The 56,365-nt window shown below is 73.8% G+C and carries 47 protein-coding genes and 4 pseudogenes (1 of these 51 cut by a window edge); 19 read left to right on the top strand and 32 right to left on the bottom strand.

Going from position 1 to position 56,365, the window contains the following annotated elements:
* From ACEQ2X_RS01040 to ACEQ2X_RS01025, 4 genes are all read right to left on the bottom strand, one after another.
* Positions 1-477: the beginning of a rod shape-determining protein gene (locus ACEQ2X_RS01040; RefSeq protein WP_370323880.1), read on the bottom strand. 519 nt of this gene lie to the left of the window's left edge; the window shows 477 of its 996 coding nt (coding positions 1-477); its start codon is at positions 475-477; the stop codon falls past the left edge of the window.
* Positions 478-543: 66 nt separating this feature from the next.
* Positions 544-762, bottom strand: coding sequence for a hypothetical protein (locus tag ACEQ2X_RS01035; protein WP_370323879.1), 219 nt, complete (start codon positions 760-762; stop codon positions 544-546).
* Positions 763-957: 195 nt separating this feature from the next.
* Positions 958-1,413, bottom strand: coding sequence for a molybdenum cofactor biosynthesis protein MoaE (locus tag ACEQ2X_RS01030; protein ID WP_370323878.1), 456 nt, complete (start codon positions 1,411-1,413; stop codon positions 958-960).
* Positions 1,406-2,479 carry an NAD-dependent epimerase/dehydratase family protein gene (locus ACEQ2X_RS01025; protein ID WP_370323876.1) on the bottom strand — a complete coding sequence of 358 codons (1,074 nt, stop codon included), beginning with the start codon at positions 2,477-2,479 and terminating at the stop codon, positions 1,406-1,408. The genes ACEQ2X_RS01030 and ACEQ2X_RS01025 overlap by 8 nt, the downstream gene beginning before the upstream one ends.
* 48 nt (positions 2,480-2,527) lie before the next feature.
* On the opposite strand from ACEQ2X_RS01025, the gene ACEQ2X_RS01020 reads away from it, so the two are divergent.
* Both ACEQ2X_RS01020 and ccrA read left to right on the top strand, forming a co-directional pair.
* Positions 2,528-3,826 carry a zinc-dependent metalloprotease gene (locus tag ACEQ2X_RS01020; protein WP_370323875.1) on the top strand — a complete coding sequence of 433 codons (1,299 nt, stop codon included), beginning with the start codon at positions 2,528-2,530 and terminating at the stop codon, positions 3,824-3,826.
* A gap of 463 nt (positions 3,827-4,289) precedes the next feature.
* Positions 4,290-5,639, top strand: coding sequence for a crotonyl-CoA carboxylase/reductase (ccrA, locus tag ACEQ2X_RS01015; RefSeq protein WP_370323874.1), 1,350 nt, complete (start codon positions 4,290-4,292; stop codon positions 5,637-5,639).
* A 21-nt stretch (positions 5,640-5,660) separates the two neighbouring features.
* Here the strand turns inward: ccrA and ACEQ2X_RS01010 are convergent, their stop codons facing one another.
* From ACEQ2X_RS01010 to ACEQ2X_RS00995, 4 genes are read right to left on the bottom strand one after another with little or no spacing between them, the layout of a single operon-like run.
* The gene (locus ACEQ2X_RS01010) at positions 5,661-6,386 is read right to left on the bottom strand and encodes a hypothetical protein (RefSeq protein ID WP_370323873.1); all 726 of its coding nucleotides are present in this window, start codon (positions 6,384-6,386) and stop codon (positions 5,661-5,663) included.
* Positions 6,383-7,024 (bottom strand): sensor histidine kinase, encoded by a 642-nt coding sequence (locus ACEQ2X_RS01005; protein WP_370324057.1) that lies wholly within the window; start codon positions 7,022-7,024, stop codon positions 6,383-6,385. The genes ACEQ2X_RS01010 and ACEQ2X_RS01005 overlap by 4 nt, the downstream gene beginning before the upstream one ends.
* Positions 6,964-7,752 carry a hypothetical protein gene (locus ACEQ2X_RS01000; protein WP_370323872.1) on the bottom strand — a complete coding sequence of 263 codons (789 nt, stop codon included), beginning with the start codon at positions 7,750-7,752 and terminating at the stop codon, positions 6,964-6,966. Before ACEQ2X_RS01000 ends, ACEQ2X_RS01005 begins: the two co-directional genes overlap by 61 nt.
* 6 nt (positions 7,753-7,758) lie before the next feature.
* Positions 7,759-8,475 carry a response regulator transcription factor gene (locus ACEQ2X_RS00995; protein WP_370323871.1) on the bottom strand — a complete coding sequence of 239 codons (717 nt, stop codon included), beginning with the start codon at positions 8,473-8,475 and terminating at the stop codon, positions 7,759-7,761.
* Between the two features lie 233 nt (positions 8,476-8,708).
* On the opposite strand from ACEQ2X_RS00995, the gene ACEQ2X_RS00990 reads away from it, so the two are divergent.
* The gene (locus tag ACEQ2X_RS00990; RefSeq protein ID WP_370323870.1) at positions 8,709-10,232 is read left to right on the top strand and encodes a trypsin-like peptidase domain-containing protein; all 1,524 of its coding nucleotides are present in this window, start codon (positions 8,709-8,711) and stop codon (positions 10,230-10,232) included.
* Positions 10,233-10,589: 357 nt separating this feature from the next.
* On the opposite strand, the gene ACEQ2X_RS00985 is transcribed toward ACEQ2X_RS00990, so the two are convergent.
* A complete protein-coding gene (locus tag ACEQ2X_RS00985) occupies positions 10,590-11,063 on the bottom strand; it encodes a hypothetical protein (RefSeq protein ID WP_370323869.1) in 474 nt (157 codons plus the stop codon).
* Between the two features lie 180 nt (positions 11,064-11,243).
* Between ACEQ2X_RS00985 and ACEQ2X_RS00980 the strand changes: the two genes are divergently transcribed.
* The gene (locus ACEQ2X_RS00980; RefSeq protein WP_370324056.1) at positions 11,244-11,552 is read left to right on the top strand and encodes a co-chaperone GroES; all 309 of its coding nucleotides are present in this window, start codon (positions 11,244-11,246) and stop codon (positions 11,550-11,552) included.
* A gap of 25 nt (positions 11,553-11,577) precedes the next feature.
* A pseudogene (locus ACEQ2X_RS00975) lies at positions 11,578-12,993 on the top strand (NAD-dependent malic enzyme).
* Here the strand turns inward: ACEQ2X_RS00975 and ACEQ2X_RS00970 are convergent.
* Entirely contained in the window at positions 12,876-13,511 is a 636-nt protein-coding gene (locus ACEQ2X_RS00970; RefSeq protein WP_370323868.1) for a hypothetical protein, read from the bottom strand. The pseudogene ACEQ2X_RS00975 and the gene ACEQ2X_RS00970 overlap by 118 nt on opposite strands.
* A 167-nt stretch (positions 13,512-13,678) precedes the next feature.
* Here ACEQ2X_RS00970 and ACEQ2X_RS00965 point away from each other — a divergent pair, with 167 nt between their 5' ends.
* The 6 genes from ACEQ2X_RS00965 to ACEQ2X_RS00940 all read left to right on the top strand — a co-directional run bounded on the left by ACEQ2X_RS00965 (position 13,679) and on the right by ACEQ2X_RS00940 (position 24,063).
* Positions 13,679-14,380 carry a ribonuclease HII gene (locus ACEQ2X_RS00965; RefSeq protein WP_370323867.1) on the top strand — a complete coding sequence of 234 codons (702 nt, stop codon included), beginning with the start codon at positions 13,679-13,681 and terminating at the stop codon, positions 14,378-14,380.
* A 234-nt stretch (positions 14,381-14,614) separates the two neighbouring features.
* The gene (locus ACEQ2X_RS00960; protein ID WP_370323866.1) at positions 14,615-15,784 is read left to right on the top strand and encodes a class I tRNA ligase family protein; all 1,170 of its coding nucleotides are present in this window, start codon (positions 14,615-14,617) and stop codon (positions 15,782-15,784) included.
* A 33-nt stretch (positions 15,785-15,817) separates the two neighbouring features.
* A complete protein-coding gene (locus ACEQ2X_RS00955) occupies positions 15,818-17,800 on the top strand; it encodes a cell wall-binding repeat-containing protein (protein ID WP_370323865.1) in 1,983 nt (660 codons plus the stop codon).
* 4 nt (positions 17,801-17,804) lie between these two features.
* A complete protein-coding gene (locus ACEQ2X_RS00950) occupies positions 17,805-20,186 on the top strand; it encodes a cell wall-binding repeat-containing protein (RefSeq protein ID WP_370323864.1) in 2,382 nt (793 codons plus the stop codon).
* A gap of 17 nt (positions 20,187-20,203) precedes the next feature.
* A complete protein-coding gene (locus ACEQ2X_RS00945; RefSeq protein WP_370323863.1) occupies positions 20,204-22,135 on the top strand; it encodes a cell wall-binding repeat-containing protein in 1,932 nt (643 codons plus the stop codon).
* On the top strand, positions 22,132-24,063 hold the full coding sequence (locus ACEQ2X_RS00940) for a cell wall-binding repeat-containing protein (protein ID WP_370323862.1): 1,932 nt from the start codon (positions 22,132-22,134) through the stop codon (positions 24,061-24,063). The genes ACEQ2X_RS00945 and ACEQ2X_RS00940 overlap by 4 nt, the downstream gene beginning before the upstream one ends.
* Positions 24,064-24,147: 84 nt before the next feature.
* Here ACEQ2X_RS00940 and ettA read toward each other — a convergent pair whose 3' ends face one another.
* Together ettA and ACEQ2X_RS00930 are read right to left on the bottom strand one after the other, a co-directional pair.
* Positions 24,148-25,827 (bottom strand): energy-dependent translational throttle protein EttA, encoded by a 1,680-nt coding sequence (ettA, locus tag ACEQ2X_RS00935; RefSeq protein WP_370323861.1) that lies wholly within the window; start codon positions 25,825-25,827, stop codon positions 24,148-24,150.
* Positions 25,828-25,867: 40 nt separating this feature from the next.
* Positions 25,868-26,308: an aromatic ring-opening dioxygenase LigA gene (locus ACEQ2X_RS00930; protein WP_370323859.1), complete on the bottom strand. Its 441-nt coding sequence runs from the start codon at positions 26,306-26,308 to the stop codon at positions 25,868-25,870.
* Between the two features lie 91 nt (positions 26,309-26,399).
* Between ACEQ2X_RS00930 and ACEQ2X_RS00925 the strand changes: the two genes are divergently transcribed.
* Positions 26,400-26,930, top strand: coding sequence for a DUF1353 domain-containing protein (locus tag ACEQ2X_RS00925; protein WP_370323858.1), 531 nt, complete (start codon positions 26,400-26,402; stop codon positions 26,928-26,930).
* A 16-nt stretch (positions 26,931-26,946) separates the two neighbouring features.
* Here the strand turns inward: ACEQ2X_RS00925 and ACEQ2X_RS00920 are convergent, their stop codons facing one another.
* On the bottom strand, positions 26,947-27,939 hold the full coding sequence (locus tag ACEQ2X_RS00920; RefSeq protein WP_370323857.1) for a hypothetical protein: 993 nt from the start codon (positions 27,937-27,939) through the stop codon (positions 26,947-26,949).
* A gap of 47 nt (positions 27,940-27,986) precedes the next feature.
* Entirely contained in the window at positions 27,987-28,850 is an 864-nt protein-coding gene (locus tag ACEQ2X_RS00915; protein WP_370323856.1) for a hypothetical protein, read from the bottom strand.
* A 69-nt stretch (positions 28,851-28,919) separates the two neighbouring features.
* Between ACEQ2X_RS00915 and ACEQ2X_RS00910 the strand changes: the two genes are divergently transcribed.
* Both ACEQ2X_RS00910 and mca read left to right on the top strand, forming a co-directional pair.
* The gene (locus ACEQ2X_RS00910; protein ID WP_370323855.1) at positions 28,920-29,750 is read left to right on the top strand and encodes a competence/damage-inducible protein A; all 831 of its coding nucleotides are present in this window, start codon (positions 28,920-28,922) and stop codon (positions 29,748-29,750) included.
* A gap of 71 nt (positions 29,751-29,821) precedes the next feature.
* Positions 29,822-30,706 (top strand): mycothiol conjugate amidase Mca, encoded by an 885-nt coding sequence (gene mca / locus ACEQ2X_RS00905; protein ID WP_370323854.1) that lies wholly within the window; start codon positions 29,822-29,824, stop codon positions 30,704-30,706.
* A gap of 19 nt (positions 30,707-30,725) precedes the next feature.
* On the opposite strand, the gene ACEQ2X_RS00900 is transcribed toward mca, so the two are convergent.
* The 7 genes from ACEQ2X_RS00900 to ACEQ2X_RS00870 form a co-directional block, all read right to left on the bottom strand.
* Positions 30,726-31,730, bottom strand: coding sequence for a carbohydrate ABC transporter permease (locus tag ACEQ2X_RS00900; RefSeq protein WP_370323853.1), 1,005 nt, complete (start codon positions 31,728-31,730; stop codon positions 30,726-30,728).
* Positions 31,730-33,370 carry a carbohydrate ABC transporter permease gene (locus tag ACEQ2X_RS00895; RefSeq protein ID WP_370323852.1) on the bottom strand — a complete coding sequence of 547 codons (1,641 nt, stop codon included), beginning with the start codon at positions 33,368-33,370 and terminating at the stop codon, positions 31,730-31,732. The genes ACEQ2X_RS00900 and ACEQ2X_RS00895 overlap by 1 nt, the downstream gene beginning before the upstream one ends.
* A 27-nt stretch (positions 33,371-33,397) precedes the next feature.
* Entirely contained in the window at positions 33,398-34,801 is a 1,404-nt protein-coding gene (locus tag ACEQ2X_RS00890) for a sugar ABC transporter substrate-binding protein (protein ID WP_370323851.1), read from the bottom strand.
* A 46-nt stretch (positions 34,802-34,847) separates the two neighbouring features.
* Positions 34,848-36,041, bottom strand: coding sequence for a galactose-1-phosphate uridylyltransferase (galT, locus tag ACEQ2X_RS00885; RefSeq protein ID WP_370323850.1), 1,194 nt, complete (start codon positions 36,039-36,041; stop codon positions 34,848-34,850).
* An 88-nt stretch (positions 36,042-36,129) separates the two neighbouring features.
* Positions 36,130-37,926 (bottom strand): beta-galactosidase, encoded by a 1,797-nt coding sequence (locus ACEQ2X_RS00880; RefSeq protein WP_370323849.1) that lies wholly within the window; start codon positions 37,924-37,926, stop codon positions 36,130-36,132.
* Positions 37,926-39,350, bottom strand: a complete 1,425-nt coding sequence (locus ACEQ2X_RS00875) for an alpha-galactosidase (protein WP_370323847.1) — start codon at positions 39,348-39,350, stop codon at positions 37,926-37,928. The genes ACEQ2X_RS00880 and ACEQ2X_RS00875 overlap by 1 nt, the downstream gene beginning before the upstream one ends.
* Positions 39,347-40,195 carry a DeoR/GlpR family DNA-binding transcription regulator gene (locus ACEQ2X_RS00870; protein WP_370323846.1) on the bottom strand — a complete coding sequence of 283 codons (849 nt, stop codon included), beginning with the start codon at positions 40,193-40,195 and terminating at the stop codon, positions 39,347-39,349. Before ACEQ2X_RS00870 ends, ACEQ2X_RS00875 begins: the two co-directional genes overlap by 4 nt.
* Before the next feature lie 17 nt (positions 40,196-40,212).
* On the opposite strand from ACEQ2X_RS00870, the pseudogene ACEQ2X_RS00865 reads away from it, so the two are divergent.
* Together ACEQ2X_RS00865 and ACEQ2X_RS00860 are read left to right on the top strand one after the other, a co-directional pair.
* Positions 40,213-40,740 (top strand): annotated as a pseudogene (locus ACEQ2X_RS00865) (galactokinase family protein); the annotation flags it as partial.
* A gap of 229 nt (positions 40,741-40,969) precedes the next feature.
* Positions 40,970-41,377, top strand: coding sequence for a hypothetical protein (locus ACEQ2X_RS00860; RefSeq protein WP_370323845.1), 408 nt, complete (start codon positions 40,970-40,972; stop codon positions 41,375-41,377).
* Between the two features lie 150 nt (positions 41,378-41,527).
* On the opposite strand, the gene ACEQ2X_RS00855 is transcribed toward ACEQ2X_RS00860, so the two are convergent.
* The 3 genes from ACEQ2X_RS00855 to ACEQ2X_RS00845 form a co-directional block, all read right to left on the bottom strand.
* Positions 41,528-42,526: a hypothetical protein gene (locus ACEQ2X_RS00855; protein WP_370323844.1), complete on the bottom strand. Its 999-nt coding sequence runs from the start codon at positions 42,524-42,526 to the stop codon at positions 41,528-41,530.
* A 64-nt stretch (positions 42,527-42,590) separates the two neighbouring features.
* Positions 42,591-44,072: a glutamate--cysteine ligase gene (locus ACEQ2X_RS00850; RefSeq protein WP_370323843.1), complete on the bottom strand. Its 1,482-nt coding sequence runs from the start codon at positions 44,070-44,072 to the stop codon at positions 42,591-42,593.
* A gap of 115 nt (positions 44,073-44,187) precedes the next feature.
* Positions 44,188-46,305, bottom strand: coding sequence for a radical SAM protein (locus tag ACEQ2X_RS00845; protein ID WP_370323842.1), 2,118 nt, complete (start codon positions 46,303-46,305; stop codon positions 44,188-44,190).
* Between the two features lie 97 nt (positions 46,306-46,402).
* Here ACEQ2X_RS00845 and ACEQ2X_RS00840 point away from each other — a divergent pair, with 97 nt between their 5' ends.
* Positions 46,403-47,623, top strand: coding sequence for a phosphatidylserine/phosphatidylglycerophosphate/cardiolipin synthase family protein (locus tag ACEQ2X_RS00840; protein ID WP_370323841.1), 1,221 nt, complete (start codon positions 46,403-46,405; stop codon positions 47,621-47,623).
* A gap of 24 nt (positions 47,624-47,647) precedes the next feature.
* On the opposite strand, the gene ACEQ2X_RS00835 is transcribed toward ACEQ2X_RS00840, so the two are convergent.
* On the bottom strand, positions 47,648-48,676 hold the full coding sequence (locus ACEQ2X_RS00835; protein ID WP_372530534.1) for a helix-turn-helix domain-containing protein: 1,029 nt from the start codon (positions 48,674-48,676) through the stop codon (positions 47,648-47,650).
* A gap of 181 nt (positions 48,677-48,857) precedes the next feature.
* Between ACEQ2X_RS00835 and ACEQ2X_RS00830 the strand changes: the two genes are divergently transcribed.
* Complete coding sequence (locus tag ACEQ2X_RS00830) at positions 48,858-49,232, top strand: hypothetical protein (protein WP_370323839.1); 375 nt, start codon at positions 48,858-48,860, stop codon at positions 49,230-49,232.
* Here ACEQ2X_RS00830 and ACEQ2X_RS00825 read toward each other — a convergent pair.
* The 7 genes and pseudogenes from ACEQ2X_RS00825 to ACEQ2X_RS00795 form a co-directional block, all read right to left on the bottom strand.
* Complete coding sequence (locus ACEQ2X_RS00825) at positions 49,213-49,395, bottom strand: CsbD family protein (protein WP_370323838.1); 183 nt, start codon at positions 49,393-49,395, stop codon at positions 49,213-49,215. The two genes, ACEQ2X_RS00830 and ACEQ2X_RS00825, sit on opposite strands and share 20 nt — an antisense overlap.
* A 75-nt stretch (positions 49,396-49,470) precedes the next feature.
* Positions 49,471-52,401 carry an AMP-binding protein gene (locus tag ACEQ2X_RS00820; RefSeq protein WP_370323837.1) on the bottom strand — a complete coding sequence of 977 codons (2,931 nt, stop codon included), beginning with the start codon at positions 52,399-52,401 and terminating at the stop codon, positions 49,471-49,473.
* Positions 52,402-52,461: 60 nt separating this feature from the next.
* The gene (locus tag ACEQ2X_RS00815; RefSeq protein ID WP_370324055.1) at positions 52,462-53,073 is read right to left on the bottom strand and encodes a DNA-binding response regulator; all 612 of its coding nucleotides are present in this window, start codon (positions 53,071-53,073) and stop codon (positions 52,462-52,464) included.
* A complete protein-coding gene (locus tag ACEQ2X_RS00810; RefSeq protein ID WP_370324054.1) occupies positions 53,070-53,393 on the bottom strand; it encodes a sensor histidine kinase in 324 nt (107 codons plus the stop codon). Before ACEQ2X_RS00810 ends, ACEQ2X_RS00815 begins: the two co-directional genes overlap by 4 nt.
* A gap of 109 nt (positions 53,394-53,502) precedes the next feature.
* Positions 53,503-53,889 (bottom strand): annotated as a pseudogene (locus tag ACEQ2X_RS00805) (histidine kinase dimerization/phosphoacceptor domain-containing protein); the annotation flags it as partial.
* 368 nt (positions 53,890-54,257) lie between these two features.
* Complete coding sequence (locus tag ACEQ2X_RS00800) at positions 54,258-55,034, bottom strand: ABC transporter permease (protein WP_370323836.1); 777 nt, start codon at positions 55,032-55,034, stop codon at positions 54,258-54,260.
* Positions 55,031-56,014, bottom strand: a complete 984-nt coding sequence (locus ACEQ2X_RS00795) for an ABC transporter ATP-binding protein (protein WP_370323835.1) — start codon at positions 56,012-56,014, stop codon at positions 55,031-55,033. The genes ACEQ2X_RS00800 and ACEQ2X_RS00795 overlap by 4 nt, the downstream gene beginning before the upstream one ends.
* Positions 56,015-56,140: 126 nt before the next feature.
* Between ACEQ2X_RS00795 and ACEQ2X_RS00790 the strand changes: the two are divergent.
* A pseudogene (locus ACEQ2X_RS00790) lies at positions 56,141-56,245 on the top strand (DUF255 domain-containing protein); the annotation flags it as partial.
* Positions 56,246-56,365: the final 120 nt, after the last annotated feature.

Raw genomic sequence — 56,365 nt, 5'->3', positions numbered from 1 at the left:
CACCTCGGTGTTGCCGCCGCCGATGTCCACCACCATGGAACCGACGGGGTCCTGGACCGGCAGGCCCGACCCGATCGCGGCCGCCATCGGCTCCTCGATCAGGTACACCTTCCACGCGCCGGCCTCGTGGGCGGCGTCGCGGAGGGCGCCGCGCTCGACCGGGGTGACCCCGGCCGGCACGGTGATCAGCAACCGCGAGCGGCTGAACCGGCCGACCCCCAACCGGTCGAACAGGATCCGCAGCATGCTGGCGGTCATCGAGAAGTCCGTGACCGCTCCGCCGCTCAGCGGCCGCTCGAGCTGGGCGGGGCTGTCCGCGGACGACAGCCGCTCGTAGGCCGCGTTGCCGGCGGCGATGACCTTCCCGCTGCGGATGTCGACGGCCACGACGGTCGGCTCGCGTAGCACGATGCCCCGGCGACGCGCCCACACCACGGTGTTGGCGGTGCCGAGGTCGATCGCGAAGTCAGCGCCCATCGCTGACGAACGGTACTCGTCCGCCTCAGTCGGCTCCGACCGGTGCGGACGCCGCGGGGTCGGCGGCTAGTGGCGGCGGACCGGTCGGCGGGACGCGGGTCCGGCGCCCCGCACGGCCGCACGCGGCGCGGGCACGGGACGGGTGGCGGTGGGGTCCAGGGCGTGCATCGCCCGGGCGAACTCGTCGACGGAGTCACCTGACCGGCCGCGGACCGGCGCACCGGCGCTCGCCAGGACGAACCAGGCGGCGCCGGCCAGCACGAGGAGGGCGAGGACCGCGGTCACAGCCCGGCCCCGTCGCTGGCGCGCCGGGGTCGCCCCCCGGCCTGTCCGCTGATCGTTCGCACGCTCACGCTCATCGGTCGAGAGGCTATCTCCACTCCCGGCCATGTCGAGGGAGGCACCCCGTCCAGCCGGTCCCCTCCGGACCCCTCGTCTGGAGGTCCTCCCTGCCGACCCGGAGGCTGTGAGCCCGAAGGGCTAGTCGGTGCCCGGCCAGTGGTGGCCGCCGTCGGCCCAGTGCTCCTTCTTCCAGATCGGGACCGTCGCCTTGAGGGTGTCGATCAGGTACCGGCCGGCATCGAAGGCGGTGTGGCGGTGCGGGCTCGACACCGCGACGACGACCGCGACGTCCCCCACGGCCAGGTTGCCGACCCGGTGGACCGCCCAGCCGGCGCACAGGTCGGGCCACCGGGCGCCGACCTCCTCGGCGAGCTCGGCCAGGCGGCGCTCGGCGACCTCGGTGTAGGCCTCGTAGTCGAGTCCGGTCACGGCGCGGACCGGCTGGGCCTCGTCGGCCTCGTCGCGGGCGTGGTCGCGCACCACGCCGGTGAAGGTGACCGTCGCCCCGGCGGCCGGGTCGGCGACGAAGGCCTGCGCGTCGTCGAGGGACAGCGGCTCGGCGGAGATGCCGGTGCGCCAGCGGGTGCTAGCCACGTCGCGCCTCCCTCCGGGCGGTCCTGCGCCGGCCGCGCCGCCACAGCCGCCAGCCGCCCAGGGCAGCCAGGCCGCCCACGGCGAGGCCCGCCCGGCGGACGTCGGTCCGGCTCACCGTCAGCTGCCCGACGGCGATGTCGTCGGCGTGGTCGGCCGCGAAGGTCGTCAGGATGTCGCGGTTCGACGCGGTCGGCTGCCAGCCGTGCCCGCGCAGCCGCGCGGTGTCCACCACCCAGGGGTGCAGGAGGTAGGGCATGACCTCCGCGGGCGCGGGTGAGATGCCGAGGTCGGTCCCGCGTCGCAGCACCTCGGCCAGCGTGGACTGCCCGACCTCGACCAGCGGCCGTCCGAGGTAGCCCGCGACCTCCGACGCCGACAGCCAGCCGTCGGCCGCCACGTTCAGGACCCCCCCGATGCGCTGGTCGACCACGCGCGCGACCGCCGCGGCGACGTCGTCGAGGTCGACCAGCTGCCAGGGGGCGCCGAGGCCGGAGGGGACGATGAGCCGGGGTGCGGTCAGGCGCTGGACCAGCGCCCCCGACACCCCGCCGCCGAGGACGGGGGCCAGGCGCAGCCGCGTGACGGTCACCGAGGGGTGCGCGTCGGCCCAGTCGGCCACCGCCTCCTCGACCAGCTGCCGCTGGTAGCCGTAGGCGAAGCCGGGGTTGGCCCGCAGCGGGCAGGTCTCGTCGAGCGGCAGCGGGTTGTCGTGGTGCGCGCCGTACGCCATCGCCGTGGACATGACGACCACGTGGCCCACCCCCGCGGCGTCGGCAGCCGCCAGCACGTTGCGGGTCCCGCCGACGTTCGCGCCGTACAGCGAGTCCGGGCTGGCCGACATGTCGTCGGTGAACGCGCAGTGGACCAGGACGTCGACGCCGTCCAGGGCGAGGGCCAGCAACCGGTCCCGCGGGTCCATGGTCCGCACCTCGACCCGCGGCGGCGGCATGGACGGCGTCGTCGCGTCCACCGCCAGCAGCCGCGACACGCCGTCGTCCGCGGACAGGCGCCGCAGGACGGCACGTCCGATCGGCGTCGTGACGCCGAGGACGGCGGTGGTGGACATGGCTGAACTCCGATCGGGGCGGGCCGCAGACATCATTACCATGGGTCCATGGCACAGGACGACTTCGGGTTCGGCGGCTTCGGGTTCGATCCGGAGGGGTTGTCCAACATCCCCCTCTTCCGCGAGCTGGGCAAGCTGATGTCCTGGCAGGGCGGCCCGGTCAACTGGGACCTCGCCAAGCAGATGGCCGCCGGGATCGCGGGTGAGCCGCAGCTCGCGATCGGCGTGGACGCCGACCAGGCTGCCTGGGCCGACGCGGTCCGGGTCACCGAGATGTGGCTCGACGCGCACACGACCCTCGAGGCCGTGGACGGCCCCGCCCTCGCGCTGACGGCCCAGGAGTGGGTCGCGCGCGCGGCCGACCAGGGCGGCATCGCCCGGTACGTCGAGCCGATCGCGACCGGCATGCAGGAGGCGATGGGCAAGGGCCTGGCCGACCAGCTGCCCGGTGGGATGGGCGGGCTCGAGGGCCTGGCGGGCGCGATGACGCCGATCACCGCCATGCTGACCGGCATGCAGGTCGGCACGATCGCCGGTCACCTCGCCGGCCAGCTGATGGGCTCCTACGACCTGGGCGTGCCCACGCTCGCGCCGGAGGTCGTGGCCACGGTCGGGGACTCCGCCGCGCGGCTGGCCCGCGACCACGGGCTGTCTGCGGACGAGGTGCGCTTCTGGCTCGCGCTGCGCGAGTGCGTGCACCGGCGGGTCTTCGCGGGCGTCGACTGGCTGATGGGCCACCTGACCTCGGAGATGGGGCGCTTCGCCGGCGCGATGGACGTCGACCCGTCGGCCCTCGCGGAGCGGATGGGCGGCCTCGGCGGGCTGACCCCCGACCTCCTCAGCGACCCCGAGGCCCTGCAGCGGCTGGCTGAGGAGGCCGGCGGCGGGATGGAGCCGTCGGAGGAGCAGCGCGCGATCCTCGCCCGCCTCCAGGCGCTCGTGTCGCTGGTGGCCGGCTACGCCGACGTGATGGTGCGCCGTGCCGGAGCGGGGAAGCTGACCAACCTCGCCCGCATCGAGGAGGTCACGGTGCGCCGCCGCGGGGAGCAGGGACCGGGTGAGCAGTTCCTCGCCCAGCTGATCGGTCTGGACCTGCGCCCGTCGGACGTCCGCGCCGGCGAGGCGTTCTGCGAGGCCGTGCTCGCGGCCCGCGGCCCGAACGGGCTCGATGTCATCTGGCGCGACGCCGCCCACCTCCCCACGCCCGCTGAGATCGCCGAGCCCAGCCGCTGGCTGATCCGCCTGGCAGCGGAGGAGGCCGAGACGGGTGTGGCGCCCGCGCTGGACGACCTGCCGCCCGCCGATGTGGAGATCCCCGACGACCTCGGCGGCCTGGACGGCGCGTGATCAGCCCCGTACGCCGGGTGGTCGCACCCGAACCCTCCACCTGAGGTCGAGCCCTCGTGAGGCCCGAAGAAATCCACAGGTCGAGATTTTTCGTCCACACCGCGAAACCGCAGGTCAGCGGCATGGCACCGCGGAGTTGTCCCCAGATCGGGCACGTTACCCACACGTGAGCGCCGCGCATCGGGGCAGGTCAGCGCCGTTCGACTGGTCGGCCGGTCAGGGGGATGTGGACAACCCTCGTTGACTACTCGAGGGTTGCGCCCTACCGTGTGCCGACGCGAGCGGCCCTGAGGCAGCGCCGGGCGTCGCGCTCCAAGGGGAAGGGAGTGCGAAGGTCCAGGCACCTCAGGGCCGTCCGCATTCCCCGTCCGCATGACCGGGACGTCCGACGGGTACTCGATTTGGCCTGCGCAAGCTACTGGCCGGTAATCTGCCGCCACGCGAGCCCCGAGGAGCCCCACACATGTCGAGCGAGCTGCAGTCACTGCTGGACGTCGCCCTGGCCATCGACGCCACCCCCGAGGACGTGGCGAACACGCCGCTGCCCGAGTCGATGCGCGCCGCCGTGGTCCGCGCGTCCGAGGTCGAGATGTTCGAGGGACTCCCCTCGGAGGAGAAGGACCCGCGCAAGTCCCTCCACGTCGACGAGGTGCCGATCCCACCCCTCGGCCCGAACGAGGTCCTGATCGCCCCGATGGCGTCCGCCCTCAACTTCAACACGGTGTGGACGTCGATCTTCGAGCCGCTCTCCACGTTCGGGTTCCTGCAGCGCTTCGCCCGCGAGGGCGAGCTCGGCGCGCGCCACGACCTGCCGTACCACATCGTCGGCTCCGACGCGGCCGCGGTGGTGCTGCGGACCGGCCCGGGCGTCACCCGCTGGAGCCCCGGTGACCGGGTGACGGTGCACTGCAACTACGTCGACATGGAGGGGCCCGAGGGCCACGACGACTCCATGATCGACGCCCGCCAGCGGATCTGGGGCTTCGAGACCAACTTCGGCGGCATGGCCGAGATCAGCATGGTCAAGGCCAACCAGCTCATGCCGATGCCGAGCCACCTCACCTGGGAGGAGGCCGCTTGCCTCGGGCTGACCCTGGCCACGTCCTACCGGATGCTCGTCAGCCCCAACGCCGGCGGCATGAAGCAGGGTGACGTCGTGCTGATCTGGGGCGCGACCGGCGGCCTCGGCGGCTTCGCGGCCCAGCTCGTCAAGAACGGCGGCGGGATCCCGGTCTGCGTGGTGTCCTCCCAGGAGAAGGTCGACCACCTCCACTCCCTCGGCATCGAGCGGGTCATCGACCGCAAGGCGGAGGGCTACGCGTTCTGGGACGGCGACACCCAGAACCCGGCGGAGTGGCGTCGCTTCGGCAAGAAGATCCGCGAGCTGACCGGCGGCGACGACGTCGACATCGTCTTCGAGCACCCGGGCCGCGCGACGATCGGCGCCAGCGTCTTCGTCACGAAGAAGGGCGGCAAGATCGTCACGTGCGCCTCGACGTCGGGGTACGTCCACGAGTACGACAACCGCTACCTGTGGATGAACCTGAAGTCGATCATCGGCAGCCACTTCGCCAACTACAAGGAGGCGTGGGAGGCCAACCGCCTGGTCGATCTCGGCATGATCCACCCGATCCTGACGCGGACCTACGCCCTGGACGAGGTCGCGGACGCCGCCTGGGCGATGCACACCAACGCCCACGCCGGGAAGCTCGGTGTGCTGGTCAACGCCACCGAGGAGGGCCAGGGCGTCGCCGACGCGGCCAAGCGCGAGCGCTTCATCGACGATCTGACGGCCTGGAAGGCGCTGCAGTAGGACCCCAGCCCGCGGGGGTCGTCAGGAGGCGTCGAGCAGCAACGGGTCGACGCAGGTGAGGGGGGCGAAGGCCTGGCCGGTGGAGGGGTCGACGACGACGCCGGCATCGGGGGCGACGACGGTCGCGCGCCACGTGGGCGTGCGGGTCCACTCCGTCCCGTCCCACGCCGCCGGCGCGCCGGTCGCATACAGCACCGCGCCCACCTCGGCGGCGTCGGCACCGCAGTCCGCGAGGGCCCGGGCGGACGCCGCCGCCAGGTCACGGGGTTCGAGTGCGTCGTCGGGGAAGGGCTCCATCGCCTCCACGGCCGCCGCCGGCAACGGCATCAGCTCGAGGCCGCTCAGCAGCGGCCGCTCGACGCGAAGGTCGTCCGGCGTGGCCCGGTAGGTCAGCATCCGCTCGGCATCCGCGGCGACGTAGGTCAGCCGCACCCTCGCCCAGGCCACGGCGTCGGCCGCCCCCTCCCCCGCCAGCCACACCGTCAGGTCGGCGAGGACCGGGTCGTCCTGCCAGCTCTGCGCCTCGGGCCGGGCGATGGTGCGCAGCTCAGCGATCGTCCGGGGCCAGTCGTCCTCGGGGCGGCCCAGCACCTCGACGTCCGCCGCCTCGGTCACCGCGGCGCCGTCGGGGTCGACGGTGGCGGACGGGTCGGTCAGCTGACAGCCCGCCAGCCCGAGGGCCAGCGCGACGGCGGCGGCGACCGCGCGGGTGATCCTGCCGCGGACCGTCGGGTGGCGAGGTCTCACGCGGGCACCTTCGGGGGCGGCACCAAGGGGGTCCCCTCGACCGGTGCGGTCGGCAGGAGCAGGCAGACGGTGGCGTCCCGCTCGACCCGGATGCGCCCGCCCTCGGCCTGGATCAGCGACTTGGCGAGGCGCAGGCCGCGCCCGGGCGTGGAGGCCTCGTCGAAGCCCGGCCCCTGGTCGGAGACGCAGAGCCGCACCCACCCGCGGCTGACGGCCGTGGTCGCCGGGACGCTCGCGACGGACACCGTGATGGTGCCCTCGCCGTGCTCCAGGGCGTTGTCGAGCAGCACCTGGAGGCACTGCCCGATCGCCGCGGCCCGGGCGCGCACCAGCGGCACCGGGTCGACGTCGACGGTCACCTCGCGGCCGGCCGCCTGCGCCAGGGACCGCCACGAGTCGATGCGGGCCTCGACCAGCGCGCCGAGCTGGATGTGCTCGTCGCCCATCGGCACGTCCGCCAGGGCGAGCAGCTCCTCGATCGTCGCCTCCAGCCGGTCGGCCTCGGCGAACGCGGCGTGCAGCAGCGCCTCGTCGGCACCGGACGCCTCCAGCGCCTCGAGGTCCAGGCGGAGCGCCGTCAGCGGCGTGCGGAGCTGGTGGCTGGCGTCGGCCCCGAAGGACCGGCTCCGCTCGACCATCGTCCCGAGCCGCTCGGCGGTGATGTCGAGTGCGCGGGCCACCTGGTCTGACTCCGGGATGCCGCTGCGCGGCGCCCGCGCGGTGAAGTCCCCCTCCCCCAGCGGCGCGGCGGCCGCCGCGAGCGACTCGAGCGGGCGGGCCCGGCGGCGCGCCACGCCCCGGCCGCCCCGCGCGACTCGAGCGGGATGGCCAGGCGTCGCGCCACGCCCAGGCCGACCAGCCCGGCGAGGCCGAGCGCGGTGACGCCGAGCCCGGCGATGGCCAGCCACGCGCCGGTCAGCTCGCTCTTCAGCCCCGAGTCGGGGGAGACCGCGCGGAGGATCTGGCTGACCCCGCTGACCCGGAGCGGGAGCGCCACGGCCAGGACCCCGTGGTCGCGTGCGCGGCCGACCTCACCCTCGGCGGCGCTGGCGACGTCGGTTTCGAGGCCCTCGGGCACCGCCGGCGGGCCGCCGGTGTCGATGGTGATCCGCAGCGGTCCGCGCTGCTCGAGCAGCTGGAAGCGGATGTCGCGCTCGGCGGTCCGGTCCGCCAGCGGGTCCGAGAGCTGCCGCGGGGTCATCCGGTCGGTGTTGATCAGCACCTGCACCTGCTCGGCCTGGCGCTGCAGGGTGTCGAGCGCCTGGCCCGTCAGCACCCCGTCGATCGCGATCGCCAACGGCAGGCCGAGCAGCACGACGCCGACGGCGACCGTGCCGACCGTGGCCAGGACGAGGCGATGCCGCACGGGTTATCAGTCTCCGGTCTCGAACCGCAGACCCACCCCGCGGACGGTGGAGATGTACCGCGGCGACCCCGCGTCGTCGCCGAGCTTGCGGCGCAGCCACGAGACGTGCATGTCGACGGTCTTGGTCGACCCGAACCAGGTCGTCTCCCACACCTCCCGCATGATGTCCTCGCGGGTGACGACGGTCCCGGCCTCGCGGACCAACATGGCGAGGAGGTCGAACTCCTTCGGGGTCAGGTCGAGCTCGACGTCGCCCCGCCACGCCCGTCGGGCCGCCAGGTCGACGCGGACGTCCTGGGCCTCGACCGACTCGACCTCCGCGTCGGCCGCCCCGGCCTGCGCACGGCGGATCAGCGCCCGACGGCGGGCGAGCAGCTCGGCGAGGCGGAAGGGCTTGGTGACGTAGTCGTCGGCGCCGGCGTCGAGGCCGACGACGACATCGGCTTCAGAGGTCCGGGCGGTCAGCATCAGCACCGGCACGCCGGGGTGCTGGTCGTGCAGCCGGCGGCACACCTCGACGCCGTCGATGTCCGGCAGGCCGAGGTCCAGCACCACCGCGGCCAGGTCGTCGGTGGCCAGGGCCAGCGCCTCCCGCCCGGTCGCCACCCGCGTGACGGCGTACCCGCCGCCGCCGAGGGCCGCGGCCAGGGGGGCGGCGATGCCCTCGTCGTCCTCCACCAGCAGCACCTTCTGCTGCTCGGGGTCCCTCGTCGCGTTGGTCACCACGTCGTCTCCACACTGCCGTCGGTCGCCACCCAAGCATGCCTGCACCCCCGCGGCGGTCGCGGGAGCGGGGGCCCTTTGCCCATTCTTTGCCGGGTCGCGCACCGTGCTCGACCGGTCCCCACCTACCGTCTGGATCGATCCGCAGCCGCCCGGCCGGTGGCCGTGCCGCCCTGACGGGTAGGACTGCGCGGCACCACCGCACCGCCCCAACAGAGAAGAGAGGACCCTGCGTGAGCGCCCTCCCGCCTGCCGGCTCCGAGAGCTCGCACGGCGCCCCCCGCGCCACGAGCCCGACGTCGTCCGATCGGGGCTCGTCGTGGCTCGACAGCGACGAGTGGACCGGTGGGCCGAAGCTGCCGGCGGACCGGACACCCCCGTCGACGCCGGCCCCGCCCCGACGCGATGAGGCCTGGGCGCCCCAGCGGGCCGCCGACGGCGGCGCCTGGGAGGCGCCCGGGTGGGGCGCACCCACCGCGGGGTGGGGGCCGACGCAGACCGCGCCGCAGCCGTCCGCCGCGCGCGACGACGGCGCGCTCCCCATCTGGGATCCCGAGCCCTGGACCGGCGACGCGCCCCCGCCACCCAGCACGCCGCCCACGGCGGACGAGGGCGGCGGCCGGCGCGGTGGGACGCTGAAGGCCGTGCTGATCTCGGCGCTGGTGTCGGCGGTCGTCGCCGCCGCGGTGGCGGTACCCCTGACCCTGCGGCTGGCGGACGACCCCGAGGCGCAGACCGCCCAGGTCACCCCGGTGGCCCTGCCCGCCCAGCCGGATGACGAGGACGCCCCCGGCGATGAGGACGGCCCGGTCCAGCCGAACGCGCCGGCGTCGTCCATGACGTCGGACACGATCGCCGAGGTCGCCGAGGCCGTCCTGCCCTCCGTCGCGGTCGTCGAGACCGCGTCCGCGCAGGGCCAGGGCGCCGGGTCGGCGGTGGTGTTCCGCGAGGACGGCTACCTGGTGACGAACAACCACGTCGTCGACGGGGCCAACCAGATCTCGGTGCAGCTCTACGACGGCCGGGTGTTCCCCGCCGAGGTCGTCGGCACCGCCGCCACCTTCGACCTCGCCGTGCTGCAGATCGAGGCGACCGACCTGATCGTCCCGGGCTACGCCGAGGACGACCCGCGGGTCGGCGAGACCGCCATCGCGATCGGCGCGCCGTTCGGGTTCGGGTCGACCGTGACGTCGGGGATCGTGTCGGCGCTGGGCCGCCAGCTCGTGGACCCGGCGAGCGGCAACCCGCTGACCGACCTGGTGCAGACCGACGCGGCCATCAACCCGGGCAACTCCGGCGGTGCGCTGGTCAACGCCGCGGGCCAGGTGATCGGCATCAACACCGCGATCGTCGGCGGCGGCACGAACGACGGCGTCGGCTTCGCGGTCCCCACGTCGAGCGTCGTCAGAGCGGCCGAGCAGCTCATCGACCAGGGGTTCGTGGAGTACGCGCAGCTGGGCGTCGGCGCGAGCAGCACCGGCGTGACCCCCCAGCTGGCCGAGCAGCGGGGGCTGGACACCCCGTCGGGCGCGCTCGTCGGGCAGGTCAACCCCGGCTCGAGCGCCGACCAGGCCGGCATCGTCGACGGCGACATCATCATCGCCATCGATGACGAGGCGATCGGGGACTTCGGCGACCTCGCCGCCGAGATCCGCGGGCGCGACCCCGGTGACGTGGTCGTCCTCGAGGTCGTCGGCGCCGACGGCGAGCCGCGTGACGTCGAGGCCACCCTCGACGGCGTCCGGACGAACGACTAGACGACATGAACGACTAGACCACCCCGACGCACCGGCCGGCGCCCCTCCCCCCGTGGGCGCCGGCCTCGTGCTGTCCGGGCCCGGTCCACGGGCGCGCGGTCCACGGCCCCCCCCCCCGGGCACGGTCCACGGTCCGCGGTCCAGGGCGGACCACGGCCCCCGGGCACGGTCCCCGGGCACGGACCACGGGCACCCCGGGCACGAATCGACTCCGTAGAGCGGGGTCAGTCCACGTGGTGGAGTCGATCCGTGCGCGTCCGCCCTGGTCAGGACCACCACCGAGCCCGCGACGGAGTCGATGTGTGGGAACGCGGAGTCGATCTGTGCCCTGGGGTGTTCCCTCCTACGACCCGCCTCCTACGACCTGGTCGTCGCGACCCCGTCGTCCACGGCCCGATCCACCACGCCGGCCAGATCCACGACCTCGTCGGCGAACGCCTCCGCCGTCGGCGGGACGCCGGCGCGGACCAGTGCTCCCCGCAGCAGGCGGCGGAGCGCAGGGTCGGACCCCTTCCCCTCCTGCGCCGCGGCCTCGTCCCACGCGACGATCAGGTGGTTGAGGTCGCGGGACGACAGCTCGGGCAGGAGCTCGAGCACCCGGAGGTCGACGGTCCGCGCATCCGACCCGTCGTCGACCGCGTAGGCCCGTACCACGTTGGCGACCAGGCACCCGCCGGGCCCGTCCTCCCAGGACCCCGCGACGAGCGGCAGGTCCTCGCGATCGGCGATCTCGGCGAGCGCCCGCTGGGCCGCCGGCGGCAGGTCGGCGATGGCGCTGGCGAGGCGGGCCTCCGGCCCGACGGTCGCGTGGAGGCGGACGGTCTTGCGCATGCGGTCACCTCGGTGCTCGAGCGGTGGTCGCCACGCTACCCCCGTCCCCGGACGACCGCCCCCGGACGCCACCCCGCTATCCTGCGGCCCGGCATGGGCGACGACACCGACTCCGACACACCGACGACCGGCACACCGACGACCGGCGCACCGAGGACCGGGGGCTCCGACACCTCCGGCATGGCGGTGCGGGTCACCGCCGACCGGATCCTCTGCGGGATCGACGACGGCGGGGAGCGGCGGTCGCGCGGCGGGATCCTGATCCCCGCCACCGCGGCGTCGAAGGACCGACACGGCGTCTGGGCCGAGGTGATGGAGGTCGGCCCGCTCGTCCGGACCACCTCGACCGGGGACAAGGTGCTGTTCCTGCCGGACAGCGCGATCGAGGTCGACGTCAACGGCACCGGCTACCTGATCGTCCGCGAGCGCGACGTCCACGCGATCGCGTCGGCCGAGCGCGAGGCCGGCAGCACCGGGCTGTACCTCTAGGAGCGACCCACCTCTAGGAGCGAACATGGCGGCACCCCGCGCGTCCTACGCGATCATCCTCCGCGTCCAGCTCGGCGCCGACCCCACCGCGCTCGGGCGTGCCACGACCGCGGTCGGCGAGGCCGGCGGCGCGGTGACGGCCGTCGACATCGTCGAGTCCCACCCCGACGGCATGACCGTCGACATCACCACCAACGCCGGGGACGTCGACCACGCCGGCGTGATCCGGGCGGCCGTCGATGCGGTGGAGGGGGCCGCGGTCCACAAGGTCAGCGACCGAACGTTCCTGATGCACCTCGGCGGCAAGCTCGAGGTGCGCTCGCGGATCCGCATCAAGACCCGCGACGACCTGTCGCGGGCCTACACGCCCGGCGTGGCGCGCGTGTGCATGGCGATCGCGGACAAGCCGGAGGACGCACGCCGGCTGACGATCAAGCGGAACACCGTCGCGGTGGTCACCGACGGCTCCGCCGTGCTGGGGCTCGGCAACATCGGACCCGAGGCCGCCATGCCGGTGATGTAGGGCAAGGCGGTCCTGTTCAAGGAGTTCGCCGACGTCGACGCCTGGCCGATCGCGCTGGCGACGCAGGACCCCGAGGAGATCATCGCCATCGTCACCGCGCTGGCGCCCGGGTTCGGCGGCATCAACCTCGAGGACATCGCCGCCCCGGGCTGCTTCGAGATCGAGCGGCGGCTGCGCGACAGCCTCGACATCCCGGTCTTCCACGACGACCAGCACGGCACCGCGGTCGTGACGCTCGCCGCGCTGACCAACGCGCTCCGCGTCGTGGACAAGGACCTGGCGGCCGTGCGGATCACGATGGCCGGCGCCGGCGCCGCCGGTGTGGCGATCGCCAAGATCCTGACCGACGCCGGCGCCACCGACATCGTCATGTGCGACCGCGACGGCGCCATCCACCGCGGCACGGCCGACCCGCACAAGGCCTGGGCCCGCGAGCGCACCAACCCCCGGCAGGCGTCGGGGTCGCTGTCAGAAGTCCTCGTCGGGAGCGACGTGTTCATCGGGGTCAGCGGCCCGAACATCCTCTCGGGCGACCACATCGCGACGATGGCGGACGACGCGATCGTCTTCGCGATGGCGAACCCCGACCCGGAGGTCGACCCGGTCGCCGCGGCCGCGCACGCCGCGGTGGTCGCCACTGGGCGCAGCGACTACCCCAACCAGATCAACAACGTGCTCGCCTTCCCCGGCATCTTCCGCGGGGCGTTGAACGCGAAGGCGACCGACATCACGGAGTCCATGCAGGTCGCCGCCGCCGAGGCGATCGCCGCCGTCGTCACCGACGACGAGCTGCACGCGAACTACATCATCCCGAGCGTCTTCAACGCCGACGTCGCTCCGGCCGTGGCGGCCGCGGTCGAGCGGGTCGCCAAGGAGGAGGCCGTCACCGCCGAGGTGGCCGACGACGTCCCGGCCTGAGCCGCGACCGTGGCCCACCGGGTCACCTGTCCGGTGGCCGGCCGGGGGCGGACCTGCTCCGCCGGCAGCACCACGACGCGCTCGTCGCTCGGCGCCAGCGCCAGCACCGCCGCGGTGCGCCCGGGCTGGCCGGCCAGGCCCTCGACGACGTCCCAGGCGGCGAGCGCCGACGCGGGGAGGTCGGTGCTGAGCAGACCCTCGCGGCGCAGGTCGTCCGCCCACACCAGGACCGCCGAGATCCCGTAGACCACCCCGCCGAGCTCCCAGTCGGCGACGTCCGGCAGGGCCACCTCGGGCACGCCCGCCGCTGACACGGCGAGGTCGTCCGCCACGTCCGCGGAGGCGCGCAGGGCTGCCAGCCAGCCGAGCGATGCCCCGGCGGCGGCGAGCAGCTCGTCGGCGTCGACGGACAGCACACCCATCTGGTGCGCGGCGGCGGTCTCGGCGCGGATCGCCTCGATCGTGGCGCACAGCGACACGGCGCCCACCAGCGGGATCGTCGGGGAGGAGAACGTCATGGCACACCACCTGGGACCGTGCCCTCGCACGGCGAGAAGGGGCGTCCGGTGCCCGCCGAGTGCCCGTTCCGTGGGTCTGCTCACCCGGAGTGATCGGCACCGCCGCGGCGGACTTGAGCACCGGAGGTGGTGGTCGACCGCGAGCCCCGCGCTACCCTCCCACGGACGTGGGACTGCCAGCCAGCAACCGGAAGAACGTCACGTACCGGCGTGGGAAGCGGATCCGGCTGCCCGACGTCCCGGGGATCACGCACGAGCGGCGCTGGTGGGACCAGGACCTGGTCGTCGCGGGTGTCGACGAGGTCGGTCGCGGCGCCTGGGCGGGACCGGTCACCTACTGCGCGGTGGTGCTCCCGTCGGACCGGCGGATGTACAAGCTGCGGGACTCGAAGCAGCTGGACCCGGCCCGCCGCGAGGAGCTCGCGGCGCGGATCCGGACGTTCGCCTTGGCGGTAAGCCTCGGCGAGGCCAGCAACGCCGAGATCGACGCCCTGGGGATGAGCGCGGCGATGCGTCTGGCCGCCCGCCGGGCGGTGGCGGGGCTCTGCGTCGAGCCCGACGTGCTGCTCCTCGACGGGAACTGGGACTTCATGTCCGGGTGGCGCACCCACAACGAGCGCATCGTGCACGGGGACGCCCGGTCCGCCTCGATCGCCGCCGCGTCCATCGTCGCGAAGGTCACCCGCGACGCCCACATGGCGAGCGCAGCCGACACAGCCCACCCGGGGTACGACTTCTGCTCGAACAAGGGCTACCCCTCCCCCTCCCACCGGGCGGCTCTGGCCGACCTGGGACCTTGCGCGCTGCACCGCCGGTCCTGGGAGCCGATCCGGCGCATCCTCAGCGGCACCACCGACACCCGTGACTAGTCAGGATTGACTGATCACGAATTGCTCGGACTCGGTGTTGGCACCCCTTGCTGCTGACGGCACACTGGGGCATCCGGGGCCCCAGGGCGCCCCGACCAGCCCGGCGGAGAGTTGACTGCGCTCTCCGCCGGGCTTCTCCCTTTCTGCCCGGGTCCGCCCGAAATGACTAGGTCCGGGAAGGATCCACCCCGTCTACCATCGCCGGGTTCAGCACCTGTGACGAGGACGACGTCGATGCGCCTGTACGACACCCGGACCCGCGCCGTGGACACCTTCATCGCCGCGGCCACGGTCCGGCTGTACGTCTGCGGCATCACGCCGTACGACTCAGCGCACCTGGGTCACGCGTTCGTGTACACGACCTTCGACGTGCTCATCCGCCGCCTGGAGGCCCGCGGGCACCGGGTCGTCTACGTGCGCAACGTCACCGACGTCGACGACGACATCCTCCGGACCGCTCGCGAGCGGGATGTCAACTTCGAGGTCCTCGCGCGCTCGGAGGCCGCGGCCTTCGACGTCAACCTCCGCCGCCTCGGGCTGCGTGAGGCCGACGTGATCCCCTACGCCACCGAGACCGTCCCGGCGATGGTGACGACGGTCGGCGGGCTGCTCGACCGCGGACTCGCCTACGCCCTCGGCGACGGTCGCGTGTACGCCGACACCGGGGCGATGGACGGCTTCCTCAGCTTCTCCCGCCTGGACCGCGACGAGGCGCTGCGGCAGTTCGCCGAGAAGGGCGGTGATCCCGAGGCCGAGGGCAAGCGGGACGCGCTCGACTTCCTGCTGTGGCAGCCGTCGTTGCCCGACGAGCCGTCGTGGGAGGCGCCGTGGGGCCGGGGCCGACCGGGATGGCACCTCGAGTGCTCGGTGATGGCGACCGAGCACCTCGGCCCCGTGATCGACATCCACGGCGGCGGCAGCGACCTGGTGTTCCCCCACCACGAGGCGGAGATCCTCCAGGCCGAGGGGTTGACCGGCCAGGCGCCGTTCGCCCGTGTGTGGATGCACGTCGGCATGGTCGGGCTGGACGGGACCAAGATGTCGAAGAGCCTCGGCAACCTCGTCTTCCTGGGCGACCTGCTCGACCGCCATGACGCCGACGCGGTCCGCTACCTGCTGCTCAGCCACCACTACCGCAGCGAGTGGGACTACACCGAGGACGAGATGGAGCTCGCAGCTGCGGCGGTGAAGGGCTGGGACGCCGCGCCCGACGGCGACCCCGCGGCGGCCGAGGACCTGCTCGCCGCGGTCGGCGCACGGCTCGACGACGACCTCGACGCCCCCGGCGCGCTCGCGCTGATCGACGCCGCGGCGGGCGATGGTGAGGGGTGGGCCGCACGCGCGGCGGCGGCCAGCCTGGGCTTCGGCGGCGGTGGCGCGGGCCGGGTGGGCGCCGACCGTTAGCCGTCCGTTAGAGCCGGCCCGTACGGTGCCGGCATGCGACGCGGCACCCGTGCACCGACCACCACGGCCCTCCTCCTGGTGGGGCTCCTCTGCTCGGCCCTGCCGAGCCAGGCGACGTCCCCGGGGTCCAACGGTCCGTTCCTGTTCTCCAGCACCGACACGACGGGCATCGCCACCGTGGGCGCGGACGGCACGATCACGGAGCTGACCGAGGGGTCCGCGATCCACGCCGAGATCTCACCCGACGGCAGGACCGTGCTGCACACCGGCACGACCGACAGCCGGGACATCAGCATCGTGTCGCTGGCCGGGGGTCCCACGCAGGTCCTGGTGCCGCGCGGTGGGGCCGGCGGTCGACCCGACGTCAGCTGGTCACCGGATGGCTCCCGCATCGCGGTCGCTGACGGCAGCGTCCTCACGGTCTACGACGCCGACGGCACCAACCCGCAGGTGCTGTACGACGCCGCGGGCGACCCGACGTTCAGCACCGACATCGATGCGGTGCTGTGGACCCGGCTCGACGAGATCTTCGTCCTCGAGCGCTTCCGCGAGGAGGGTGTCCGCATCGACGCCGCCACCGGCGCGGTCACCGCGCTCGAGAGCCCCACCGAGCTGCGCTTCGACACCCAGTACGGCGTCGACAGCTCGCCGGACGGCCAGCAGCTGGCGATCACCTGCACCGACGATTCGGCGGACGCCGTCGTGGGCGTGTGCATCCTGGGGCGCGACCTCGGCGTCATCCGCTACATCCCGCCCTCCGTGGCCGGGGTGCCGCGCATCGACAAGCCGGTCTGGAGCCCCGACGGCACGCGTACCGCCTTCGTCGGGGTGGACTTCGCCGCCGACGTGGCGCGGCTGTACACCGCCACCCCCGAGGGCACCGGGGTCCAGCAGGTCGCGGACCTGCCGCCCGACTCCCGGTTCCAGGGCAACGTCGCGACGTTGCAGTCCTGGGCCAGGGTGCCGGACACGCCACCCACCCCGCTCGAGGATCCACCGCCCCCGCCGACGAACGCCCCGCTGGCCTGCGGTGGGTTCGACGGCGACCCGGCGACGACCGAGCGGGCGGACTTCACCGATCCGGTCGCGTACGCGGTGGCGGTCAGCCAGGCGCGGTTCGGCTGCGACGGCAGCGACCTGCCCAACGCCGTGGTGCTGTCCCGCGACGACAACTTCGCCGACTCACTCGTCGGGGCGGCCCTGACCGGCGACCGGCCGCTGCTGTTCACCCAGACCGACACCCTGCCGTCGGAGACCCGCACGGAGATCGACCGGCTGCTCGACCCCGGTGACACCGTCTACATCCTGGGAGGGAACGCCGCGATCTCCGACGCGATCGAGGAGGAGCTCGACCTCGACTACGTCGTCGCCCGCCTCGAGGGCCCCTCCCGGGTCGAGACCTCCGTCGAGGTGGCCGAGCTGGCCGTCGGGACCGCCCCGGCCCGCGGGACCGACGTCACCACCATCGCGATCGCCCGGGCCGGCGGCCCGGCCGACAACCCGACCGCCGCCTGGGCCGACAGCGTGTCGGCCGGGGCGTGGACGGCCGCGGACGCCATCCCCACCGTCGTGACCGACACCGCGTCGCTGCACCCCGCGGTCGCAGACTTCATCGAGGGGCTCGACGACCTCGAGCGCACCGTGCTGCTCGGCGGTGAGGCGGCGCTGTCCGCCGCCGTCGCCGACGCGGTCCCGAACCCAGTGCGCATCGCCGGGGACAGCCGCGACGCCACCGCCCAGGCGATCGGCGCCGAGCTGATCGGCGACGCCGAGGACGGCACCCGCCAGCTGGTCGTCATCAACGGCTACCGCGCGGACGGCTGGACCTTCGGCCTGCCGGCGGCCGGCCTGGCCGCCGACGCGGATGCCGCGATCGCGCTGGCGCAGGACCCGGTGCCACCCGCGACCCTCGAGATGGCGTGCGCACCAGCGGACGTGGACCTCCTGCTCGCCGGTGGCCTCGGCGTCCTCACCGAGGCGGTCGCCGCGCAGCTCGACGACGCCCCCGGGTGCTGACGTGATGCGCACGACGACGGCCCGCCGCCGGACCGCGACGATCCTCGTGGGGGTGCTGGTGATGACGGCGGCGGCGGTCGCCCCGTCCGAGGCGCAGGTCCCCCTCGGGTTCCAGATCGGCTGGAGCGACTTCGGCAGCCACCACCTCGTCAACCCGGACGGCACGGACTCGGTGCAGCAGGGGCCGGCCCGCGGTGGCGACTTCGACTGGACCCCCGACGGCCTGTACCTGGTGTACGTCGACGGCGGGACCACGGTCCTGCAGAACCCGGACGGCGCGACGTTCCCGATCGACGGCGTCGGCGGCGGCCCCGAGCTGTCTCCCGACGGCAGCATGATCGCCCACACCGCGTTCGACGCCGACACCCAAGAGGACGTCGTCCACATCATCGACACCCAGGGCAACCTCCTGGCCCGGGTTGAGCCGGCCGGGCGGCAGCCGACCTGGTCCCCAGACGGCACGCAGATCGCGTTCGCCAGCCGTGAGGAGTTCACCCGGGGATGTCCGGGCGACACCCGCAACCCCGAGAACCGGACCACCGACGACTTCAACCCCCACGGCCTGCGGGTCGCCGACGTCCCGTCGAACCTCGGCGCCGGATCGCCCGCGACCCTCGGGTCCTCGTGGCTCGTGCAGCCCTCGACGTCCGTCGGTGAGGAGTACGCCTGGTACGAGGGCCTGAGCGATCCCGACTGGGGACCGGGTGGCGAGATCGTCTTCTTCGGCTCCTTCGAGACCCGCGAGTTCGACCCGAACGACGGCAGCAACTTCGGCAGCTGCGTCAGCGGCAACGACCCCGAGGAGGACGACACCGACGTCCTGGTCGTGTCCGAGGGCGGCGGGGCGATCACCAACCTCACCGAGGGCGCGGAGTGGATCGGCGGCGAGTTCCCGACGGCCCCGGCGGACCTGAACCCCTCCTTCTCACCCGATGGGGAGTGGATCGCCTTCGCCTCGGACCGGAACACGCCGCGGGACGGCGGGGTCCACTCGCTGTGGCGGATGCGCGCCGACGGCTCCTCCCCCGAGCTCGTGCTCGCCACCGAGCGCGTGGACGAGACGGACTGGCGCTCGGTCATCCCCGGCGCGGAGAGCGTCCGGATCGAGGCGCTCGATCCCGACGCCGGCGAGGTCGGCACGTCGGGCACGAACGGGGGGAACTTCACGATCGAGCGGACGGGGGTGACCGACGGCGACCTCGAGGTCTCGATCCGCGTCTCCCCGGAGAGCACCGCGGTGGCGGGTGAGGACTACGTCGCACTGCCCACGTCGGTGACGATCCCGGACGGCACGAACCTGGTGAACCTGATCGTCGCGCCGATCCCCGACGACGTCGACGAACCCGCGGAGACCGTCGTCGTCGAGATCACCGATGGCGACGGGTACATCATCGGCGACCCGCGGCAGGCGACGGTGACGATCGCCGACGCGAGGACGTCGCGCGAGGAGGCGATCGAGTACGCCGCGCAGCTCGCGCTCGCGCGGTTCGAGGACGCAGACGGGACGTTCGCGGGTGCGGGTCGCCAGCGGGCCGCCGGGGCCGTCCTGGCCCGCGTCGACGTCTTCGCCGACGCCCTCACCGGGTCGGTGCTGACGGGCGACGCGCCCATGCTGTTCACCGCGCAGGACGCGCTCGCACCCGCCGCGGCGGCGCAGCTCCAGCGGACCCTGACCCCCGGTGCCACCGTCTACCTGCTGGGCGGCGAGGCGGCGCTCAGCGGTGCCGTCGAGCAGGCCGTGGCCGACCTCGGCCTCAGCCCACGACGCCTGAGCGGCCCGACGCGGATCGAGACCGCGGTCGCGATCGCCGACGAGGCCGTCGCCCGCGGTGGCGGGACCACGGTGGGGGTCGCGCGTGCGTTCGGCCCGGAGGGCAACCCGACCGCGGCGTGGGTCGACTCGGTGGCCGCAGGCGGGTGGGCGGCCGACACGCAGAACCCGATCCTGCTCGTGCCCGGTGACGCCGATGCCCTCCCCGAGCCTGTGCAGGCCTTCCTCGACCGGTCCGATCACGACGCGGCCGTCGTCCTCGGCGGCGACGCCGCGGTCAGCCCCGCGATCGCCGACTCGATCGAGGCGACCCGCGTCGGCGGACAGACCAGGTTCGACACGGCGGCGCAGATCGCCGCGCAGCTGTGGCAGGCCCCCGGGCCGGAGCGCCTGGTCGCCAACGGCACGGAGGGGGATGCGTGGAACTACGCCCTCGCCGCCGCCGGCCTGTCCGCCGACGCCGACGCACCCCTGCTGCTGACCACCGTCACCTCCCTGCCCCCCGAGACCGACGCCGCCCTGTGCGCGACCGGCACCCGACAGCGCCACGAGGTGATCGGCCCCCTGCGGCTGGTGACCCAACCCGTCCGCGACGCCCTGGCATCCCCGTGCTGACCTCCCTGGAGAACGACATGACCCGCCCCCGTCCGCTGCTGATCGTCCTGACCTGCCTGCTGCTCACCCTGCCGGTCGCCCCCGCCGCCGCGGTCGCGCCCGGTGAGAACGGTGAGATCGTCGTCCTGGCCCAGGACCCCGCCGACTCGCGCTTCCAGACCGTGGTCGCCGTGGACCCGGCGACCGGGGACCGCCGTGAACTGGTCCCGCCGAACATCATCGACTCGGTGGCGGTCTCGCCTGACGGGACGGCCGTCGCCTACACGTTGCAGCGGAACCTGTACGTCCAGCCGCTGGGCGGGACGACCGACGACCGCGAGTTGCTCGTCCAGCTCGACGCCGCCACCTACGCCCTGGAGTGGTCGCCGGACGGCAGCGAGATCCTGGTGGTCGACGGCGAGACCTTCACCGCGCACCCGGTGGACGGCAGCGCGCCCCGGGTGCTCGCCCCGAACCGGCAATCCGGTGGCCAGTTCACGTACCAGTCGGTGACCTGGACGTCGCAGGACCAGATCGTGGCCATCGAGCTGTCGGCGATGCTCATCATCGATGCGGCCACGGGGGAGTCCCGGATCGTGGACCCGGAGGAGTCCCCCAACGCCCAAGGGCTGGGCGTGGACGCCAGCCCCGACGGGTCGCAGCTGGTGTTCGCGTGCGTGCAACCGGACGACAACTCGTTCAGCCTGCGGCTGTGCATCACCGGGCTCGACATGGTCGTGCAGCGCACGGTCGACCTGAGCGATGTCGATGTCGAGCCGGCACACCCGGCGTTCTCGCCCGACGGCACCCAGGTCGCGTTCATCGGTCCCGCCCGGGCGGACGACGCGATGCTGTACGTGACCCCGATCGCCGGGGCCGGGACGCAGGCGCTCGGCGCCGTCGGTGGGCTGGGGATCAGCCCGGAGTGGGCCGTGGCCGGCGGGGGCACGCCACCGCCGCCGCCGGCGTCGGAGGAGCCGCTGGCCTGCGGCGGATTCGACGGCGACCCGACGACCACCGAGCGGGCGGACTTCGCTGACCCGATCGCCTACGCCGTCGCGGTCAGCCAGGCCCGCTTCGACTGCGACGGCAGCCGCGCCGCCGCCCACGTCGTGCTCTCCCGCGACGACGCCTTCGCCGACTCCCTCGTCGGCGCCGCCCTCACCGGCGACGGCCCCCTCCTGTTCACGCGCACCGACACCCTCCCCGACGCCACCGCCACCGAGATCGACCGGCTCCTCGACGACGGCGGCACCATCTACCTCCTCGGCGGCACCGCAGCGATCAGCCAAGCCGTCGCCGACCAGCTGACCGACGCCGGCCACGACGTCCAGCGCCTCGCCGGCCCGTCACGCGTCGAGACCTCCGTCGCCGTCGCCACCGAGGTCCGCACCCTCGGCGACGACGCCGGCATCCTCGCCATCGCCCGCGCCGGCGGCCCCACCGACAACCCCACCGCCGCCTGGGCCGACTCCGTCACCGCCGGCGCCTGGACCGCAGCCGACGCCGTCCCGACCGTCGTCACCGACACCGCCTCGCTCCACCCCGCCGTCGCCGACTTCATCGCCGACGCCCAACCCGACAAGACCTTCCTCCTCGGCGGCGAGGCCGCCCTCTCCCCCGCCGTCGCCGACGCCGTCCCCAACCCCACCCGCATCGCCGGCGCCAGCCGCGCCGGCACCGCCCAGGCCATCGCCACCCAGCAGATCGGCCCGCCCGACGACGACACCCGCGAGCTCGTCGTCATCAACGGCTTCCGCGAGGACGGCTGGCTCTTCGGCCTCCCCGCCGCCGGCCTCGCCGCAGACACCCACGCCCCCATCGCCCTCGCCCAAGACCCCCTCCCCCCGGAGACCACCACCATGGCCTGCAGCCCCGACACCATCGACATCCTCCTCGCCGGCGGACTCGACGCCCTCCCCGACGCCGTCACCGACCAGCTCGACGCCGCCCCCGGGTGCGCGGCATGACGCCCGCCCCGGCGATCGCACTCCGGCGTGCCGGTGCGCTCCTCGGCGCGCTGGTGCTCGTCCTGCTCGTGCTCCCCGACGTCGCGGGCGCCGCGAACCCGGGGCCGAACGGCGAGCTGTTCCTGACCCGTGACACCGACGGCAACGGGGCGACCACCCCGGGGCTGATCGCCGTGACCCCCGGAGGTGCGGAGCGGGCCATCGGGGCCGAGCCCGGGCCGGGCTTCAGCCCCGAGGTGTCCCCGGACGGCCGGGAGCTGCTCATCAGGACGCCCGGGGACGGGCTCAGCCGCATCTCGACCGCCGGCGGTCCGGTCATCGAGGTGGTGCCCGCGGGCCGGGCGGCCCACCAGGGCGCCTGGTCACCCGACGGCAGCCAGGTGATCTACCTCGACCTCCAGGCCGGGTGGAGCGTCATCGGGATCGACGGCACCGGTGCGCGGCCGCTGAACCCGGCGACGAGCGCGGGCGCCCACGACATCACCTGGTCCACCGACGGGTTCGCCTACCAGGCCGAGGGGCGCCGGATCGTCCGGATCGACCCCGCGACGGGCACCGCGACGGAGATCGGTGTCGAGGGCGTGCAGATCCTCGAGGACTTCGGACTCGACTCCTCCCCCGACGGCGCCAGCCTCGTCGTCGCCTGCTACGTCGACACCGACACGTCGGACCCGAGCACCTGCATCCTCGGGACCGACGGCGGGTTGCGGCAGGTCATCTCCCCGGACGACCGGTTCCAGCGCGACCCGCTGTTCTCGCCGGACGGCACCCGCGTCGCGTTCTCCATGGAGCGACCGGACTTCAGCGCCGCCGACATGTGGTCCACGGACCTCTCCGGCGGCGACCTCCGCCAGATCTCCTCCGACGGCGCGGCCACGTCCTGGGGCCGCGCACCCGAGACCCCGCCGACGCCGCTGGAGGAGCCGCCACCACCGCCCACCGAGGCGCCGATCGCCTGTGGCGGGTTCGACGGCGACCCGGCGACGACGGAGCGGGCGGACTTCACCGACCCGATCGCCTACGCGGTCGCGGTCAGCCAGGCCCGCTTCGACTGCGACGGCAGCGACGGCGCCGCCCACGTCGTGCTGTCCCGCGACGACGCCTTCGCCGACTCCCTCGTCGGTGCCGCCCTCACCGGACGTGGGCCGCTGCTGTTCACCGAGACCGACACCCTGCCGGACACGACCGCCGACGAGATCCAGCGACTGCTCGACGACGGCGACCCGATCTACCTCCTCGGCGGCACCAGCGCCATCAGCCAAGCCGTCGAGGACCAGCTGACCGCCTTCGAGGTGCGCCGCCTGGCCGGCCCCTCACGCGTGGAGACCTCGGTGCGCGTCGCCGAGGAGGTCATCGCCCTCGGGGCCGACGGCGACACCGTGGCGCTCGCGAGAGCCGGTGGACCCGCTGACAACCCCACCGCCGCATGGGCCGACAGCGTGTCGGCCGGCGCGTGGACCGCGCTGCGGGCCATCCCGACGGTGGTGACCGACACCGCGTCGCTGCACCCCGCGGTCGCGGCGTTCCTCGACGCCACCGGCCCGTCGGCGACCGTCCTGCTCGGCGGCACCGCCGCCCTGTCGCAGGCCGTCGAGGACGAGGTCCCCGGCCCCCAGCGGATCGCCGGTGACAGCCGCGACGCGACCGCTCAGGCGATCGCCGACGAGCTGCTGGGATCAACGGACGACGGCAACCGCCAGCTCGTGGTCATCAACGGCTACCGGGCCGACGGGTGGCTCTTCGGCCTCCCCGCGGCCGGGCTGGCCGCCGACGCCGGCGCCGCGATCGCCCTCGCCCAGGACCCGGTCCCACCCGCGACCCTCGAGATGGCGTGCTCGCCGGCGGACGTCGACCTGCTGCTGGCCGGCGGGCTCGGCGTGCTCAGCGACGCCGCTGCGACCCAGCTGGACAGCTCCGGGGCGTGCTGAGCCGCACCGGTCGGGGACGATCGCGCCGATCCTCGCCGTCAGGCGAGGGAGGCCCCGATCGCGCCGAACCTCGTCGCGGCGCGATCAGGCGCGGGTTAGCGGCTTGTACTTGATCCGGTGGGGGCGGTCGGCGTCCTCGCCGACGCGCTTCTTGTAGTCCGCGGCGTACTCGGAGTACGAGCCGGGGTACCAGACGACCTGGGAGTTGCCCTCGAAGGCCAGCATGTGGGTGGTGATGCGGTCGAGGAACCAGCGGTCGTGGCTGATGACCACCGCGCAGCCGGCGAAGTTGACCAGCCCCTCCTCGAGGGACCGGAGCGTGTCGACGTCGAGGTCGTTGGTCGGCTCGTCCAGCAGCAGCAGGTTGCCGCCCCGGCGGAGCAGCTTGGCCAGGTGGATGCGGTTCCGCTCACCGCCCGAGCACTGCCCCACCTTCTTCTGCTGGTCCGGGCCCTTGAAGTTGAACTGGCCGCAGTACGCGCGGCCGTTCACCTCACGACCGCCGATCTCGAGGATGTCGTTGCCGTCGGTGATCTCCTCGAACACCGTCTTGTCGGCATCCAGCGCATCCCGGGTCTGGTCGACGTAGGCCAGGTCGACGGTCTCGCCGACGCGGAGGGTGCCGTCGTCGGGCTTGTCCTCGCCCACGATCATGCGGAACAGCGTGGTCTTGCCGGCGCCGTTCGCGCCCACGACCCCGACGATGCCGCCGGGCGGCAGGCTGAAGGTCAGGTCCTCGATCAGCAGCCGGTCCTCGTAGCCCTTGGACACGTGGTCGGCCTCGACGACCACGTCACCCAGGCGGCCGGTGTGCGGGATCGCCATCTCGATGTCGCCGTCACGGGCCTGGCCGCCTTGGCTCAGCAGCGCCTCGTACGCCTGGATGCGTGCCTTCGACTTGGCCTGGCGGGCCTTCGGGCTGGCGCTCACCCACTCGAGCTCGTGGGCCAGGGTGCGCTGCCGCTTGGACTCGGTCTTCTCCTCCTGGCGCAGGCGCTCCTGCTTCTGGGCGAGCCAGCCGGAGTAGTTGCCCTCGAAGGGGTGGCCCTTGCCGCGATCGAGCTCGAGGATCCAGCCGGCGACGTTGTCGAGGAAGTAGCGGTCGTGCGTGATCGACACGACCGTGCCGGGGTACTCCTGCAGGAAGCGCTCGAGCCACGCGACGGTCTCGGCGTCGAGGTGGTTCGTGGGCTCGTCGAGCAGCAGCATGTCGGGCTTCGAGAGCAACAGCCGGCACAGCGCGACGCGGCGGCGCTCACCCCCGCTCAGCGTCGTGACGTCCGCGTCGCCCGGCGGGACGCGGAGGGCGTCCATGGCGATCTCGATGGTCCGGTCGAGGTCCCAGCCGTCAGCCGACTCGATCTTGTCCTGGACGTCGGCGAAGCGGTCGTAGACCTTCTGCATCTCGTCGTCGGAGAGGTCCGGGTCGGCCATCTTCGCCGACAGCTCGTCGAACTCGTCCAGCAGGGCGACGACGTCACCGAGCCCGCGGCGGATGTTGCCGAGGACGTCGGTGTCCGTGTCGAGCTGCGGCTCCTGGGGCAGGTAGCCGACCCGGACGCCGTCGGCGGCCCACGCCTCCCCCTCGAACTCGGTGTCGACCCCGGCCATGATCCGCAGCAGGGTCGACTTGCCCGCGCCGTTCGGACCGATGACGCCGATCTTCGCGCCCGGCAGGAACGACAGCCAGATGTTGGAGAGGATCTCCTTGGACGGGGGCACCAGCTTGGTGAGCCCCTTCATCACGTACACGTACTCAGCCATGGCGGCCAAGGCTATGGGTCGTGCACGCGATGAGCAGTGGCTACGCGGTCGTGACCGGGTCGCTCGCGGGGGGCGCGGTCGTGGTGACGTGCTGGGCGACGTCGCGGATGCCCATCCCGATCAGGATGAACAGCAGCCCGACGGCGATCGCCATCGCGGCGACCCCGTAGGCGACGATCGAGGTGAACAGCGACGACTGCAGGAACGCGGAGTTCTGCGCCACCTCGCGGAGGGGGTCCTCCCGGTCGAGCTCGGCGTAGGTCAGCCCGCCGGTGGACTCGAGGGTGTGCTCCTGGATGATCTCGGCCTGGCAGTACGCGGTGAACGGCCCGGCGACGGTGTTGCCGGGCAGGCACGCGTCGTCGGGGGTGACGATGTTCTGCTCGCGGAGCGTGCTGCTGACCAGGATCATCGTGGCGATCCCTCCGACGATCATCAGCGCGCCGAGCACGATGGATGCGATGGAAGCGGTCTTCCTCATGTCCGGTCCTCCGGTGTCAAGTCGCCTGCCATGATCCTGTTGCACCCGCCGCAGGAGGTCAAACGCCCCACCGCCCCGAGGAGGTCCGACCGTGCCGTTCGTCAGCGGCGACGTCGTCGTCAAGCAGCTGACCAGCTCCACCTGGGAGCTGGTCGAGACCGTCGTCTACCAGGGGCGGGAGGAGACCTTCGAGGTCCCCGCCGGCTTCGTCACCGACTTCGCGTCGGTGCCGCGGGTGTTCACCTGGCTGCTCCCCCGCTACGGGACCTACACCCGAGCCGCGATCCTCCACGACTGGTTCTGCGACACCGGCGTGGTCAGCCGCGCGGACGCCGACGGGCTGTTCCGCCGCATGATGCGCGAGCTCGGGGTGTCGGTCGTGCGGCGCTGGATGATGTGGGCTGCGGTCCGGGCCGCGTCGCACCTGCGGGGCGCGTCGCCGCAGGAGGTCGGCTGGTTCGCCCTGGTGGCTCCGCCCGCCGTCGTGTTCCTGGCCGTCCCCGCCCTGGTCGTGCAGCTCTGGATCGTGCTGTTCTGGCTCGTCGAGCTGCTCGCCTGGGTCCTCCGGCGGACGTTCACCCGGACGCACGTCGAGCGCCCCCACCTCGAGAGCCGCGCCTGAGCCGGGCACGGTGCGGTCAGCGAGCCAGCGCCCGCAGCGGTGCCCAGGCCTCGGGTGGGGTGGTGTGCAGGTCGTACAGGCCGCCGCCGATCGCACCCGACTCCTGCACCGCCCGGACGAACGACTCCACCTCCGGCAGGGCGTTCGCGATGCCGCCGGCCAGGTGCACGGGGTGGTCGGGGTCGCCGATCAGCTCGCGGACCCGCGTGACGTTGTCCCGGTTCCACTGCAGGGTGATCGCCGCGTCGCTGCCCCGGTAGCTCGAGTAGCTCATGGGCACGGTGACGTCGTAGGTCGCCGCCAGCTCGGCGTAGGGGAAGTCCCGCCACCACCGCGGGTTGATCTCGAGCTGCAGGGGCGGCAGGACGATGGCGGCCATGGGGTACCCCCACCCCGCGTGGGCGCGGAGCTCCTCGGACAGCTGCAGCAACCGGCGGGTGCGGGCCATGTGGAAGGCCACGTCCTCCACCTCGATGTCCAGCCCGAACGCGTCCGCCCGGTCGCCGCGCGGGGTGGTGAACTCGATCGCCGCGATGGCCCGTGCCCGATCGCGGTCCAGGTCCTCGAAGTCCGGGATCGTCCACAGCACGACCTGCATCCCGTGGTCGTGGGCCAGCTCGATGGTCCGGGCGATGCGGGCGGGGTCGTGGACCAGCCCCTCGGTCGACTCCCGCGCGGTCTGGACGAAGAGGGTGTCCACGCCCTCGGCGGCGGCGATGCCGACCTGCTGGTCGGCGGTGAGCTCGGTGTCGTAGGTGTCGAGCCACGGCGACAGCCCGCGGAACGGCTGGAGCACGTCGGGGGTGACCTTGCCGGCTTCCGAGGCGGCGTGGGCGGCGGCCACGTCCGCCGCCTTGTGCAGCGGGTCGACCGACGCGGGCGCGATGGGGTCCTCCACGAGGCGCTGGACACCGGCACCGCTGCTGGCGAGGACCAGCGCGACCAGCACGACGGCGGTCAGCCAGCGGGGACGTCCGCCCGCACGATCAGGCTCCGCGCCACCTGCCATCTCCTGACTGTACGGCGCCGCCGTGGGGGACGCCGACGCCGGTCGGCTCAGATGGCGAACGCGGTGCCCCCGGCCAGCGTCAGCAGGTCCGCGATCACGATCGCGGCGGCCATGCCGACGGCCACGAGCCCGCCCCGCCGTGCGTGCAGCGCCATCACGACCACCAGGCCGAACAGGGCCACGACCGCCGCCTGCTGGGCGGACAGCAGGAAGTTCTGGCCGGCGAAGAGGAAGGAGAAGATCTCGAGCGGCCCGAGCGCCAGGGTGATGACGGGTGCGAAGACCCACCACCGCTCCCCCATCCCCGCCTGCGGGAGCTGCTGGCTGGCCAGCGCGAACATGCCGGCCAGGCCGGCGGCGGGGATGAGCGACGCGACGGAGGTCCCGGTCAGCAGGAGCAGGACGGTGGCGACGACGCCGGTGCCGACGCAGGCGATGCCCGCCTGGCGGACCAGGGTCGGCTGGAGCTCGCTGATCGGGCGGAAGGCGTACTCCGCTCGGCGGACGAGGAAGATCGCCAGGACCGCCAGCGACGCCCAGCGCAGCAGGAACCCGACGACCGCGCGCGCGGGGATGACCTCCACGAGGAGGTCGACCCGGCCGCCGCCGACGACCTCGCCGACCGCGACCGCGCCGGCGAAGACCGCGGCGATCCCGAAGCCGAGCGCGAGGGCCCCCACCCCACCGGTGAGCAGACCCGAGAGCGCCTCGCCCCGGTAGCGCATCAGGAACAGCGGCATGCCGGCGATCAGCACCCCGTTGACGATCAGGATCAGCACCCACGACATCACGGTGTTCGCGAACAGCGTGGGCAGCGCCTCGACGAGCAGGTTGACCAGCGCGGGTCCGATGACGTATAGGGCGGCCGCCAGGAAGAAGTCGCTCCGGGCGTCCTCGGCAGAGAGGTACATGTCGTCGGGGAGCGTACCTGCGCGTCCCGGCGCCAGAGCGCGTGCGGTGCCGCGTGCGATGCTGGACCCATGAGCCAGGCCAGCGCCTCCATCGTCGTGATCGGCGACGAGATCCTCGGGGGGTTCGTCCACGACACGAACTCCCACTGGCTGGCCGGCCGGCTCCAGGACCTCGGCATCCCGCTCGACCGGGTGCAGACGGTGCCGGACACCCTGGCGGCGATCGACGAGGCGCTGCGCCTCGAGCTGGCCCGCAGCCGCCCGCGCCTGATCATGACGTCGGGGGGGATCGGGTCGACGCCGGACGACGTGACGATGGCGGGCGTGGCCGCCACCCTGGGCGTGGGCCTCGAGGTCGACGACGACATCGACGCCGCCATCACCCGCGCGCTCGAGTGGACCGCCGCCCAGGGCGTGGCGGTGACCGACGCGCACGAGCGGGCGATGCGGCGCATGGCCGAGGTGCCGGCCGGCGCGTACCTGCTGGCCGGCGCCCGCGGCGTCGCGCCGGGGGTCGCCGTCGACGTGGACGGCGGCCTAGCCGGCGGCGGCGCCACGATCGTGATCCTGCCGGGCATCCCGGGTGAGCTGCGGCGCATCTTCGACACCGGCGTCGCCGCCGAGCTGCTCACCGGCCTCGGGTCGCCCCAGCACGTGGTCGAGCTGACCCACCCGTACCCCGAGTCGACCCTGAACCCCCTGTTCGACCGCCTGGTCGAGGAGTTCGACGACGTGCACCTCGGCTCGTACCCCGGCAACCCGTGCACCGTCCGGTTGAAGGGCGCCCGCCCGCGGGTGGAGGCGGCCGCCGACCTGGTCCGCGACCACCTGGCGGCGCTGGAGGGGGACCCGAGCTCCACCCGGCTGCGCGAGGCCTGGGCCGCGCGCTGGACCGGGTGACCCGACCGGGGTGATCCGACCGGGGTGATCCGACCGGGCGTCGTCACACCGCCTGGGTAGCCTGGCCGACCATGGCCGGCGCTCCTGACCGTCACGCGATGTTCCTCCACGCCCACCCCGACGACGAGTCGTCGAAGGGTGCGGCGACGATGGCCCGCTACGCCGAGGAGGGTGCCCGCGTCAGCGTCGTCACCTTCACCGACGGCGGGCAGGGCGACATCCTCAACCCGGCGCTCGCGGACGAGCCGGGCATCCGCGAGAACATGGTCGAGATCCGCAAGAAGGAGCTCGCCGAGGCGCTCGGCGTGATCGGGGTGACCGACCACTTCGACCTCGGCTTCCCCGACTCGGGCTACGTCGAGGAGTTCTCCGGCGACGGCTGGTCGCCGTCCGCGGACCTGCCCGCCGACTGCTTCTACAACGTCTCCCTCGACGAGGTCGTCCAGCGCCTGGTGCCGATCATCCGCGAGACCCGGCCGCAGGTGCTGGTGACGTACGACGAGAAGGGCGGCTACCCCCACCCGGACCACGTGCGGACCCACACCGCCACGATGCGGGCGTGGCAGGCCGCGGCCGACCCGGCCGTCATGCCCGACGCGGGGCCGGCGTGGCGGGCCTCGAAGGTCTACTACCACCTGACCTTCACCTACCGGCGGCTGTCCCGGCTGCTCGAGGTCGCCGAGGAGCGGGGGATCGAGACGCCCTACCGCGAGTGGCTGGACCGCTGGGACCCGACCAAGCCGGAGCGCATCTCCACCTCGATCCACGTGGCCGACCACCTGGGCGCGCGGAGCGCCGCGCTGATCGCCCACCGCACCCAGGTCGACCCCGACGGGCTGTGGTTCTCGATCCCCGACGACGTCGTCCGGGAGGTCTACCCCTACGAGGACTTCCAGCTCGCCTACTCGGAGGTCTGGACCGCCAAGCCCGAGTCGGACCTGTTCGCCGGGCTGTGACCGGGCCGCGGTCCGGGCGTCACTTGATGCCGCTGGTGGCGACGTTCTCCACGAAGTAGCGCTGGGCCAGCACGAACACGGTGACGGGCACCGCGATGGCGATCATGACGCCCGCGAAGATCAGGTTCGGCGTGTCCGCCGCGCGGCCGCCGAGCTGCTGGAGGGACAGGGTCAGCACGTGGTTCTCGGTGTTGCCGGCGTTGATGACGATGAACGGCCACACGAAGCTGTTCCAGGCGTAGAGGAACATGAACGTGGCGAGCGTCGCGATCGCCGGGGTGGACAGCGGCACGAAGATGCGCCAGAGGATCGTCCAGCGGCTGGCCCCGTCGATGACCGCCGCCTCCTCGAGCTCCACCGGGATGGAGACGAAGAACTGCCGGATCAGGAACGTCCCGTAGGCGTTGAACACGAACGGGAAGACGAGGGCCGCCAGCGAGTCCACCCAGCCGAGCGCCACCATCACCTGGTACAGCGGCACGATCAGGATCACGAACGGCACCATGATCGAGCCGATGTAGACGAGGAACAGCGCGTCGCGGCCGGGGAAGCGGATCCGCGCGAACGCGTAGCCGCCCAGCAGGGACGTCAGCACCGTCCCCACGACCACGAGGACGGTGACCAGCACCGTGTTCGACAGCGACCGGCCGAGCGCCTGCTGGTCGAGGACCTCGGTGTAGTTGGCCGGCCGCGCGGTCACGTCCTCCACCTCCTCGGCGGTGCGGATCGTCGCGGTGACGGTGTCCGCCGGGTCGTCGGGGAGCGCGAAGCGCCCCTCGCCGCCGCCGATCCCCTCCACCAGCCCGCGGACCTCGCCGTCGATGCGGAACAGCGGGACCTCATCACCGCCGACCTCGGCCGTGGCCTGGGCGTGCGGCAGGATCCGCGGGGGGTAGCGGAAGATGTCGTCGCGCGCCTTCAGCGACGACCCCGCGACCACGGCGAACGGGAACAGCATCACCAGCCCGACGAGGGTCAGCACGACGTACAGGCCGATGCGGCGCCAGCCGCTGACGGGCCGCATCACGCACCCTCCACGTCGGCGCGCTGACGGCGGAACTGCACGAACGTGAACGCGAAGATCAGCAGGAACAGCACCCAGGCGACCGCGGAGGCGTAGCCCTGGCTGAACCGTCGGAAGCCCTGGTCGTAGAGGTAGACGACCGGTGTCAGGGTCGCGTTCTGCGGCCCGGCCCCGATCGGGGTGTAGGTCGGGAACAGCACGACCGCCTCGCCGAAGAGCTGCAGCGCGAGGATGCCGGTCGAGGCCACCACGAAGAAGGTGGTGGGTGCGAGCTGGGGCAGGGTGATGTGGCGGAACCGCTGCCAGCGGGTGGCGCCGTCGATCATCGCCGCCTCGTGCAGGGTCCGGTCGATCGACTGCAGCCCGGCGAGGAACAGCACGGTGTTGAAGCCGGTGTACTGCCACGCGAAGACGATGACGAGGCTGATCATGGCCAGCCCGTCGTCGCTCAGCCACTGCGGCTGGCCGGCCGCCACGTCGGGGAGCAGCGGGATGGCGCTCCACGCCCGCGCGGCGACGTCGAGCAGGTGGTTGACCCAGCCCACCGTCGCGTTGAACAGCTGCCGCCAGATCAACGCGACGGCCACCACGCCGGCGATGGACGGCACGAAGTACAGGGCGCGGAAGGCCTTGATGCCCGGCGCGTCGGAGTTGAGCAGGCTGGCGAGGAAGAGGGCGGGGATCACCGACAGCGGCAGTGCGAGGGCGGCGAAGACGAGGATGTTCCGGATCGACGTCCAGAACAGGGGGTCCTGGGCGCCGACGACGATGTCGCCGATCCGGAGAACCTCGGCGTACCCGTCGAGCAGGACGTCGGCGGCCCGCTGCCCCTCCCCCACCGTGGCCACGGTCAGCGACACGATGCGGACGTAGTTGTCGAGCCCGAGGAACACCGGTTCGGCGAACGCGTCCCACTCGTTCAGGCTCATCCACAGGCTGAACAGCAGGGGACCTGCGAAGAACGCGAGGAACCCGAGCAGGTTCGGGCTGACGAACAGCAGCCCCGCCAGGGCGTCGTCGCCCCGCGTCGTGGCGCCGAGGTGCCGGGCGACGTCGGCGTGCCGGGTCCGCACCGCCGCCAGGGCGCTGACCGCCGCCAGGGTGAGGAGGCCGAGGCCCGTCGGGGTCGCCACCCGCCCGGCGAAGGTCACGAGGCCGGGGAGCGCCCCGACCGCGATGAGCATCGCGCCGACCGCCGTCACGGCGACCCAGCGCGCGACGGCGCGCGTCCGCTCCCAGGTGGTGGCCGCGTACGCGACGACGGCCAGCGCGCCGAACGGCACGCCGCGGGCGAAGGACCCGCCGAGCGCGTCGAGCCCGGTGAGCACGTCGGTGACCTGCAGCAGGGCAGCCGTCGCCGCGACGAAGGTGAGGTAGTCGACGACCACCGCGGCGACCATCCCGGCCTGGCGGCGGCGCGCCAGGCCGATCACCGCGACCAGGTCGCCGATGACGACGGCCGACAGGGCGGTCAGCACGCCTGCCGCCGGGCCGCCCGTGACGGTCGACCCGGCGGTGACCGCCACCGCGGCCGCCACGGCCGCGACGCCGTGCGCGAGGTGCCATCCGATGAGGATGGCCACCCAGCGCGGCGCTGGCAGGGTTCGGGCCAGCACCTGCGACGCGGTCGTGGCGGTCATGGACGTCCGGGTGGGTCGTCGTGGAGGCTAGAAGGTCGCATCGAGCGGGTCGCAGGCGGTCGCCTGGAACTCCTCGAGCGACAGGTCCCCGGCGACCAGCGCCTCGATCTGGGGGGCCAGTGCGGCGTCGAACGCGGGCCAGTCGCCGTCCCACAGCGGTCCCTCGGCGACGGGGTCCTCGCTGATGCCGTCGATGAACGCCTGGTTGTTCTCCGGCGGCGTGAAGGTCAGGAAGGTGTCGATGACCTCCGGGTCGTCGGTGCGCGAGGGGATGTTGGCGCCGAGCTCGGCGATCGTCCCCTGCACCTCCGGGGAGGTCAGGCGGGTGACCAGCTCGAAGGCCTCGTCGGGGTGCTCGGTGTCGGCGTTGACGACGTACGCGCCCCAGAACAGCCAGTTGGAGGGGCCGCCGGGCCCGTCGGGCAGCTTGACGACGTCCCAGTCGAACGTCGCCGACGACCGGGTCCCCGGCGTCGCCCACCGGCCGTTCATGAACATGCCGACCTGGCCGGCGAGGAACGGCGGCTCGGCGTCCTCGCCGTAGGGGACCGCCAACCCGTCCTGGTAGAGCTGCGTCATGAACTCGAGCCCCTCGACGGCCTCGGGCGAGTCGACGGCGCAGGCCGTGCGGTCCTCGGTGAAGAAGGACCCGCCGGCGGCGTTGATCCAGTAGCCCGGGTTGGCCCACCAGTTGTTCATGCCGAACCCGTAGATCTGGTCGTCGAGGGCCGTGACCGCCTCGGCCACCTCCCGGAAGGCCGTCCAGTCCCACTCACCGGCCTCGGCCAGCTCGCGGGGGTCATCCGCGCCGGCCTCGGCGATCAGGTCCAGGTTCAGGTACAGCGCGAAGGTGGACACGTCGCGCGGCAGCCCCCAGAGGGCCGCGTCGCCGCCGTCGGGGTTGACCGTCAGGAGCTCCATCACCTCGGCGGAGTACGCGTCGTCGCCGGCGTAGGCGTCGCTCGAACCGGCCAGGTCCCGCAGGTCCATGATCAGTCCGCGGGTGGCGAAGTCGGCGATGTCGGTGCCGGGGATCCAGAACACGTCCGGGGCGGTGCCGGCGGCGAGCTCGGTGCGGAGCACGTCCTGGTAGGACGACGTCTCCGACCCGCCCGGCTCGTACTCCAGGGTCGCCGCGTCCCATCCCTCGTCGATGGTCTGGCTCACCTCGGAGTACACGTCGATCTCGGCCTGGTTGTCCGGTCGGGTCCGCCAACGGAGTGTGATCTCCTCGCCGTCCCCGCCCGCGTCGGGAGCCGCGTCGGCCTCGTCCTCCTCGGTGGGCTCGTCACCCGCGGCCTCGTCACCCGCGGCGTCCTCGGATGCGCCTGCGGCGGCGTCCTCGGGCGGGTCCTCGACCTCCTGGCCGCACGCGGCGGCCAGCACGACCAGTGCCAGCAGCAGCGCTGCGGCGGTGCGGTATCGGCTCATCTGTCTCCCTCCTCGTCCGCCGGCCCGTCCGGACCGGCGCAGGCCCTCAGGCCCGGTTGATCGGCTGCTCGGGTGCGGGGGTGGTCAGGCGCACGCGCGGGATCGCGGCGCGGTCGGCATCGGTGAGGCGCGGTGCGGCGGTGCGGAGCAGCGCGGCGGAGTCCTCCGGCGACGTGTCGTTGATGAAGACGCCGAGGGCGGTCTCGACGCTCGCGCGGACCTTGAGCTTCTCCGCCGAGCGGTGCGGGGGCAGGAACTCGATGGCGAGCCGGTGGTCGGCGACGGGCGCGCCGGTCGGGTCGGCCGGTGCCTCGTGGCACGCCATCAGGTACGCCATCGGCCGGTCGTGGACCTGGTCGTAGGCGGTCACGACGGCGCGGAGCGCCAGGGCGAGGCTGACCTGCTCCTCCGCCGTCAGGTCACCCAGCCGCCGGACCCCCTCGCGGCGGGCGCGGACGTGCACCTCGAACGGCCAGTCCGGCGCGTAGGGGACGGCGGCCACGAAGTCGTCGTCGACGTAGAGGCACCGGTCGCTGCCCACGTCGGCGTCGACGACCGCCTGGGACAGCGACGACCCGGTCCGCGTCCGGTGCGCCCGGAGCGCGGCGGTCCGCTGGGCCACGGCCGGCGGGATGCGGTCCAGGGCGTAGATCTGGCCGTGCGGGTGGCTGAGGGTGGCGCCGACGGCCTCACCGCGGTTCTCGAAGATCATCACGACCCGGTGGGTGGGATCCGCCCACAGCTCATCGGACCGGTCCGCCCAGATGGCGATCACCCGGGCGAGCTCCGCGTCGGTGAGCGTGGCGAGGGAGCCCTCGTGCCGCGAGGTGTAGAGCACGACCTCGCAGCGCCCGCGGGCGGCGTCGGCGAGCGACCCGATGCCCGGGATGGCCGGCGCGGAGGGCGGGGTCGGGGGCGCGACCGAGAACGAGGGGAAGCGGTTGTCGAAGACCGCGGCGTCGTAGTCGAAGGGGACCTCCGGCCCGCCGGGGCAGAGCGGGCAGCCGGCGGGGAGCGGATCGACGGCGGGTGCGTGCGGCCGCTCGTTGCGTGCGGGGGACACCGCCACCCAGGTGTCGCGGAGTGCGTTGTAGCGCTGGTGGATGCCGGAGGCGGCGGCGGGGACGTGGTGCGCGAGCGCGGCGTCGATGTCGACGTCAGGTGGCGGCGGGGTCCCGTAGACCCGCAGCCACCGGCCGTCCGTGTGGCGCAGGTCGTGCCGCGCGACGTTCTCCTCCATCTGCGGTGAAGATCTACCGGAGGTTTCGGAAACTTGTCAAGAACTTTCGGACCAGAGGACTACGAAAGTCCATGTGTGACTCACCGTGTCAACGGGCTGCCCCGACGTGTCGCAGCACCGCCGTCCACGCCTCGACCGAGGTGGCCCCGACGTGCACCAGTCCCCCGCGGCGCACCGCGACCGGGGCGCCGTCCAGCGGGCCGCCGACGGCGACGCCGACCACCTCCGGTCCCGTGCGGCCCGGCGCGGGGTCGTCGAGCGCCAGCGCCTCGATCCACGGACCGGCCGGCACCACCTCGCCGCGGACGGCGACGGCGGACGGCGGTCCTCCGCGCGGCCAGCCGCCCGGGCTGCCGGCGTGGACGACGTGGGCGCCGAGCCGGTCGGTGAGACCCGCCGGCGTCGGGACGTCGACCCACACGACCTCGGGGTCGCGGACCAGCGAGCGGGCGCCCACCAGCACGAGCACCCCGGCGTCCAGGGCGGCCTCGACGCGCCGGAGCCGGTCCGCGGTCACCTGGTGGAGGGCCGGGAGCGCCACCACGGCGTAGCCGGTCAGGTCCGCATCGGCCGGGACCACGTCGACCACGTGGCCTGCCGCCCGCAGTGCCGCGTGGGCGGCGACGGCGAGGCGCCGGTGGTCCGCACCGGTGACCTGGGGGACGACGTCGAGGATCCAGGCGTCGCCGTAGTCGACCACCACCGCGGCGGTGGCGGGGGGCCGCCCGGGCGGGTCGGCGGCGAGGGCCTGCGCGGCCGCCCGCACCTCCGCGCAGGCGGGGGTGTCGCGACGGTCGTGGGTCAGCAGGGCCGCGTGGTGCTGCTCCTGTCCGGCACGGGCCATCCGCCAGCGGAACACCAGCAGCGCCTCGATGCCGTGCCGAGCGGCCTGGGCGATCCAGTCCCCCACCTGACCGGGCGCGACCGCGGGGTTGTCGCCGGTCCAGTTGATGGCCCCGGGTTGCTGCTCGACCACCCACGCGCGCCCGCCGCGGTGGGCTGCGCCGGCGTCGGGCGGCAGGGCCGCCCCGCGGGCCAGGTCGAGGCCGAAGGCGACCTCCTCGGGGCCGGCGACGCCGTGGGGGTAGCTGTCGATGGCCCCGAGCCCGTGGAGGCGGTGGACGGCCTGGGCGTCGATGTCGAGGTCGCCCATGTAGAGGTTCGTGAACGTCACCGCCATCGGGTCCACGGCGAGCACGACGTCGCGCAGGGCCGCGAGCCCGTCGACGACCTGGGCGGAGGCGAAGCGGCGGTGCGCCACCTCGAGGGAGGGGTTGTGGGCGGTCATGGTGGGCGCGGGCAGCTCGACGGCGTCGAGGTCCGGGTACGTCATCGACCAGAAGGCCGTGCCCCACGCCGCGTTGATGTCCTCGACGTCGCCGTGGCGGTCGGCCAGCCACCCGCGGAAGGCGTCCTGGCAGCCGTCGCACCAGCAGCGGGCGGAGTCGTGGTTGCCGGGCTCGTTGTCGATCTGCCAGGCCTCGACCGCGGGGTGGCCCGCGTACCGGTCGGCGAGGACCTCGGCCACGCGGGCGGACTCCTCGCGGTAGGCGGGGCTGGTCGGGCAGGTGTGGCGCCGGCTGCCGTAGGGGCGGACCCGCCCGTCGGGGCCGACGAGGCGGATGTCGGGGCGCTCGCGGAGCAGCCACACCGGCGGGGTGGCGGTGGGGATGCCGAGGACGACGCGCATGCCGGCGTCGGCGACGAGGGCGATGGCCCGGTCGAGCCACCCGAGGTCCCAGGCGCCGCGTCGCGGCTCCATCCGCGACCAGGCGAACTCGCCGACGCGGACCAGCTCGAGCCCGAGCTCGGCCATGCGGGCGACGTCGTCCGCCCAGTCCGTCTCGGGCCACTGCTCGGGGTACCAGCAGACGCCGAGGCGCATCAGGGCGTCCCGCTGCCGGCGGGCGCGGCGGGCTCGCCGTCCAGGCGGCCACCGGCGGCGTCATCGGGATCGGGTCGCCAGGTCGGTGCGGGACCGGGACCTGAGGGGCGCAGCAGCCGACGGGTCAGCGCGAGGCCGCGGTCGTCGAGGGCGTCGAGCGCGTCGCTCGACACCGCGAGGCCGTCGAGGGCGTCGAGGTAGCCGGCCCAGGCCTCCCGGTGCGCGACCTCGGGCCGCACGAGGATGCAGTCGGGGTCGTTGACCCACAGCCGGCCGTGCTGCCACGCCCGCGCCCGACCGGCGAGCAGCGCCCCGTGCATGGAGGGCTGGGACACGTCCCCGTCGGGCGGGTCCCAGCGCGGGTCGACGTCCGGGGAGACGCGCATGGCGTCGACGGCGCCGATGCTCGGCAGCAGCGGGGCACCGCAGCCGAGGAGGGTCGCGGCGCCACCGCCCTCCTCGAGCCCGTGGCGGATCAGCCGGAGCGCCTCGGCGTAGGCGTCGAGGGGTGTGCAGTCGGCGTGGCGACGGCCCGGCAGGGCGCCGGCGTAGATGAAGTCGATCTTGTGGTAGCTGAACCCCCAGCGGCGCAGGGTCGCGAAGACCTCGACCAGGTGGGCCGCCGCGGCGGGGTGCGTGACGTCGCGCCCCCGGATGGGCTGCCCCCACGGGGGGTCGCTCGCGCGCGCGCCGCCGACCAGCCCGTCCGGGTGTGCCCGCGCGAGCGCCGACCCGGTCCCGACGCACAGCGGCGCGGTCCAGATGCCCGACTGCATGCCGGCGGCGGCGATGCGGGCGGTGAGGGTGTGGAGCGGCTCGTCGAAGGCGGGGGTGCGCCGGTCGAGCCAGTCGCCGATCTCGGCCTGGTAGCCGTCGTCGACCTGCACGACCTCGATCGGCAGGTCCGCGGCGACGGCGGTGTCCACGGCAGCCGCCACGTCGGCCGCGGTGACCCGCGGGCCGTGGCAGTACCACGAGCACCAGCCCGGCGGCTGGGGCGCGGTGGAGATCCCCAGCCGGGCCGCGATCTCGTCCGCCCAGGCGGCCAGCGCGGCGGGGATCGGCTCGTCGACGGTGCGGACGTCGACGGGCCCGTCGGCGCTGACCACGACCCGGTCGGCGAGCGCGGTCGTCCGGATCGAGGGGACCGCCCGGTGCGGGTCGGGGGTGGCCACCAGCGTGGTCGGACCGACCCCGTCGGCCTGCACGGCGAGGAGCCCCTCGGACTGCACGCCGGTCGGCGGCGCCGGCGTCTCGGGCCGGTAGGCCATCACCTGCCAGCGGTCCCGGGCAGGGCGGGGGCTGGTGCGGTCCGCGCGGTGCACGCCGGCGGGGCTCCAGGACTGCCAGCCGTGCTCGTAGACGAGCGTCCGGGCGGGGTCGCAGGCGATCTCGGCGACGTCGTGGAAGGTCCCGGCGGTCACGTCCGACCCTCCGCGGTCAGGGGTCCGCGCAGCGGGGCCAGCTGCACGTCGAGGCCGGTCTCGCGGAGGTCCGCCAACGCCTCGGGGTCGGCCCCGTCGTCGGTGATCAGCACGTCGACCTCCTCGAGGTCGCAGACCTTGGCGAGGGCCACCTGGCCGAGCTTGGCGGCGTCGGCGACCACCACGCGGGTGGCGGCGGCCCGGATCATCAGGCGCTTCACGTCGCTCTCGGGGAGGTTGACGTTGGTGATGCCGGCGGCCACGTCGACGCCGTTGCAGCCGATGAAGGCGAGGCGGGCGTGGATGTGGCTGAAGACGAGGCCCGCCATCGGCTCGACCAGGGAGTGCTGCTTCGGTCTGAGCGTCCCGCCGGTCACCACCACGCTGATCCGCGGGTGCGCGGCCTCGAGCGCCAGCGCGATCGTGATCGACGACGTGAACACGCTGACGTCGGAGAGGTCGGCGCGGGCGGCGAGCTCGCCGGCGATCGCCGTCGTGGTGGTCCCCACGTCGAGGATGACCGCGTCGCCCGGCTGCACCAGCTCGGCCGCCCGGCGGGCGATGACCCGCTTCTGCGCCTTCGCGGTCGCGGCGGTCTCCTCGAAGGTCCGCTCCGGCTCGGCCATGTGGCGCGGTACCGCGCCGCCCCGCACCCGCTTGAGGAGGCCCCGGTCCTCGAGGTGGTCGAGGTCGCCGCGGACGGTCACCTCGCTGACCCCGAACGCCTCCGCCAGGTCGGTGACGCGGACGAACTCGCGATCGCGGAGCAGGTCGATGGTGCGGTCGCGCCGGACCCGGGCGGGGATCGGGTCGTCAGCCGCGTGACCGGTCGTCGTGGTGGGCACCCCGCAAGCCTTCCGAAGTGGTTGTGCGCGTCGTTGCGGAAGCTTACGGTACGCCGCCGTACGGAAGGACTGCAGTGGTGCGGACCATCAGCGCGTGGGCTCCCGGCAGGGTGAACCTGATCGGCGAGCACACCGACCACACCGACGGGCTGGCCCTGCCGATGGCCCTCGACGTCGGCATCGAGGTGGTCGCGACGGCCGGCGGCGAGCGGATCTCCCTCGCCTCCGACGCGGCTGCGGGGGAGGTGGACGTCGAGGCCGAGGGGGGTGCGGCACCCGGGGAGGGGTGGGGGCGCTACGTCGCCGCCGTGGCGGCCGAGCTGGACGCGCTCGGCCGACCCCCGGTCGGCCTGCGCGGGACGATCCGCTCGACCCTGCCCCAGGGGATCGGCCTGTCGTCGTCCGCGGCGCTCGAGGTCGCGGTCGCGGTGGCCCTGCTGGACGCGGCGCAGTGGTCGCTGCCCGCGATCGACGTGGTCCGCGCCTGCCGCCGCGCCGAGCACCGCGCCGTCGGCGTCCCCTCCGGGGTCCTCGACCAGGCCGCTGCGGTGCTGGGCCAGGCGGGGTCCGCGCTCCTGCTCGACTGCGCCGACCTGCACGCCACGCCGGTCGCGCTCCCCGACGGCGTGCAGGTCGTGGTGGTGGACTCCGGCGTCCAGCGCCAGCTCGAGGGATCCGGGTACGCCCGCCGGACCGAGGAGCTGGGCGCGTCGCTGCACGTCCTGGGCGGCCGCCGTCCCGCCGACGTCGACCCGGCGGAGCTGGGCGCGCTGCGTGGCGGGGCTCGACGACGTGCCGGCGCGCCGCCTGCGGCACGTGGTCACCGAGAACGCCCGGGTCACCGCGACCGTCGACGCGCTCGCGGCGGGGGACCTGGGGGCGGTCGGCCGGCTGTTCGCGGCCAGCCACGCGAGCCTCCAGGACGACTTCGAGGTGACGGTGCCCGAGACCGACCACCTCGTCGACCTGCTGGTGGCCCACGGTGCGGTCGCCGCCCGCATGACCGGCGGTGGCTTCGGCGGCGCGGTCATCGGCTTGGTCGAGGGGGACCCGGACGCCGTCGGACGAGCGGTCGCCGAGGCGTACCGCGCGAGCGCACCGGGCCGGACCCCGCGGGTGCTGGTCTCCCGCCCGGGCGACGGCGCCGCGGCCCGCGCCCCTGGCCTGCTCACGGGTGCCTAGCGCGTCCTCCGGGGGTGACGTCGCCGCTCAACTGCACGTCGCACGGTGACGACGCGCCGCTGATCGCACCACATCCCGGGGGGTGCCGGAGCACGTGCAGGTGGCAGACCTGGGGAGCGGGACGACGTGCAGTCGGTCGTGCCGGCACCCTCAGCCGTGGTCGGCGAGCACGTAGAACAGGCAGTCGCGGCGGGTCTGCTCGGCGGTGCGGGTCATCATCGCGGGGATCACGTCGCGGGTGAGGGTGACCGCACCCTCGTCGTCGACCTGGATCAGCGCGTCGGTCACGTCGACGCCGGCGACGTCGGTGACCAGCAGCGGGGCGGCGCCGCCGGGCACCGTGTGGCCGATGAGCGTGCCGGGCGGCAGGTGCCCGAAGTTCTCCGCGTCGAGCCCGGGGACGATCGCGAGGTCGAGCGACTCCCCGAGCCGGGGGACGAAGTCGAAGGCGACCTCGGGCCGGACCTCGACGCGGTAGCGGACCTCGAGCAGCCGCTCAGGTCGTGCGGTCGTCGGGAAGCCGTCGGCGGCGACGAAGGACTCGATCACCCGGCGGGCGAGGTCAGCGTGGGCGGGCACGCCGGCCATCCCGCACTCGACGGCCACCGCGGGGCAGACGCCCTCCAGGGCCTGCATCAGGGTGTGCTCCTGGGTGCCCCAGACCAGACCGATGTCGGCCAGCGCCGCGGCGAGGCCCAGCGTGGCCGGGTCCGGCCGCGGGACGATCGCGTACAGCGGGTTGTCGCCGGTGTTGTTGTGCACGTCGAGGGCTGCCTCGAGGGGGCCTGAGGTGACCGTCTCGAGCACCTCCTTCGCGCACAGCCGCATCCGGGTCGTGGCCGGCTCGATCCCCCACACCCGGTTGAAGTCCTCCTGGTCGGCGAGGTAGCGGTGCGCGAACCAGCCGTGCTGCGTGGCCGCGCGGACGTTCCCGATGAACAGCCACAGCGGCCGCTCGACGACCGGCCGGTCCCGCAGCCAGGCGCACAGCCCCCGGAAGCCGGAGTCCTCGTTGCCGTGGAGCAGCACGGAGATGAGGCGCGCCGGCGCGTCGACCCGTCCTGGCAGGTGGATCAGCGCCGGCTTCCCGCCCAGACGGGTGAGCACGTCGGTGTCGGACCCCGCCACGAGGTCGACGGCCGCCGCCATCCCGTCGAGGCGGTGGTACAGCGGATCGGTGCGGACGGCGGTGCTCAGCGGGCCACCAGCTCCATCAGGCGACCACCGGCCATTGGTGGACCGGCACCCCGGACTCGTGCAGGTCGGCGTAGCGGGTGGTCAGGGTGATCGCGGCCTCGGCGCGGTCCATCCCCTCGGCCAGGAGCCGCTCGTGCGCGGCGATCTGCCAGGCCGCCCCGTTCTGGCCGGACAGGGCGCGCTGCTCGATCGTGCCGAGGTAGCGGTCGATGTCGGCGGCGTCGACCCCCCACTCCTCCAACCCCTTGCGGGCGAGGGGGAGGAGGTGGCGCACCATCAGCTCTGCCGCCGGCAGCGTGCCGAGCCCGGGCCAGTACAGCCGCGACCCCATCCCGTAGCGGGCGGCCTCGAAGAAGTTGGACTCCGCGGCCTGGAAGCTCATCGCCTCCCACACGGGCGCGGAGGCCTCGGCCAACCCGCCGAGCAGGCCGTAGTACAGCGCGATGTTGGCCGTGCAGTCGATGACCGTCGGGCCGGCGGGCAGGACCCGGTTCTCGATCCGCAGGTGCGGCTCGCCGCCGGCGATGTCGTACACCGGCCGGTTCCAGCGGTAGATCGTCCCGTTGTGCAGCGTGAGCTCCTCGAGGGCGGGCAGCTGCCCGTCGACGAGCATGCCCTCGGGGTCGGTCGACTCGGTGATCGGCAGGAGGGAGGGGAAGTAGCGGACGTTCTCCTCGAACAGCTCGAACACGCCGTCGGTCAGCCAGCGCTCGCCGAACCACACCCGGGGGCGGACGCCCTGCTCGGCGAGCTCCTCGGTCCGGGTGTCGATGGCCTGCTGGAACAGCGCGATCCGGGTCTCGTGGTGCAGCCGCTTGCCGAGGAAGAACGGCGAGTTCGCGGCCACGGCGACCAGCGGGCCGCTCAGGGCCTGCGCCGCGTTCCAGTACCGGGCGAAGTCGCCCGGGTCGACCTGCAGGTGGAGCTGCATGGAGGTGCACGCGGCCTCGAAGACGATCGAGTTCGTGACCGCGGACAGGTTCTCGTCGCCGGCGATGTCGATGACGAGGTCCTCGCCGCGCGCGTTCAGGATGGCGTCGTTCAGCGCCTTGTAGCGCGGGTTGGCCGACAGGTTCTGCTCGGTGACGTCGAAGTCGGTGAGGGTCGGCAGGATCCCGATCATGATGACGCGGGCGTCGACGTCGCGGGCCTTCTCGTTGGCCCGGTCGAGGGACTGGCGGAGCTCGTCCTCCACGTGGGTGAAGCAGTCCCCGACCACCGCCCGCGGGGAGGTCGCGAACTCCATGTTGAACTGGGCGAGCTCGGTCTGGAACTCGGGGGAGGCCAGGGCGTCCAGCACCTCGGCGTTCACGGGGAGCACCTGGGCGTGGTCGTCGGTCAGGTAGATCTCCAGCTCGACGCCCAGGGTGCGCTGGCCGGTCGAGAACCGCCCCTCGTCCATCAGCTGGCGGAGGACCTGCAGGCAGACCTTCACCTTCTCGCGGTACCGGCGGCGGTCCTCGCGGGTGAACTCGATGCTCTCGATGTCGCGTCCCACGCCTGCCTCCCGGGGGTGGTTCGTCAGCCGGCCACCTGCCGCAGCCGACGTCGATCCTAGTGGGCCGTTCCCCGACGCCGACGGTCTGACCCCCGTGGGGCCGCCGTGGCACCGGTCACAGCAGCCGCAGCTGCTCGGACTCCGGAGCCCGCCCGCCGCCGGCGCGCACGTGGTGGCCGGTGTCGTTCTCGCCCGGCCGGGTCCGATCCGGCCAGTGCCCGGGGTCCGGTGGACCGCCGCGGCGACGCCAGGCGGCGTCCCGCGCCCGCCGCACCGTCGCGGTCAGCGGTGCCGCGACGTCCGGCGGCAGCGTGGACCGGCCCCGCCTGCGTCCGCCGGGGGCCCCGTACAGCTCGGCGTAGCGCCCGACCAGGTCCGGGTGGGTCGACTCGAGCCACGGCCAGAACGCCTCCTTCACGCCGGGCCGCAGGTGCAGGGTGATCGGGGTGACGTGGGTCGCCCCCGCCTCCACCGCGGCTTCGGTCAGCCGCCGGAGGTCGTCGAGGCCGTCGTTCAGCCCCGGCATGATCGGCGCGAGCATCACCCCGGTCGGGATCCCGGCCTCGTTCAGCGCCCGCACCGCCGACAGCCGAGCCCGCGGGGACGGCGTGCCCGGCTCGACCGCCCGCCACACCGCCTCGTCGAGCATCCCGATCGTCAGCGAGGCCGCCACGGGCACCCGCTCGCTGGCGGCGACCAGCAGGTCGACGTCGCGGGTGATCAGCGTGCCCTTGGTGAGGATCGAGAACGGCGTCAGCGACCGCGCCAGTGCCGGGATCACCCCGCGCATCAGCTGATAGCGCCCCTCCGCCCGCTGATAGGCGTCGACGTTCGTCCCGATCGCGACGTGCTCGCCCTTCCACGACGGCTTGGCCAGCTCGCGCCGGAGCACCTCGACGGCGTTGACCTTGACCACGACGGTCGTGTCGAAGTCCGTCGTCGCGTTGAGGTTGAGGTACTCGTGCGTGGGGCGGGCGAAGCAGTTGTGGCTGACGATCCCGTTCGCGATGAAATCCCCGGTCTCCGTGGAGATGTCGACCATCGGGAGGTCCACCCCCAGCGGCTCGATGGCGACGACGTCGGTGCGGTTCCACCCCTTCACCGCCAAGCCGTCGATCTGCCGCTTGCGCGTCGTGGCCGGCGCGGTCGTGAGCAGGAAGCGCAGCCGCATCGGCAAGCCTCCCCGTACGCGCACGCACGACACACCGTTCTCACGGGCCGGCTCGCGCACGTGCTCGACCCCGAGCGCGGTCATGCAACGACACGTCCACGCCAAGATGTCCTCATCGGCGTTGGAGATGCGCATCACCGTTCCGGCGTGGCTGCCCTCTGCGTCGAAGATCCCGGCCAGGAACCCCCGCATCCACTCCTCGTCAGCCTCGTGAACGGGCCATCGGATCAGCTCCTCGATGCGCGCGACCGATGCCCGGCGAGATGTCCGGATGGCCTGGACCTCCTTCCGGGTCGCCGTCGCGGCCGCGAAGCGGAAGCGATCGGTCGGGACCCCGAAGCCCTCCAGGTAGCGTGCAGTGCGCACGAGGGGTTCGTCGTCGACGAGCGCCAACCGGAAGCGGTGCACCTCCGTCGTCCGACCACCGCGTTCGTAGCGATAGGTGCCCCACGTCCCGTCGCCCCGGACCATGCCGCACAGGTACCCGCGTCGATAGGACTCGTCCTGGGCCGGACCTGTGGGGAGCTGTCCGGGACCGTAGAGCCGGTTGTTCGTCGTCAGGTGCGGGCGCCGGGCCGCCCCCTGCTCGGCGCCGGTGACGTGCTTCCAGCCGCGCTCGGTCAAGAAGCGGTGATCCCCGCTCGCCACCAGTGCGGTGCCGTCGGCCAACGTGATCCGGTGCGCCGGCTTGACGCTTCGCCACACGTCCGACACCCGAGATGGCACGAAGGAGCGGTACCGTCCCCGCAACTTCGTGCCGTAGACCACATCCCCGGTCGCGAGATCACCGAGCGCCTTCTGGGTGCCATCGGCCATGAGGATCGGGGTGTCGGGGACCAGGCAGTACGAGCACGCGTGCTGGCAGCCCCGGTACAGGTTGATCGACCAGCCGAACGGCATGCCGCTGACCTTGTTCAGGACCGACTTGGTCTCGACCTCGAGGAAGGTCATGCCCCGGAACTCGGGGGTGTCGAACGTGCGCGTGGCCAGGACCGGCAGGGTCAGGCCAGGGGGCGCCGTGAGGGCGTCCGGGGCGCGCTGCAGGTCGGCCAGGGAGCGCATTAGCATCCACACTACACGAACACACGTTCGGGTCGATCGGTTTGGGCACTCGCGGTGAGCAGGTAGGGCGTCCGCACCCCACCGCCGGAGCCCGCCGATGCCCGAGACCACCACGCCCGAGACCACCACGCCCACCGCCACCCACCGCCAGGTGCTCGAGGCCATCACCGGCATCCCCGCGACCGAGGGGAACCGCGTCGACGTCCTCCGCAACGGCGTGGAGATCTTCCCGGCCATGCTGGAGGCGATCCGGTCGGCGGAGCGGTCGATCGACCTGATGACGTTCATCTACTGGACCGGGGACATCAGCGACGCGTTCGCCGACGCGCTGGCCGAGCGGGCCCGCGCCGGCGTGCGGGTCCGCGTCCTGGTCGACGGCTTCGGGGCGCGGACCATGGCCGCGGGGGCGAGGTCCCGGATGCGGGACGCGGGCGTGGTGCTGGAGACCTTCCGGCCGTTCAGCTCGCTGAAGGTGTGGCGCTGGAACGTGCGGACCCACCGCCGGGTGCTCGTGGTCGACTCGACCGTGGCGTTCACCGGCGGGGTCGGCATCGCCGCGGAGTGGGAGGGCGACGCGGACGACCCGACCTGCTGGCGCGACACCCACTACCGGGTGGAGGGGCCGGCGGTCGACGGCATCCACGCGGCGTTCCGCAGCGACTGGATCGAGACGCCGCACGCGCTCGTCGACGAGTCCGACGAGTTCGGGGTCCGCGAACCGGCCGGCACCTCGGCGGTGCAGGTCATCCGGGCCTCGTCCCAGCCGGGGTGGAACGACTCCGCGCTGGCCCTGCACGCGCTCCTCACCGTGGCCGTCGACCGCATCCGCGTGACGAGCGCCTACTTCCGCCCACCGGCGTTCTTCCTCGACCTGCTGTGCCACGCCCCCGGGCGGGGGGTGGACGTGGAGGTCCTCGTCCCCGGCCCCCACACCGAGCCGGTGCACTACCGCTGGGCGGCCGAGCACCACTACGCCCGGCTGCTCGACCACGGGGTCCGCATCCACGCCTACGAGCCCACGATGCTCCATGCGAAGGTCGTGACGGTCGACCGCCGGGTCGCCTTCGTCGGGACCACCAACGTCGATGCGCGGTCCCTCGCCCTCAACGAGCAGATCGGCCTGCTGGTGCACGACCCCGACGTCGTCGCGACCCTCGACGCCCACTTCGTCGACGACCGCGCGCACAGCCGCACCCTCGACGCGGCCACGTGGCGCGACCGTCCCCTCACCCACCGGCTCCGTTCCGCCGCCACCCACCTGGCCACGTTCGGGCTGCGGGGCAGCGGCGCCGCCGAACAGGGCAGGTTCCTGGACTGACGGCGGACGGCCGCGCGAGGGGGGCTACGCCGCCGCGTCGCGCTTGAACCGCTGCCGGTAGGCGCTCGGGCTGACGCCGCAGGCGTCGCGCAGCCGGCTGCGGAGGTTCGCCGCGCTGCCGAGACCGCTGCGCGCCGCCACGACGTCGACCGTCAGGTCGGTGGTCTCGAGCAGCTGGCGGGCCCGGGCGAGGCGCTGGGTGGTCAGCCACTGCAGCGGCGTGGTGCCGGTGGCCTCGGCGAAGCGCCGCGCGAACGTGCGAGGGCTCATCGCCGCCCGCGCGGCCATGTCGCTCACGGTCAGCGGCTCGTGGAGGCTGGCGACGAGCCAGTCGAGCAGCTCGGCGAACGGGGTCCCGCCGGTCCTCGGCGGCGGCACGGTCGTGTACTGCGCCTGCCCGCCGTCGCGGTGCGGCGGGATGACCAGCCGCCGGGCGACGAGGTCCGCGACGTCGGCGCCGTGATCGGCCCGCAGCAGGTGGAGGGACAGGTCCAGGCCGGCGGCGGAGCCCGCCGAGGTCAGCACCTGCCCGGCGTCCACGTAGAGCACGTCGGGGACCACCTCGACGGTCGGGTAGCGGCGGCGGAACGCGTCGAGGAACAGCCAGTGGGTCGTCGCGCGACGCCCGTCGAGCAACCCGGCCTCGGCCAGGGTGAACGCCCCGGAGCAGAAGCTCACGATCCGCGCACCCCGCTCGGCGGCGTCGACGAGTGCCTGGAGGACCTCGTCGTCGGGCAGCGCCGGCATCCGCCAGCCCGCCCGGTGCGTCTCGGAGACGCCCCACTTGGACGCCATGGGCACGATCACCGTGTCGGCGTCGACCACCGCGTCCAACCCGTGCTCGGCGACGATCGAGAACCCCATCGAGGTGGCGACCGGGACGCCGGGCCGCTGCGCGCAGACGCGCAGGTCGTACCAGCGCGGGCGGGCCATCCGCGCGATCACCTCGCTCCGCCGGATCCCGAACACCTCGCAGGCGATCGCGAACTCGAACGGGCTGAGGGGCTCGGGCGCCAGGACGGCGACCACGTGGTCCTCGGTGACCGTCGACATCGCGTCGGCCAGGACCGGGTCCACGACGTCCTCGCCGGGCTCCCACGGGACCGCGCCGATCGGGCTGGCAGCACCCGCATTGGCAGCAACATTGCGCATGTTGGCGATCATGCCACTCCTCGGTCAGAGCCGACAAGGGCATCGTCGGTCACACCACCCCCCTCCGACGAGGAGCCACGCCATGGACACCACTCGGGACACCACCCGGGACACCACCCGCCCCGCCGTCCCCCTCGACGCCCCACGCTTCGCGCTGGCCGACCGGATCGCCGGGCGGCTGTCCGGCCGGTTCACCGCTGACCGCGACGTCCGACGCGCGGTGGCCGTGCTCACCTCGAGCGCCGACCCCGACCGGGCGGGACGGTTGCAGCCCGGTCCGAACGAGCCGGCGCCGGTGGTCGAGCGCCTGGCGGTGTGGGCGCTCCACCGCGCCGCCGACGACGCGGTCGCCCTCGCCGACCGGGTGCTCGCCGGCGTGGACGCGGACCCGGCGGATCCGTCCGGGACCGCGCCCGCGCCGACCGGTCCGGTGGTCGCTAGCGGTCGTCTCCGGTGACCGCGTCCCGGGCCTTGTCGATCAGCCCGGCCGCCTTCTCCTTCACGTCGGCGGTGACCCGGTCGACCGTGCCCTCGCGCTTGAGCTCGTCGTCGCCGGTCAGGCTTCCGGCGGCCTCCTTGACCCGTCCCTTGGCCTCGTCGACCCGGTGGTCGTCTGGCATGGCTGCTCCTGTCGCTCGTGATGGGTTGCCCTCGCCGGGACACCATTCCCCCGCCCCCGGCGACGAACCCGACCGTCAGGACATCAGCGTCGCGGCGGCCGTGGCGTCGAGCGGGCGGTAGCGACCCGCGTCCTCGTCCCACCACCACCCCTCCGCGTCCGACGGGATCCCCTCGTCCTGCAGCGGGGCCTTCTGCGGCCGGTGGTGCAACGAGAGCGGCACGTCGTCGACCACCCGGATCACCGACGGCCACTGCCAGGCCTCGACCGCCGACAGGCCGGCGAGCAGCGCGTCGATCGACAATCCCTCCCCGTCCCGGGCGGTGACCGCGGCGACCACGAGCTCGTCCCGCGATCCCTCGGGTCGCACGCCGTAGGCGACGGCCAGGTCGACGGCGTCCACGCTCTCGAGGGCGGCTTCCACACCGAACGGCGGGACGTGCCCGTCCCGGGTCCGGATCAGGGTCGACGGGCGGCCGAGGAGCCAGAGATCGCCGTCGGCGTCGGCGCAGAACAGGTCGCCGGTCGACAGCCACGCGTCCCCCTTGGCGAACACGCCGCGGAGCACCCGGCCGCGGACCGACGTGCGCTCCCTCCCGACCCGGGCGAGGAGCATCCCCACCTCCCCCACCGCGGGCTCCTGCACGAAGCCGTCGGCACCGGTGACGAGCACCCCGCGGTCCACGTCGTAGGCCCCGAGGGCCACGCGGGCGGTGCCGGGCAGCGGCCGACCCTTCGCGCCGACCTTGCCGCCGCGGACGTTGGCCAGGACGACGTCGCCCTCGGTGGGTGCGTAGAACTCGAGCACGCGGGCGGGGCGGAAGCGGTCCTGGACGCGGTGCCACAGACCCGTCGGCATGCCCGAGCCGATGAACAGCCGGATCGGGTGGTGGCGCTCGGCGGCGGTCGGCGGCGCCTGCAGCAGGTCGCGGCACATCGCCCAGGTGTAGGAGACGACGGTGACGCCGTAGCGGCGGACCTCCTCCCAGAACGTGTCGGCGTCGAACCGGGGCGCCACGGCCAGTCGGGCGCCGCTGACGACCGCCCCGCCGATCGCGGTGAGGAGGGTGGCCGGGTGGTGCAGCGGCGTGACCGCGTAGACGGTGTCGCGCAGGCCGAGCGACGCCGCCGACGCGGTGCCGAACGCCGACATGGCCCAGCGCCGGTTGGTGATGCGGTTGGCCCGCGTCGCCCCGCCGCGTCCGGTGAAGGAGACCAGGGCCAGGTCGCGGGCCCGCCCGGGGTTCGGTTCGTACCAGCCGGGCAGCGCCACGGCCTCGTGGTCGATCTGCTCCATGTCGACCGCCCCGTCGGGCAGCTCGCCGTCCCGCCCGCCGGTGCCGAGCACGAGCAGCGGCGCGTCGCCGTGCCCGTCCGCCTGCGCCGCGTGTGCCGGGTCGGCGATGACGCGGCCGACCTGTCCGAGCCGCATCTCGCGGCGGAGGTCGCCGTCCGGGCGCAGCATCACTGCGACGGCGCCGAGCCGGCTCAGGGCGGCGAGGACGGCGAGGGCCGTCGGGCGGGTGGCCATCAGCACGCCGACGTGCTCGCCCTGGCGGACCCCGACGCTGACCAGCCCCCGGGTGACCGCGTCGATCCGGTGGAGGCTGTCGGCGTAGCTGTACGCACGTCCGCCGAACAGGAAGAAGGTCTCGTCGGGGTGGCGGCGGGCGCGCTCGTCCAGGAGCAGCGCGAGCGAGACCCGGGTGTCCGCGTCGACGCGCTCGAGGCGGGCCAGCCGCGGGAGCTGGTCGACGGCCTCGGACAGGACGCCCCTGACGGCCTTCGTCGCGTTGCGCGCCGATCCGGCGACCAGGTGGGCGGCGCCGACGGCGATGTCGGTGGCGACCTGCACCCCCGCGGAGGGGTCGGCGGGCGCCTCCGGCTGCTCGGTGAGCTCGACGATCGCATCGGGCCGGTCGCCGGTCCCCTCCTGCCAGTGGACCCAGTCCGCGACGACCGTCCAGGAGCTCTCGCGGGCTCCGTGGCCCACCACCAGGCCCATGTGACCGGAGTCGAGCGCCAGCTCCCAGATCTCCGCCTGCGGGGCGGCCCGCCGGATGGCGCGGACGGCGGGCGCCGCGGCGATCTCGTCGCTGGTCCCGATGACCGCGAGGGTCGGGGTGTCGATGTCGGCGACGGTGACCGGCCGCCCGTCGATGACGAAGCCGCCCTGGATCATCCGGTTGTGGCTGATGAACTGCCGCGCGAACTCAGCGACCGCGGGGCCGGGCCAGGCCACCCAGCCGGTGTCCTCGAGGAAGCGGCGGCTGCCCTCGCGTTCGAGCAGGGCCTCGCGGTTGTGGAGCTGGAGGATGAACTGGAGGCGCTGGCGGGCCGTCTTCAGCGGGTCGAGCAGCTGGAAGATCCGCTTGGACAACCCGGCCGGGACCGAGGTCCGCGACAGCACGACGTCGGCCAGCGTCGCGGCGGCGTCGGCCAGGCGGGCGACCGGCAGCCCAGCCGGCGACAGCAGGTGGATGTCGACCGGCGATCCCCAGGTGATCAAGCTGGTGATGCCCTCGCCGCGGCGGAACGCGCAGGACTGGTAGCAGAACATGCCGCCCTGGGAGTAGCCCGCCAGGTGGACGTCGGAGCCGGTGGCGCGCACGACCCGGTCGATCGCGTCCCCGACGGCCAGGACGTGGTCGGCGAGGTCGCGCTCGAGGCCGCCCTCCTCCCGCTCGGGGGCGCCGAAGTCGACCACCCACGGGTCGATGCCCATCTCGCTCAGCGCGGCCACCCCGCTGGTGGCCGGGGCGACGTCGTAGACCTCTGCGGTCAGCATCAGCGGCGGGACCAGCAGCACGGGCGGGCGGCCCTGGCCGCCGAGCTCGGGGAAGTAGTGGCGCAGCCGGTAGACGGGGGTCCGCCCGACGACGTCGAACGGGCTGGGCTCGTCACCGGTCTCGAGACCGCCGAACCGGGCGACCTCGAGGGCGTTCTGGGCTGCCTGCCCCGCTCTGATCGCAGTCGAGATCAGGCGGTTCGGGCTCACGTCCACCATCTCGGCTCCACCATGGATACCAACGGTAACGGATGGGTGGTGCCGCGCGCTCGTCGGTCGCTACAGCAGCCCGCGGCTCCGCGCGATCGCCGCCGCCTCACCGCGGGTCCGCGCGTGCAGCTTGGTGATCGCGTCGGACAGGTAGTTGCGCACCGTCCCCTCGGCGAGGTGCAGCCGGGCGGCGATGTCGGCGTTCGGCAGACCGCCCTCGGCCAGCCTGAGCACGTCGCGCTCCCGCTCGGTCAGCGCGACGGGGGCGTCCCAGGCCATCAGCGCCAGCTCGGGCTCGATCACCCGTCCGCCGTCGCGGACGGTCCGCAGCGCCTGCACGAGGTCGGCGACCGGTGCCGCCTTCAGCACGTACCCGGCCACGCCGGCGTCGAGCGCGCGTCGGAGGTAGCCGGGCCGGGCGAAGGTCGTGACGATGACCACGCGGACCGCCAGCCCCCCCGCGGCGACGGCCTCGGCGAGCTCGAGCCCGGACATGCCAGGCATCTCGATGTCGGTCAGCAGCACGTCGGGCCGGTGGTGGCGCACGGCCTCGAGCGCGCTGGCGCCGTCGTGGCAGCCCGCGACGACCTCGACGTCGGGTTGGAGGTCGAGGAGCTGGCCGAACGCGTCACGGATCATCTGCTCGTCCTCGGCGAGCACGACGCGGACGGGGCGGGTCATCCGGGCACGGTGACGGTCAGGTGGGTGCCGCCACCGGCCCGGCCAACGGAGGGCAACCGCGCGGCCGCGCCGACGCGCAGGCGGGCGCTGCGGGCGGCGGCGCGCTCCACGTGACCGCCGACCGCGGTGATGCGCTCGCGCATGCCGCGAAGGCCGTTGCCCTCGACCGCGCCGAGGCTCCCGCGGCCGTCGTCGACGACGTGGAGGTGCCAGGCGCCGTCGTGGTGCTCCACGCGGATCTCGCAGCGGCGGGCCTCGGCGTGGCGGACGACGTTGGTGACGGCCTCCCGCAGCGCCAGCGCGAGGGACCGCTCGACCATCCGGGTCGGGGACGTCCTGTCCGGCGCCCCGGACATCGACGGCGACGCCGGCGGCGCTCAGGGTCCGCTGGGCGGTCTCGAGCTCGTCGGCCAGGGTCACCGCGTTGAGCCCGCTGACCGCGGCGCGCAGCTGGGCGAGGGCCTGGCGGGCGGTCCCCTCGAGCTGGGCGGCCTCGGCACCGGCGCGGTCGGGGTCGGCGGCGAGGAGGGACTGGACCAGCTGGGCGCGGACGACCAGGCCGGTCAGGCTGTGCCCGAGCAGGTCGTGCAGGTCGCGGGCGATCCGCTCGCGCTCCGCGGCGGCGCTGAGGGCCTCGATGCGGGCGTTCTCGATGCGGAGCCGCTCGGCCTCGCGCTCGCGCTCCGCCTCGCCGATGGTCTGCCAGCCGATGATCCAGATGAACGCGAGGGACGGCAGGACGCCGTAGATCCGGTAGGGCCACGGCACGACGCTGACCAGGGTCGCGACGACCAGCAGGCCGGTCTGGACGACCATCCAGCGGAGGGCACCCCGTCGGGGCCGCGCCGAGGTCCCCATCGCCGCTGCGTAGACGAAGAACACCGACGCGCCGACGTTGAACGGCGTGCCGAGGAGCCCGAGGAGCGGCGTGACCCGGGTGGCCCGCCAGCGCACGTCGGTGTCGGGGTGGTAGCTGAGGACGAAGAGGGGCAGGAACGCCAGGGCGAGCGCGACGGCGAAGGCGTACTCGACCCAGCGGGACTCCGGGTTGAACGCGAGCTGCCACCCCATGTTCGCGACGTACAGCAGGTGGACCAGGTGGGTGCGCGGGAACCAGCGCGGCAGCACCCCTCCCCCTCCACCGCGGGAGGGGGCGGGGGTGACGTCGTCGGGGTCCGGCGCGGTCATGTGGGTGCTCGACGGTACGCCATCGCGGCGAGGGTGCCGGCGACCGCCGTGAAGGCGACGAGGTAGGCCCAGTGCGCCATCGCCGCCTCACCGGTGAGCGCGGCCATGCCGAGCTGGGCCAGGTGGTAGGTGGGCAGCGCCGGGGCGAGGTCGGCGACGAACGTCGGCATGACCTCGAGCGGGAACCACAGCCCGCCGGCGATCGCCAGCGGGATGATCACCGCGTTCATGATCGCCGCCGCGGCCTGCGGGGCGGCGAGCACGCCGATCGCCAGGCCGACCAGCGCGAACGGCAGCGACCCGACGACGAGCGAGGCGACCAGCGCGACCCACTCCGCGGGCGTGACCTCGAGCACCCCGAACCCGGCGGCGGCACCGGTCATCGCGATGAGGATGCCGATGCTGAACGGCAGGGCGGCGAGCACCCGTGCGGCCAGGGTCACGGGGATCGGGACCGGTGACACCTTCTGGGCCTGGAACCACCCCCGGTCCCGCGCTTCGGCGAGCGCCAGCCCGGGGTTCATCATCACCGCGCCGATGACGCCGTAGCTGCCGAAGCGGGCCAGCATGACCGTGCCGGCCGGCAGGTCGCCGTCGCTCCCCTCCGCGCCGAACATGCTGACGAAGAGGGCGAAGAACCCGACCGGCATGAGCACGCTGAAGAACAGCGCGGCCGGTTCGCGGGCGATCTGCTTGAGCTCGTCGGCGACCTCGGTGCGCAGCAGGCGGAGGAGGGGCGGGCGGCGGCGGAGGACGTCGGTCGTGGTGGTCATCGGGAGACCTCGCTGGTGCGGGTGGTGCGGGTGGGGACGGGTGCGGGGGTGGGGCGCTGGGCGACGGCCATGACCGCCTCCTCGAGGCTGGCCCCCTCGACCCGCAGGTCGGTGGCGGAGGGGTCGGCGACGAGCAGGTCGCGGACCACCGCCTCGGGTTGGCGGGTCGTGATGCGGAGGAGGGGTGGGCGGCCGTCGGCGGCGGGTGCCGCGTCGGCGTGGAGGACGTCGGGGCGGCCGCGCACCTCCTCGAGCGGTGTGGCGGTGCGGAGCGAGATGCGCCGGTCCGGGAGCCGGTCGGACAGCGAGGCCGGGTCGGCGTCGGCCACGACGCGTCCGTCCGCGATGACCACGACGCGGTCCGCGACCGCGCCGGCCTCCTCGATCAGGTGGGTGGTCAGGAGGATGGCCATGCCGGTGTCGCGGCGTGCGGCGAGGTTCTGCCAGAACGCCTGGCGGGCCTCGGCGTCGAGGCCCTCGGTCGGCTCGTCGAGCACCAGCAGCGCGGGGTCGGTGACGAGGGCGCAGGCCAACTGCAGGCGGCGGCGCTGCCCGCCGGACAGCTTGGCCGACCGCCGGTGGGCGAGGTCGCTGAGCCCGACCTCGGCCAGGGACCCGGCGACCGCGTCGCGGGGTCGACCCGCCCGGACCGCCGCGCCGGTGACCAGCTCGCGGACCGTCAGGTGGCGGGGGAACGCCGTCTCCTGCAGCATCACGCCGAGGGCCAGGCGCGTGGGGGCGTCCCGGGGGTCGCCGCCGGCGACGCGGACGGTGCCGGTGTCGGGGGTGGCGAGGCCGGTCACGGTGCGGATGAACGTCGTCTTGCCGGCACCGTTCGGTCCGAGGAGGGCGACGCACTCGCCGGGCCGGACGTCGCGGTCGACGTCGACGATCGCGGGCGCCTCGGCACGCGGGTAGGTCAGGGTGACGGCCTGGGCCACCAGCGGCGCCGGCGGCGGGAGGTCGGGGGTGGTGGGCATGCCCCCACCGTGCGCCCGGCGCCGGTGCGGCGGTAGCGCCGTCCGTCACCGGTGTGAGGTGACAGGTGTCACGTGGTCCGCCGTCGCCCGCACGGGCGGCTGAGGCCGCCGGGTACGGTCGACCACATGGCCAACCGTCTCGCCACGAGCTCGAGCCCGTACCTCCGCCAGCACGCCGACAACCCGGTGGACTGGCGGGAGTGGGGTGACGACGCCTTCGCCGAGTGTCAAGGGCCAGTAGAACTTCCCCAGGGGCGGTCACGGGTTGTCCCCGCTGGTGGCCACCAGATCTCCCCGCTGGTGGCCACCAGAACCTCCCCGGTCAGGGTGTGGTGAGCGGGGTCACCCCCT

Source organism: Euzebya sp. (assembly GCF_964222135.1).
Lineage (GTDB): Bacteria > Actinomycetota > Nitriliruptoria > Euzebyales > Euzebyaceae > Euzebya.
The sequence above is the reverse complement of the archived record's forward strand: the minus strand, read 5'-3'. Positions and strand labels throughout refer to the sequence as shown.

Excerpts from the sequence above, each read along its gene's own strand:
- ACEQ2X_RS01025 (WP_370323876.1), bottom strand. The coding sequence starts at position 2,479 with ATGTCCACCACCGCCGTCCTCGGCGTCACGACGCCGATCGGACGTGCC.
- ACEQ2X_RS01020 (WP_370323875.1), top strand. The coding sequence starts at position 2,528 with ATGGCACAGGACGACTTCGGGTTCGGCGGCTTCGGGTTCGATCCGGAG.
- ccrA (WP_370323874.1), top strand. The coding sequence starts at position 4,290 with ATGTCGAGCGAGCTGCAGTCACTGCTGGACGTCGCCCTGGCCATCGAC.
- ACEQ2X_RS01005 (WP_370324057.1), bottom strand. The coding sequence starts at position 7,024 with ATGGTCGAGCGGAGCCGGTCCTTCGGGGCCGACGCCAGCCACCAGCTC.
- ACEQ2X_RS00985 (WP_370323869.1), bottom strand. The coding sequence starts at position 11,063 with ATGCGCAAGACCGTCCGCCTCCACGCGACCGTCGGGCCGGAGGCCCGC.
- ACEQ2X_RS00980 (WP_370324056.1), top strand. The coding sequence starts at position 11,244 with ATGGCGGTGCGGGTCACCGCCGACCGGATCCTCTGCGGGATCGACGAC.
- ACEQ2X_RS00970 (WP_370323868.1), bottom strand. The coding sequence starts at position 13,511 with ATGACGTTCTCCTCCCCGACGATCCCGCTGGTGGGCGCCGTGTCGCTG.
- ACEQ2X_RS00960 (WP_370323866.1), top strand. The coding sequence starts at position 14,615 with ATGCGCCTGTACGACACCCGGACCCGCGCCGTGGACACCTTCATCGCC.
- ACEQ2X_RS00955 (WP_370323865.1), top strand. The coding sequence starts at position 15,818 with ATGCGACGCGGCACCCGTGCACCGACCACCACGGCCCTCCTCCTGGTG.
- ACEQ2X_RS00950 (WP_370323864.1), top strand. The coding sequence starts at position 17,805 with ATGCGCACGACGACGGCCCGCCGCCGGACCGCGACGATCCTCGTGGGG.
- ACEQ2X_RS00945 (WP_370323863.1), top strand. The coding sequence starts at position 20,204 with ATGACCCGCCCCCGTCCGCTGCTGATCGTCCTGACCTGCCTGCTGCTC.
- ACEQ2X_RS00940 (WP_370323862.1), top strand. The coding sequence starts at position 22,132 with ATGACGCCCGCCCCGGCGATCGCACTCCGGCGTGCCGGTGCGCTCCTC.
- ettA (WP_370323861.1), bottom strand. The coding sequence starts at position 25,827 with ATGGCTGAGTACGTGTACGTGATGAAGGGGCTCACCAAGCTGGTGCCC.
- ACEQ2X_RS00930 (WP_370323859.1), bottom strand. The coding sequence starts at position 26,308 with ATGAGGAAGACCGCTTCCATCGCATCCATCGTGCTCGGCGCGCTGATG.
- ACEQ2X_RS00920 (WP_370323857.1), bottom strand. The coding sequence starts at position 27,939 with ATGGCAGGTGGCGCGGAGCCTGATCGTGCGGGCGGACGTCCCCGCTGG.
- ACEQ2X_RS00915 (WP_370323856.1), bottom strand. The coding sequence starts at position 28,850 with ATGTACCTCTCTGCCGAGGACGCCCGGAGCGACTTCTTCCTGGCGGCC.
- ACEQ2X_RS00910 (WP_370323855.1), top strand. The coding sequence starts at position 28,920 with ATGAGCCAGGCCAGCGCCTCCATCGTCGTGATCGGCGACGAGATCCTC.
- mca (WP_370323854.1), top strand. The coding sequence starts at position 29,822 with ATGGCCGGCGCTCCTGACCGTCACGCGATGTTCCTCCACGCCCACCCC.
- ACEQ2X_RS00900 (WP_370323853.1), bottom strand. The coding sequence starts at position 31,730 with ATGCGGCCCGTCAGCGGCTGGCGCCGCATCGGCCTGTACGTCGTGCTG.
- ACEQ2X_RS00895 (WP_370323852.1), bottom strand. The coding sequence starts at position 33,370 with ATGACCGCCACGACCGCGTCGCAGGTGCTGGCCCGAACCCTGCCAGCG.
- ACEQ2X_RS00890 (WP_370323851.1), bottom strand. The coding sequence starts at position 34,801 with ATGAGCCGATACCGCACCGCCGCAGCGCTGCTGCTGGCACTGGTCGTG.
- galT (WP_370323850.1), bottom strand. The coding sequence starts at position 36,041 with ATGGAGGAGAACGTCGCGCGGCACGACCTGCGCCACACGGACGGCCGG.
- ACEQ2X_RS00880 (WP_370323849.1), bottom strand. The coding sequence starts at position 37,926 with ATGCGCCTCGGCGTCTGCTGGTACCCCGAGCAGTGGCCCGAGACGGAC.
- ACEQ2X_RS00855 (WP_370323844.1), bottom strand. The coding sequence starts at position 42,526 with ATGGCGGCGGCCGTCGACCTCGTGGCGGGGTCCGACACCGACGTGCTC.
- ACEQ2X_RS00845 (WP_370323842.1), bottom strand. The coding sequence starts at position 46,305 with ATGCGCTCCCTGGCCGACCTGCAGCGCGCCCCGGACGCCCTCACGGCG.
- ACEQ2X_RS00840 (WP_370323841.1), top strand. The coding sequence starts at position 46,403 with ATGCCCGAGACCACCACGCCCGAGACCACCACGCCCACCGCCACCCAC.
- ACEQ2X_RS00835 (WP_372530534.1), bottom strand. The coding sequence starts at position 48,676 with ATGTCGACGGTCACCGAGGACCACGTGGTCGCCGTCCTGGCGCCCGAG.
- ACEQ2X_RS00830 (WP_370323839.1), top strand. The coding sequence starts at position 48,858 with ATGGACACCACTCGGGACACCACCCGGGACACCACCCGCCCCGCCGTC.
- ACEQ2X_RS00825 (WP_370323838.1), bottom strand. The coding sequence starts at position 49,395 with ATGCCAGACGACCACCGGGTCGACGAGGCCAAGGGACGGGTCAAGGAG.
- ACEQ2X_RS00820 (WP_370323837.1), bottom strand. The coding sequence starts at position 52,401 with ATGGTGGACGTGAGCCCGAACCGCCTGATCTCGACTGCGATCAGAGCG.
- ACEQ2X_RS00815 (WP_370324055.1), bottom strand. The coding sequence starts at position 53,073 with ATGACCCGCCCCGTCCGCGTCGTGCTCGCCGAGGACGAGCAGATGATC.
- ACEQ2X_RS00810 (WP_370324054.1), bottom strand. The coding sequence starts at position 53,393 with ATGGTCGAGCGGTCCCTCGCGCTGGCGCTGCGGGAGGCCGTCACCAAC.
- ACEQ2X_RS00800 (WP_370323836.1), bottom strand. The coding sequence starts at position 55,034 with ATGACCACCACGACCGACGTCCTCCGCCGCCGCCCGCCCCTCCTCCGC.
- ACEQ2X_RS00795 (WP_370323835.1), bottom strand. The coding sequence starts at position 56,014 with ATGCCCACCACCCCCGACCTCCCGCCGCCGGCGCCGCTGGTGGCCCAG.